This window comes from Nitrosospira multiformis, from assembly GCF_900103165.1.
GTDB lineage: Bacteria > Pseudomonadota > Gammaproteobacteria > Burkholderiales > Nitrosomonadaceae > Nitrosospira > Nitrosospira multiformis_D.
This window is the reverse complement of the sequence record NZ_FNKY01000002.1, coordinates 1-40,942: the sequence shown is the minus strand read 5'-3', so window position 1 is coordinate 40,942 and position 40,942 is coordinate 1. Positions and strand designations below refer to the sequence as shown.

Annotated in this window: 42 protein-coding genes; 23 read left to right on the top strand and 19 right to left on the bottom strand. The window is 54.4% G+C overall.

Going from position 1 to position 40,942, the window contains the following annotated elements; translation table 11 throughout:
• The first annotated feature begins 336 nt into the window (after positions 1–336).
• Both BLR00_RS15935 and BLR00_RS15930 read left to right on the top strand, forming a co-directional pair.
• Positions 337–1,149, top strand: a complete 813-nt coding sequence (locus BLR00_RS15935; RefSeq protein ID WP_074634468.1) for a methane monooxygenase/ammonia monooxygenase subunit C — start codon at positions 337–339, stop codon at positions 1,147–1,149.
• 390 nt (positions 1,150–1,539) lie between these two features.
• Positions 1,540–2,118: a hypothetical protein gene (locus BLR00_RS15930; protein WP_074634465.1), complete on the top strand. Its 579-nt coding sequence runs from the start codon at positions 1,540–1,542 to the stop codon at positions 2,116–2,118.
• Between the two features lie 373 nt (positions 2,119–2,491).
• Here the strand turns inward: BLR00_RS15930 and BLR00_RS15925 are convergent, their stop codons facing one another.
• From BLR00_RS15925 to BLR00_RS15915, 3 genes are all read right to left on the bottom strand, one after another.
• Positions 2,492–4,411 carry a ParB/RepB/Spo0J family partition protein gene (locus BLR00_RS15925; protein ID WP_074634463.1) on the bottom strand — a complete coding sequence of 640 codons (1,920 nt, stop codon included), beginning with the start codon at positions 4,409–4,411 and terminating at the stop codon, positions 2,492–2,494.
• Positions 4,412–4,480: 69 nt separating this feature from the next.
• A complete protein-coding gene (locus tag BLR00_RS15920; RefSeq protein ID WP_074634460.1) occupies positions 4,481–4,786 on the bottom strand; it encodes a type I restriction endonuclease subunit M in 306 nt (101 codons plus the stop codon).
• Positions 4,787–5,322: 536 nt separating this feature from the next.
• Positions 5,323–6,135, bottom strand: coding sequence for an N-6 DNA methylase (locus BLR00_RS15915; RefSeq protein WP_074634457.1), 813 nt, complete (start codon positions 6,133–6,135; stop codon positions 5,323–5,325).
• A gap of 292 nt (positions 6,136–6,427) precedes the next feature.
• On the opposite strand from BLR00_RS15915, the gene BLR00_RS16780 reads away from it, so the two are divergent.
• The gene (locus BLR00_RS16780) at positions 6,428–6,580 is read left to right on the top strand and encodes a hypothetical protein (protein ID WP_176760008.1); all 153 of its coding nucleotides are present in this window, start codon (positions 6,428–6,430) and stop codon (positions 6,578–6,580) included.
• Between the two features lie 179 nt (positions 6,581–6,759).
• On the opposite strand, the gene BLR00_RS15910 is transcribed toward BLR00_RS16780, so the two are convergent.
• From BLR00_RS15910 to traJ, 5 genes are all read right to left on the bottom strand, one after another.
• Positions 6,760–7,440, bottom strand: a complete 681-nt coding sequence (locus tag BLR00_RS15910) for a DNA-binding protein (protein ID WP_074634455.1) — start codon at positions 7,438–7,440, stop codon at positions 6,760–6,762.
• A 397-nt stretch (positions 7,441–7,837) separates the two neighbouring features.
• The gene (gene traF / locus BLR00_RS15905; RefSeq protein WP_256324216.1) at positions 7,838–8,365 is read right to left on the bottom strand and encodes a conjugative transfer signal peptidase TraF; all 528 of its coding nucleotides are present in this window, start codon (positions 8,363–8,365) and stop codon (positions 7,838–7,840) included.
• A gap of 47 nt (positions 8,366–8,412) precedes the next feature.
• The gene (locus tag BLR00_RS15900) at positions 8,413–10,278 is read right to left on the bottom strand and encodes a type IV secretory system conjugative DNA transfer family protein (RefSeq protein WP_074634450.1); all 1,866 of its coding nucleotides are present in this window, start codon (positions 10,276–10,278) and stop codon (positions 8,413–8,415) included.
• Entirely contained in the window at positions 10,275–12,209 is a 1,935-nt protein-coding gene (gene traI, locus BLR00_RS15895; protein ID WP_074634447.1) for a TraI/MobA(P) family conjugative relaxase, read from the bottom strand. The genes BLR00_RS15900 and traI overlap by 4 nt, the downstream gene beginning before the upstream one ends.
• On the bottom strand, positions 12,206–12,592 hold the full coding sequence (gene traJ, locus BLR00_RS15890; RefSeq protein WP_074634444.1) for a conjugal transfer transcriptional regulator TraJ: 387 nt from the start codon (positions 12,590–12,592) through the stop codon (positions 12,206–12,208). The genes traI and traJ overlap by 4 nt, the downstream gene beginning before the upstream one ends.
• Positions 12,593–12,879: 287 nt before the next feature.
• Here traJ and BLR00_RS15885 point away from each other — a divergent pair, with 287 nt between their 5' ends.
• From BLR00_RS15885 to BLR00_RS15875, 3 genes are read left to right on the top strand one after another with little or no spacing between them, the layout of a single operon-like run.
• Entirely contained in the window at positions 12,880–13,245 is a 366-nt protein-coding gene (locus BLR00_RS15885) for a TraK family protein (RefSeq protein ID WP_074634441.1), read from the top strand.
• The gene (locus BLR00_RS15880) at positions 13,245–13,973 is read left to right on the top strand and encodes a nucleotide-binding protein (protein WP_074634438.1); all 729 of its coding nucleotides are present in this window, start codon (positions 13,245–13,247) and stop codon (positions 13,971–13,973) included. The genes BLR00_RS15885 and BLR00_RS15880 overlap by 1 nt, the downstream gene beginning before the upstream one ends.
• Entirely contained in the window at positions 13,970–14,386 is a 417-nt protein-coding gene (locus tag BLR00_RS15875) for a hypothetical protein (protein ID WP_074634436.1), read from the top strand. The genes BLR00_RS15880 and BLR00_RS15875 overlap by 4 nt, the downstream gene beginning before the upstream one ends.
• A 17-nt stretch (positions 14,387–14,403) precedes the next feature.
• Here BLR00_RS15875 and BLR00_RS15870 read toward each other — a convergent pair whose 3' ends face one another.
• From BLR00_RS15870 to parA, 7 genes are all read right to left on the bottom strand, one after another.
• Complete coding sequence (locus tag BLR00_RS15870) at positions 14,404–14,769, bottom strand: KfrB domain-containing protein (protein ID WP_074634433.1); 366 nt, start codon at positions 14,767–14,769, stop codon at positions 14,404–14,406.
• Positions 14,770–14,792: 23 nt separating this feature from the next.
• Positions 14,793–15,698: a ParB/RepB/Spo0J family partition protein gene (locus BLR00_RS15865; protein ID WP_081346893.1), complete on the bottom strand. Its 906-nt coding sequence runs from the start codon at positions 15,696–15,698 to the stop codon at positions 14,793–14,795.
• Between the two features lie 84 nt (positions 15,699–15,782).
• A complete protein-coding gene (kleE, locus tag BLR00_RS15860) occupies positions 15,783–16,079 on the bottom strand; it encodes a KleE stable inheritance protein (protein WP_074634430.1) in 297 nt (98 codons plus the stop codon).
• Positions 16,080–16,155: 76 nt separating this feature from the next.
• Positions 16,156–16,551, bottom strand: coding sequence for a single-stranded DNA-binding protein (gene ssb, locus BLR00_RS15855; RefSeq protein WP_074634486.1), 396 nt, complete (start codon positions 16,549–16,551; stop codon positions 16,156–16,158).
• Positions 16,552–17,679: 1,128 nt separating this feature from the next.
• On the bottom strand, positions 17,680–18,708 hold the full coding sequence (locus BLR00_RS15850) for a replication protein RepA (RefSeq protein ID WP_081346892.1): 1,029 nt from the start codon (positions 18,706–18,708) through the stop codon (positions 17,680–17,682).
• Between the two features lie 51 nt (positions 18,709–18,759).
• On the bottom strand, positions 18,760–18,993 hold the full coding sequence (locus BLR00_RS15845; RefSeq protein ID WP_074634427.1) for a hypothetical protein: 234 nt from the start codon (positions 18,991–18,993) through the stop codon (positions 18,760–18,762).
• Positions 18,990–19,622 (bottom strand): ParA family partition ATPase, encoded by a 633-nt coding sequence (gene parA, locus BLR00_RS15840; RefSeq protein ID WP_074634425.1) that lies wholly within the window; start codon positions 19,620–19,622, stop codon positions 18,990–18,992. Before parA ends, BLR00_RS15845 begins: the two co-directional genes overlap by 4 nt.
• Before the next feature lie 173 nt (positions 19,623–19,795).
• On the opposite strand from parA, the gene BLR00_RS15835 reads away from it, so the two are divergent.
• From BLR00_RS15835 to BLR00_RS15760, 15 genes are all read left to right on the top strand, one after another.
• Positions 19,796–20,203, top strand: a complete 408-nt coding sequence (locus BLR00_RS15835; protein ID WP_256324215.1) for a transcriptional regulator — start codon at positions 19,796–19,798, stop codon at positions 20,201–20,203.
• A gap of 150 nt (positions 20,204–20,353) precedes the next feature.
• Positions 20,354–21,325, top strand: a complete 972-nt coding sequence (gene trbB / locus BLR00_RS15830; RefSeq protein ID WP_074634422.1) for a P-type conjugative transfer ATPase TrbB — start codon at positions 20,354–20,356, stop codon at positions 21,323–21,325.
• Positions 21,326–21,327: 2 nt separating this feature from the next.
• Positions 21,328–21,741, top strand: coding sequence for a conjugal transfer system pilin TrbC (gene trbC / locus BLR00_RS15825; RefSeq protein WP_074634420.1), 414 nt, complete (start codon positions 21,328–21,330; stop codon positions 21,739–21,741).
• Positions 21,728–22,039 carry a conjugal transfer protein TrbD gene (locus BLR00_RS15820; RefSeq protein WP_074634417.1) on the top strand — a complete coding sequence of 104 codons (312 nt, stop codon included), beginning with the start codon at positions 21,728–21,730 and terminating at the stop codon, positions 22,037–22,039. The genes trbC and BLR00_RS15820 overlap by 14 nt, the downstream gene beginning before the upstream one ends.
• On the top strand, positions 22,036–24,603 hold the full coding sequence (locus BLR00_RS15815) for a VirB4 family type IV secretion/conjugal transfer ATPase (protein WP_256324214.1): 2,568 nt from the start codon (positions 22,036–22,038) through the stop codon (positions 24,601–24,603). Before BLR00_RS15820 ends, BLR00_RS15815 begins: the two co-directional genes overlap by 4 nt.
• Positions 24,600–25,379 carry a VirB8/TrbF family protein gene (locus tag BLR00_RS15810; RefSeq protein ID WP_256324213.1) on the top strand — a complete coding sequence of 260 codons (780 nt, stop codon included), beginning with the start codon at positions 24,600–24,602 and terminating at the stop codon, positions 25,377–25,379. The genes BLR00_RS15815 and BLR00_RS15810 overlap by 4 nt, the downstream gene beginning before the upstream one ends.
• Before the next feature lie 9 nt (positions 25,380–25,388).
• Positions 25,389–26,456: a P-type conjugative transfer protein TrbG gene (gene trbG / locus BLR00_RS15805; RefSeq protein WP_256324212.1), complete on the top strand. Its 1,068-nt coding sequence runs from the start codon at positions 25,389–25,391 to the stop codon at positions 26,454–26,456.
• Between the two features lies 1 nt (position 26,457).
• Positions 26,458–26,976, top strand: a complete 519-nt coding sequence (locus tag BLR00_RS15800; RefSeq protein ID WP_074634414.1) for a hypothetical protein — start codon at positions 26,458–26,460, stop codon at positions 26,974–26,976.
• A complete protein-coding gene (locus tag BLR00_RS15795; RefSeq protein ID WP_074634411.1) occupies positions 26,973–28,271 on the top strand; it encodes a TrbI/VirB10 family protein in 1,299 nt (432 codons plus the stop codon). Before BLR00_RS15800 ends, BLR00_RS15795 begins: the two co-directional genes overlap by 4 nt.
• Position 28,272: 1 nt before the next feature.
• Positions 28,273–29,046 (top strand): P-type conjugative transfer protein TrbJ, encoded by a 774-nt coding sequence (gene trbJ / locus BLR00_RS15790; protein ID WP_074634409.1) that lies wholly within the window; start codon positions 28,273–28,275, stop codon positions 29,044–29,046.
• Positions 29,047–29,267: 221 nt separating this feature from the next.
• Complete coding sequence (trbL, locus tag BLR00_RS15780; RefSeq protein WP_074634403.1) at positions 29,268–30,599, top strand: P-type conjugative transfer protein TrbL; 1,332 nt, start codon at positions 29,268–29,270, stop codon at positions 30,597–30,599.
• 16 nt (positions 30,600–30,615) lie between these two features.
• Positions 30,616–31,062: a transglycosylase SLT domain-containing protein gene (locus BLR00_RS15775; RefSeq protein ID WP_074634401.1), complete on the top strand. Its 447-nt coding sequence runs from the start codon at positions 30,616–30,618 to the stop codon at positions 31,060–31,062.
• Between the two features lie 268 nt (positions 31,063–31,330).
• Positions 31,331–31,642 (top strand): HU family DNA-binding protein, encoded by a 312-nt coding sequence (locus BLR00_RS15770; protein WP_256324217.1) that lies wholly within the window; start codon positions 31,331–31,333, stop codon positions 31,640–31,642.
• Between the two features lie 99 nt (positions 31,643–31,741).
• Positions 31,742–32,098, top strand: coding sequence for a type II toxin-antitoxin system RelE/ParE family toxin (locus tag BLR00_RS15765; RefSeq protein ID WP_074634396.1), 357 nt, complete (start codon positions 31,742–31,744; stop codon positions 32,096–32,098).
• Entirely contained in the window at positions 32,095–32,376 is a 282-nt protein-coding gene (locus BLR00_RS15760) for a helix-turn-helix domain-containing protein (RefSeq protein ID WP_074634393.1), read from the top strand. Before BLR00_RS15765 ends, BLR00_RS15760 begins: the two co-directional genes overlap by 4 nt.
• A gap of 77 nt (positions 32,377–32,453) precedes the next feature.
• On the opposite strand, the gene BLR00_RS15755 is transcribed toward BLR00_RS15760, so the two are convergent.
• The 3 genes from BLR00_RS15755 to BLR00_RS15740 form a co-directional block, all read right to left on the bottom strand.
• A complete protein-coding gene (locus BLR00_RS15755) occupies positions 32,454–35,261 on the bottom strand; it encodes a class I SAM-dependent DNA methyltransferase (protein ID WP_074634391.1) in 2,808 nt (935 codons plus the stop codon).
• Between the two features lie 277 nt (positions 35,262–35,538).
• Positions 35,539–36,600, bottom strand: a complete 1,062-nt coding sequence (locus tag BLR00_RS15745) for a DUF3800 domain-containing protein (RefSeq protein WP_074634385.1) — start codon at positions 36,598–36,600, stop codon at positions 35,539–35,541.
• Between the two features lie 356 nt (positions 36,601–36,956).
• Entirely contained in the window at positions 36,957–37,919 is a 963-nt protein-coding gene (locus BLR00_RS15740) for a tyrosine-type recombinase/integrase (protein ID WP_074634383.1), read from the bottom strand.
• 917 nt (positions 37,920–38,836) lie between these two features.
• On the opposite strand from BLR00_RS15740, the gene egtB reads away from it, so the two are divergent.
• Both egtB and BLR00_RS15725 read left to right on the top strand, forming a co-directional pair.
• Complete coding sequence (egtB, locus tag BLR00_RS15730) at positions 38,837–40,138, top strand: ergothioneine biosynthesis protein EgtB (RefSeq protein ID WP_107797726.1); 1,302 nt, start codon at positions 38,837–38,839, stop codon at positions 40,136–40,138.
• Positions 40,135–40,461 (top strand): L-histidine N(alpha)-methyltransferase, encoded by a 327-nt coding sequence (locus BLR00_RS15725; RefSeq protein ID WP_074634378.1) that lies wholly within the window; start codon positions 40,135–40,137, stop codon positions 40,459–40,461. Before egtB ends, BLR00_RS15725 begins: the two co-directional genes overlap by 4 nt.
• Positions 40,462–40,684: 223 nt before the next feature.
• Here the strand turns inward: BLR00_RS15725 and BLR00_RS16850 are convergent, their stop codons facing one another.
• On the bottom strand, positions 40,685–40,924 hold the full coding sequence (locus BLR00_RS16850) for a Rossmann-fold NAD(P)-binding domain-containing protein (RefSeq protein ID WP_218124363.1): 240 nt from the start codon (positions 40,922–40,924) through the stop codon (positions 40,685–40,687).
• Between the last annotated feature and the right edge of the window lie 18 nt (positions 40,925–40,942).

Genomic DNA, 40,942 nt, shown 5'->3' with positions numbered 1-40,942 from the left:
ATTTTAAGCCGCATCAGGCCTGATCATTCTAGCCCTCGAAGAGGTTTAGAAGTTTGCGTACAGCATCAGGTCATCATCGAAGACTCCCGCGGAACCTTTTGACCATGACTAGATGATCAGGTGTTACTATCGAAGTGTAAGATAAGTCTCATCATCTAATCTGTCAAGAGTTAGATGACAACTATTCACTATTTCAGGGGAAAAAGATTGCAGAGAAACCACAATATAATTGTGGGAACTATCTATAAATATCGTAATCTAAAATGCGCTTGCGGATTTATTTCGCTGCTAAAAGTTGGTTGGATTCTTAACTATTGGTAACAAGGAGTAATTAAAATGGCAACTACACTTGAAACATCAGGCAGCCATGCGGGGTCGAGCGGACGCGACTACGACATGTCGCTGTGGTACGACTCAAGGTGGTACAAATTTGGGCTGATCACCATGCTGGGAGTAGCGATATTCTGGATCTGGTTTCAGCGGACGTTTGCCTACTCGCACGGCATGGACTCGATGGAGCCGGAATTCGAGAAGGTATGGATGGGACTGTGGCGGGTGCACATGATCGTCATGCCGATCTTTGCGCTGGTCACCTGGGGCTGGATCTGGAAGACACGTGACACCAACCTGGACAACCTGGACCCCAAGCTCGAGATCAAGCGTTACTTCTACTGGATGATGTGGCTGGGCGTGTACCTGTTTGGCGTGTACTGGGGCGGTAGCTTCTTCACCGAGCAAGACGCCTCCTGGCACCAGGTCATCATCCGCGACACCAGCTTCACCCCGAGCCATGTGGTGGTATTTTATGGTTCCTTCCCGATGTACATCGTCTGTGGCGTGGCCAGCTACCTGTATGCCATGACCCGCTTGCCGCTGTACGCTCGTGGCACCTCGTTCCCGCTGGTGATGGCCATTGCCGGCCCGCTCATGATCCTGCCGAACGTAGGTTTGAACGAATGGGGCCATGCCTTCTGGTTCATGGAAGAACTGTTTAGCGCACCGCTGCACTGGGGCTTTGTGATACTGGGCTGGTCGGGCCTGTTTGCCGGCGGCATCGCGGCACAGATCATCACCCGCTACTCCAACCTGACCGACGTCATCTGGAACGGACAGAGCAAAGTCATCCTCAACAACCGGATCGTCCCGTAAGCGGCACTTTGAGGACATGAGAACCGGCTGAAACCCTGAACCGTATGACAATCGCCCCACTCCCGCATGACAGGGGAGCGGGGCGATTGCCGACCAGCGATAATTGAGCAGCAAGCCGTCATAGCGATAGATTGGAATAAGTATCCTTTCCAGCTTTAAGGTCGTGTGACCATAACACTTTTAAAGAATGACATCACTGCCTACGGCGAAGAAGGCTTCCAGAAGGGATAAATAACGAATGTAAAGAACCTGTTGGCTGCTCACAACCGCTTCGGTATACCCATAGAGAGTGCCGCCTCCCACGCATATCGTCCTGGCTTCACAGGGACGATATGCAGAGTGGTGGAACCTATTCACGGTTGAACAGTATAAAAAAGGAGTAAATTGATTATGATCAAGCAAGTGGTACAGGCAAGCATATCGGCGCTTACCCTCGCGATGGCTCTTTACTGTGGCGCGGCTGGAGCGCATGGAAAGGTAGGCATGGAAGAGGATACCTGCATGCGCCGGCTCGGCGATAACAGCATGGTGCATTTGAGTGCCTACCAGCCGCAACACGAGCCGGACGACCAATACTGCACGGAAATCCCCAAGGAAGGTGATACCTTCCTGGTGGTGGATCTGGTGGACCAGGCACTGCGGGAGATTCCTATTGGGGTACGGATAGTGAGAGGAACCAGCGAAGTAGAGGATGAGACGGTGACATACCTGCGTCCGAGCTACCACCCTGATGGGGTAATCAGGGGGGAAACCAGCCTGGATAAGGGTGTCTATACGGTATTCATTACTGGGGAGGCAGTGCCTCCCGTACATTACCAGTATCCATTGCGTGTAAAGATGATCAACTATACAAATATTTTTCGTGCGGCGATAGGGCCGCTGATAGCGCTGCTGTTGCTGACTTTCTTTGGATACAAGCTCATGAAATCGAAGCAGGTACGGAACTGGCGTGCTTCACGGCGCTCATAGCACATCTTGATAACTGTTCGCACCGGCCGCAATAACCAGGCTCAATATCGACTGGGAATTCCCTTGCCGATTTGAGCGCGTGGGCAATGGCATGCAGCTGATTAACCGCGGATCACAGGTCGAGTAACATAACATCCGCTCATGAGCACGTGTTTCGCAGTGTGTTCCAGATGTTCAAAACGTTCGCACATATCAATGATTATAATCGAGGTTTCCTATGGGGCCGCTTTTTCGAGTTTCATTGGCATATAAAAATTAAGACGACTTTCCGGAGTGCAGACCAATCCTGCGAATCCGGAGTTTTCGCATATACGAAAACACCCTCGTGCCACCACAGCCCCAGATAAGGGTCTGTGGTGGCAAGGTTTTAAGATTATTCCTGCAGCGCCTCCACTTTGAGATTATCCGGCAACCAGCGCAAGCCCGACAGTTTCGCATTCGAGGACTCGATCAGTTCACCCTTTTTCATCTTTGTCATGGTCTGCGCCATTTGAGGGGAAACCGCCTCTCCCACTACTTCAATAATCCGATCTTTGGATACGTGCGAAAGATAATTCTCGGGCGTGGGTTCCCACCAGTCGGCCATGTCCAGATTCAAGGCGGCCATGATCGCCGTCACGTCATCCGATGGCGCATGCTCCCGCCCCGATACGGTATTGATCGAAACCGCCGTGCAAAACGCCAGCAGGTCGTGCAAATCCGCAAGGTCTTGCTCCAACAGCCACCCGAACAGCGTCTTGCCGCCCTGCCCTGTTGCCTCGATGCGCGCTGTCCAATACGCCCGCTTTTCCTCGATTACCTTGGCTGCACGGCTCTCTTCGATGTTCTCTGCGTCCTTCTTGAGATAGGTTTGCTCGATGTTGACCTGAACGATGCGATTCGACAGGTAGCCGTTCGAGAAAACCGATTGTGCCAGCCGATGCACGAGTGCCGCCAGCGCAATTTCCGGCCGGTCCATGATCTGCGCCTGAATCGCTGCGCTACGGTGAGCCGTCAACATGCGCGTGAGTTTTTCCGAGTGCACAGGTTTCGCCGTTTCGCTCTGCTCACTTCCTGCCAACCCTGATTCTCCTCCCTGCGCCTTGGGCAGTTTCTTCACGTCCTCTTTCCGGATCAAGCCCCGCTCGATGCGTAATTCCCCTGCATGGTCAATGGTAACGATGACACCTGCAATGGCAAGGTCGGTGGCGTCCGGCTCTTCCAGCGATTCATTCAATGCCGCTATCTTTTCCTGTACGACGTCATGCTTCTTTTCAATCGCGGCATAGGTTTCGCCGTCCTCGTCCATTTCCTCATCGTATCCCTCAAATTCGGCCGTGAGGGCTTCCATTTCAGCATCCAGCGCATCCATTGCGGCTTGTTCTTCGGCTGTCGGTTCACGCCTGCTGGTTCGCGCCCTCACGAATTCTGCCCTGTCCGAATGGTCGAACGTAGTGTGGCATTGCGCCCACGCATGGCCCTCGCCCTTGATGGCTTCAATCGCCTGATTGAGTTTTTCCAGCGCAAGCGATTCCAAAAGCTCTGTATCCTGTATATAGCCTTCGCCCTCTTTCCCGAACAAGTCGCGGCGCACCAACCCTCCTGCAGCCTCATATTTCTCCAATCCGACAAACTTGGCAAGCGGGCTGCGCTGAATGTCGATCTCGGTTCCGGTTATCAATCGCCGGAAGTTTGATCCGCTGCGCTGCCATTCGGGCGTACTGTTCCAGATGCGCTCCTGCAATTCGTGGTCTTCGGTCAGCGCCAGCGCGGATATCTGTTCAAAATTCATTTCATCCTCGGCATACAGCTTGAAGATGGCCGGGGAAACGTGGGTGAGCTTGAGGTAACGCTTGACGGTCAGGGGAGATACGCCAAAGCGCGGGGCAATCTCGTCCGGCGACAGTCCCGCTTCAGTCAGATTGCGGTAGGCCATGACCAGATCGGCGGGGTGCATGGCTTCGCGTCCGGAGTTTTCCGCAAGACTGAGTTCCAGTGCCTCTTCCGCACCCACCACGCGGCAATTCACTTCACTCTCTTTTGATAGCCGCTCCTCGGCCACTAGCAGATTCAGCGCGTCCAGCCGCCGCCCACCGGCGACGACTTCATATTTTCCGGTCTTTTTGTTCTTCTTCTTTTGCTCGGTGACGATCAGATTATGTATCAGCCCTTGCGCGGCAATCAAAGCGGACAGTTCGCCTATACCGCCGCTCTCTTTCTTGCGGACATTCAGAGGCGATTTAACAAGATTCTTGATGGCAATGCGCTGAATGTTGCCGGTTTCAATGGCTTGCGTAACGTGGGTGTTTTTCATGATGATTTTTCCTGTGAAAAGGGTTTAGTAAAGAGAAAGAAGAGCCGGTGCGCCGCACCGGCATGGGTTCTAGTATTCGTTGGGTAAAAGAAAGGTGGTCACGCTGCGATCGGCTTCCGTGATGATCCACAGCGTATTGTCGCCAAAGCCTTCACAGGGCTGGGTCTCGTCAATCGGATAGGCCGATAAGACACGAAACCCAAGGCGCACCGCTTCATTGTTGGTGGCGATATCTTCCTCGTCCACCGAACCCCAATCGCCTCGCATATGCCGCGCAAGACAATTCGCCATCCACACTGGATGGGTCTTATCCAGTGCGCCGGGTGTTGCCACCACCTGCCCCAGTGAAAATAACGGTTGCTTGATTTGTTCCATGGCTAGCCTCCAAAGTAAGGTTGAAAAAGAGAGTCTTAAAACCAGATCCTCTCGCTCGAACCTCTTCGCTTCGCCCTGGGGCGACGGGAGTGGGGAATAGCCCTGCCCTCACGGGCATGGGTTGGGAATGGGTGGGGTGGGCAGGCGAAGGAACAACCGGGCCTTTCCTGTTGCGGTTTGCTTATCCCCCACAAGTCCCCCTCGCAAGCGATTGGGGGGAATTGATGGGGGGATGGCGCAACGGGATCGGCCCGTGCCGCTAAAAAGTTTTAAATGGGGTAAGGCCTGATGATTGCTGCGGCCGCAATTGCGCAGCAGTTGCGGATCACACGCCATGACAGGCGAAGCGCACCGCTACGAAGTCTGAGCGGCTGGCGGGGCGTGTGACAGCGGCAAGCAGGGACAATTTTCTTGACCAGGAAAATCCGTTCAGTCCTGGCCGCGCGCGCCGGCTTGGCCGTGGCCGGGGGCGCGGGTGCCCTGCCCTTGCCTTGCAGGGCGTCTATTGGCAGGCAAGACGCCCTGCACCGGATACCTTAAAACAACGTCAATTGCCCCGTGCCGGTTTGTACCGCCACAACCTCGCGCACCTGCTGCACAACCGCTTCCGGCATAGGCGGTACGGCATGATCGGCTTTTTCGCCCCAATCCTGTCGGGCGCTCACGTCCCGCTTGAGCCTCGCATCCCAAAACCCCAGCACATGCGCGGGGGTCAACCAGTATCCCCATTGCTCCATCGATAGCGTATTGCCATGCACGACAATTGCCGGAATGTGCAGCAACGACAACTGCACGTAAGCCATGTGTACGGCGGTTGCATCGATGTCGATACAAGTAGCATGCATCGCCTGCTGGTAATTGATGCCTTCCTCCGCGAAGGCTTCCGCGGTGGCGATCACCATCCCCCCTGCCCCGACTGCCGGCTCCATCACGCACACGAATCCCCTTTCCTTACATACCTGACCTGCATCGCCGCAGAGTATTTGCGCCATCAGAACAGATACGTGATAAGGCGTAAAAAACTGCCCTGCCCCACTGTTTCCCAGCTCAAGCGCCATGAATAACTGACCGAGGCAATCACTCATGCCCTCTTCCAGCGATAGCGTGAGACAGGCCAGCATCTTGGGGAAGCGCGCAACTTCTTCCGGCTTATAGCCTTTGACGATCTGCATATACCGTGCCTCCCGTATTTCAAATTGCGCCCGGTCAACTGCGTTGCTAAACGACAGCGCGGCCAGCTCGCAGAAATCCTTGAAAACCGTATAGGGATGACGGCTGCGGCTGTTTTCATGCACCAGCTTGGCAAACTCCTGCTGGTGTTTGTTCAATCCAATGTAGTTCGTCGCCATTGATCCTCTCCCTTCCGGTCATCGTTTTGTTAGGGGCGAGCCAGGTCTTGAACTGATTTGCTCGAACAGACTTGGCCAACCTGCTTACTGCTGTAAAACATCGCTTCGCTGAGGGTTTCGCCGTTGAAGCACGGCGGGATGACAAGACGGGAGAGTGAGATTGCAAGGGCTGGACTGAACAACGAGAGGGCAAGGCGCAGCGCACCCTTGCAATGGAACGCGGCTTGGCTAGGGTCTTAGTGCTTGGCGATACCCGAATGAAGCGACTGCGGGGTAGTAAGCGGGTGGGCTAGTGAGAGCGGATGAAGCGGAACGTGAAGCGTTGCGCGTGGGGTTAGCCGCGATGGTCAGCGTGACCGGGCAGGTGACGCTGCTAGACAGGTATTTGCAAAAGGGATCGTTATCGGATGGCCGGGACTACAGGCCCGGTGTGCTCAGCACATAGAGTCCGGCCCGCTGACAATGTGTGAGCGGGCCGCCGCATGAAGGTTGGGTTAATACCTTGCCTAGATCTTTATCCAAATAGAGGTAGCACAAGCAGTCGTGTCACCAGCCGCCATTTAAATAAGAACCGGCATGATCTTTTTTTATTCCATATCCTAAGGCGCTACCCCTGCCGCCCGGCTAGCGCCGCCCGGATAAGTCGCGGATAGTTGCTTGCTGCTCGGCAACCTGGCTGCGCAACGCGTCGGCGGCGCCGGTGGCCTTGCCGAGCTTTTCAGTCAACGCACGAACTTCCTTGCGTATTTCGGATAACTCGGCCTCGATGGCCTGCTTGCTGATCGTCAGTTTATTGACCACCTCGCCGCTGTGATGTTTTAGCTCGACCACAGTGGCCGCAAGCCCGGCTTCCCGGGTGGCGGCATCGATCACAGCCTGCCGCGCGATTTCCCGTTCCTTGAGCAGCGTGGTTTCCAGTCCCTCCAGCCGGTCGGCGTCGGCCAGCTGCTCACTTTCGAGTTGACCGATAGCCGCCACCGCTTCTTCCAGGCGCCGGTGCGTCGCCTTGATTTCGGTATCCGCTTTTTCGCGGATGACCGCGATTTCTTTGCCGGCCTCGGTGGCAGCCGCTTGCCAAGCCTGCTCGAAGGCCAGTCTTACGGCATCCGGCATGGGAATGCTGACCGGGGCTGGCACCGCCTTACAGGTGGCTTCCCAAGCTTCGAGGTGCCGGTAAATGGTAGTTAGGCTGCCCCCGCCCAGCGCATCGCGCAAGGTGGTCGGCGTGACTTCCCGCCCGCTTGCCGCCAGATGATCGGCTGCTTCGAAAACTTGTTCCTGCGTGTGGAGTGCTTTGCGTCCCATGGTGGCCCCCTCATATTTAATAAAGTAATTACTTTTTATCTTATGTTATTTTATCAAATAATTTGTGTTTGTCAAGTATTTTGGGCAGCTGGCCAAGACGAAGGAATGAGATTGCAAGGGCTGGGCCTGAACAACGAAAAGGTAAGGCGCAACGCGCCCCTTGCAATGAAACGCGGCTTGGCTCTACAGCGCAGCGCAAAGCGCTCCGCATAGGATGGAATTAGTTCTGACGAACAGCGCGGCCCGGAACGGGCGGGGCTGCTAGATGGGATAGTCGCAAAAGGGATCGTTACCGCATGGCCGGGACCACAGGCCCGGTGTGCAGAGCACATAGAGCCCGGCCCGTTGACCGCAGGTGAGCGGGATTGCCGTGTTGAAGCAAGCTACAGGGTGCGCCTCACCATATAAGTAGCGGCTGGATTACGCCCTTGACCTGAGATGCATCCACTGCCCCGAAGTAGCGCCCATCGAAAGAGGTAGGGCTCCCATCCGACATTAGCAGCAATTCTGACTTTGCCAGGGTGTAGGTGCCCGATGAGATATGCGGCATTGCCCTGCCCGCTTTATCCGCTTTGAACGGCTCACTGGCAGGCAAAAGTTTCCCATTGATGCTGACGCCCTCCCCTGCTATGACCACCCGATCATCGGCTGCGGCCAACACACGCTTCATCATGTAGCCATAATTTCCCGGACAGAATCCTGCTCCAATGTATCCGCGCCGTTTCGCCTCTTCGAACAGGAGCGTTTGCGGCGGGCAAAAAAGCACATATTGGCCCCTGGCTACCGCCTCGTCGGTCATCCAATATAGGCCCACCGGAATGCTCCGGGTGGTATTGACCCGCAAGCCGGCTGCATAACACAGCAATCCGAGCACCATGAAACCGATGCCGCCGATGGCAAAGGCACGGCTGATATGCGGTGACACAACCATCTTTTTAGTAAATACAGAAATATAGATATACAGAAATATGCTTATATCAGTCGATCGCTTTGGATCGGCACGGCAATTGCCGCTCGCGCCTGAAAAATCCTGTCCTGAAAATAAAGCGGCTGCTTGCCGTAAATGGCCGGGCATCCGGCGACATAGATAATCATGTCACCGGCTTTCTCGATCACATCCTGTCCATCCTGCGTTCTCTTGACCGGCCCCGGCATGCGCAGGCATTCATCCACGGTCAGCAGCGAACGTTGAACCTCTTGCATCGTGCGGGAAGTCTGCTTGCCGTTCTTGGAGACCTGTTCTTTGGCAATGGTGGTCTGCCCCGTAAGTTTCGATAAATGCTCGGCGGTTTCTACGCGGTTGGGCGGAAAAGCGCTCTGGATGTGGCAGTTCGAGGTAATGGATTCATCACGCCCATAGCCGGTGGTGCCTGACCGAAGTTGATTGATGTCCTGGCAGATCAGGTAGCACTTGATCCCATACCCGGCGAGGAAAGCCAGCGACTCTTGCAGGATTCCGAGCTTGCCCAAGCTGGGGAACTCATCCAGCATCATCAATAGACGGTGCTTGTATACGGGTTTTGCCCGCCCATGCTCAAATTCGATGCGGTCCGCCAGCAGCCGAACAATCATGTTGAGCAGGATGCGCACCAACGGTTGCAGCCGGGTCTTGTCGGCTGGGCGGGTGACAATATAGAGGCTCACCGGATTGTCGTGGTGCATCAGGTCTGCTATCCGAAAATGCGAATCCGCGGTATTGTCCCGCACCACCGGGTCGCGGTAGAGCGACAGATAGGATTTGGCGGTGGACAGTACCGAGCCAGCTTCCTCCTTGGGCCGGTCCATCATGTCGCGCGCAGTGGCGGCAACGATGCGCTGATGCGTGCCGTCCGGGATCGGCGCAGCGAACATCTGCATCCATAATTCCCCAATTTCGCGGTCGGGGTCGGACAGCATTGCGTCGATATCAGCAATGGCGGGCGTAGGCTTGCCATCGTGTAGCGCTTGGTGAAGCGCGTGCAGGACGAGCCCCACCAGCAGCGATTGCGCCGATTTCTGCCAGTGGGTTTCCAATCCCCGCCCGTCCGGATCGACGATCAGGGTGGCGAGATTCTGCACGTCACCTACCGCCTGTTCGCTGGCGATGCGAATTTCGTCTAGCGGATTCCAGTGTGCGCCGCCGCCGACTGATGCGGGCTCGAAGCGCAATACTCGGTTGCGGGCATGGAGCTTGCGCCATCCGGCGGTCAATTCCCATAGCTCCCCTTTCAGGTCTGTAATGACGGCGCTCTCGGGCCACGACAGCAAAGTGGGCACGATCAGCCCCACGCCCTTGCCAGAGCGCGTCGGCGCGTAGCACAGCACGTGTTCCGGGCCGTTGTGGCGCAGGTAGTGTTGCCGCCCGTGCTTGTCCAGCCAGGCGCCCACGTATACCGATGCACGCTGCTCTTCCCTGCTTTTCCCCTTCAACCTGTCCAGCCACGAAGCGTTGCGTGGCAGCAGGCCAGCAGCCAGGATGTCCTTCTTGTCTGCCCAGCGCGCCGACCCGTGTAAGCGGGAACTCACGCTACTGGACTGTGCCAAGTGTTTTTTGTAGCCCATGAGCAGGATCAGGCCAAATGCTGCGGTCATGAGCCCTATGCTGCCTGCCATGCTGAACTGGTCGGAATAGCGGCCCGGCCATTGCCTTGCCCATTCCAGAATCTTCCAGGGGGCGTAGAGATGGCTCACGTTGGCGCCCAATGCCGCATGGTATTGAAGAGCATGGGCGAGATACTGTGTCGCGGCGGCTAGGCTCACGACCAGCACCAGCAGGAACAGCGCAAGCATCAAGAGCGGGCGGTTTCCGCTCTCTCCGCGCACTTGCGGACCGATGGCATTGTTCGGGCCGGGGTTCACAATTTTAATCCCCTGGATTCATTCAGGCATTTGCCGTCCAGGTGAATTGCCGCGCCCAGCCGCGTCCCCGCGGCCCGCGCGACCGTGGTGGCGTCAACCGGAATCACCGCCACTTCGTCCATGCGGGTGGCTGCCAGCAGCAGAAATTGCCCATCCACCTTTCGCCAGCCCGCGTAGCGGATCTCCGCAAGCAGGCTGGGATTGCCAAGGACGTGCTTCGGGATGCCGGCGATGAGTTGCCGCTTCGCTTCGCGTTCCGCGATGTAGCGCCGCGCGGCGGCTTCTCCGGGATTGTCCTGGCGCGGTGGCGCTACATGGCTAGCGGAGTGCCTATGCAGTTTGACAGGTTCAGTCTCGGCCTGAGGCGGCAGCACCGGTTTTTCCTGTAAAACGTCCGTGCGCGCCTGTTTCGCCGTACGGTCGGTAAAGGCGATATCCAGTTTCAAGGCGCTGGCGGTATGCAGTACGCGATCCCTGAAGGCGCTGTCGCCCTCGATGGTGATGTTCCGCCCGAAACGCCGCAGCGCCATGCTTATTGCGATTTCCAAAGCATCCTGGGTGATGTCCTCCGATACTTCCAGGCGGTGACCGCTGTCGCGGATGGCGGATGCTTTCTTGATGTAGATGATCGTGCCCTGGTGGGTGACGCTATCAACCTGCATTCCGTCTGCCTTTTCGCCTCCCCTGCCCGCTTGGATAGTCCCCATGAGGCTGTCCGCGCGCCGTGCCGCCTTTTGGCTGCGGAGGCGCAAGGCTTGCAGTGCCGCCGCATCGTGCGCCGCCGCCCGGTCGGCCAGCCAGTCGAACCATGCCTGGGGCTTGGACTGCGCAAGCTGATGTTCGCGCTGCGACTGGTGCTGGCCGTAAATGTCCTGCAATTCTGCCCGCAACGCTGCGCCCGCTTGGTAATAGAGCGCGCGCCGGGAGAGGCTGTCGCAATTCAGTTCCCGGATGATGCCGCGCCTGATCCGGGCTTTCTTCTTTGCCGCCGAGAGCTGATCCTGCTTTTGTTGGCGCAGCGCGCGGCGAATCTTGACCCGTGCCTGCCGGTTCTCGCTCTGCTCGGCCCGATAGCTTTGGTAGAGATCATCCGTCACGGTACTCCCCGGTTGGGGCAATACGGGCCGCATCCGATAGGAGCGGGCAGACTGGATCTGTGCTGGGCGGCCGGGCTCGAACGCGCCCAGCCGCTTTACTAGCTGGGTTTTGGACAAGTCGCGCGCAATGGAGCTTGCCTTGACTGCCCTGCCCTCCTGGTCGGTAATGATGAATCCGTTGCCCTGCGCCCGCAGCGCAAGGCCGGATTTGCCCAACGCCTGGTGCAATGACTGCCAGCTTTGGGCCGCCCTTAAATCGTCAAGGCACTCGCGCCTGACCCATCCCAACAGGCTTTCCACCCCTGCCGTATGTTCCATGTCCAGGGCGGCGTTGCGCGCGCCCCGCGCAATTGTCTTATGATTGGTGGGCGCCAGCCCGTGGGCCTGTTCCAGGCGCTGGCAGACTTCGCCCAAGGTTTTATAGTCGCAGTACGGGTTGTGGATGGTGAGCGCCTTCGGGTGGATTTTATTGATCGCCACATGAATGTGCAGATTGTCGGTATCGGTGTGCACGGCACTCACCCGCTGGTGGCCCGCGAACCCCAAGGCGTCCGCCAGTTTGCTTTCGATGTCGCGCAACCCCTCCGGCGACGGATGGTCGCCCGCATCGAAAGAGATGAGCAGGTGATAGGTTTTGTCGCTGCATGCGCGCCGGTTCTGGAGCTGCACCGCCAACACTTCATTGACCGCATCGCCGGCGTCCTCTTGATGGCAATTCGACACCCGCACCGCGCCCACCCGCACGGCCTTGTCCTTCGTCTGCGTAATGTAGGCCACGAGATCCCGGAAGCTGCTGCGCCGTGCCGCGCGCATTGGAATGTGCTTGGCGATCACGCCTCCTCCCTTCCCCTGCCCGGCTCGCGCCGGAGCACGGCGCGCATGATAGCGCGCATGGCTTCCTGGTTGGCCTCAATCTTGTTCAAGACGGCGCGCAGCTCAGTGGCTTTCATTTGGCGCAGCCGCTCGTCGTTGGTAAGCCACAGCTTCAGGAGCCCGCCCAGCCGTCCCAGGTCGCCATTGATCCTGGCCAGGTCGTCGATGCGCTGGTAGTCGAGGATGGTTCGCACCTCGTAGCCAGCGCCCACGTGCAGCAGAAACATCGACGCGCTCAGCCCGGCAGCCTGCGCGTTCCGGCTGATCTGGTCCTTTTCGGCTGGAAGGCAGTACACCTTGATGGGTGTGCTGCCCTTCCTGGTCGGCGCGCGGTCGGTATCCATTTCCTTTTCCTTGACGGCGGCAGCCGTCCATTATGGTTGCCCCGCAGGGCAAGATCCCCGTTGAGCACATCGTGCGAATAAGGCGGGAGTGAAGTGTGGAATACCCGCTTGCGGGTAGGCCCACTTCACATATCTTGCCCTGTCTCTTCGCAATAACGTTTTTCACTGGGAATTATTTTTCCCGCTTTATTTCGCTGCTGAATCCAAGTTACCAAAAAAAGATGGGTTGTGCAACCACAAAATAAGTGTATATTATTAATAAATGTTCGATTAATCTAATATGAATTATGCAAAAAGACCTTTCATTCCGCATTTCGCTTCGAGTCAAGGACAAAGTATCCAGCCGGAACGCGCGCAATCTCGCTGCATTCCTGGCGCAACGTGAAGAAATTCAGCAAGCGTTGAACGATGGGTGGTCGGTGTACCAGATTTGGGAGACGCTGCATGCAGAACAGAAGATCGCGGCAAGCTACAACACTTTCTGCAACCAGGTTAAGCGCCTGGTTCTCAAAAACGCGGGCAGGAGCCACAAGCAGGCAATGAGCCTGCTGGCTTCGCCCGCCAAGGCAATCGCCACGGGCCATCCAGCCGCGGCATCCAGGTCGGATGGCTTTACTTTTTCTTCCACCCCTAACGATGAGGATATACTTTGATGGCTAAAATACACACGGTTTTGCAAGGCAAGGGCGGCGTGGGCAAATCTTTCATTGCCTCCGTGCTCGCTCAGTACAAGGCGGCCAGGGGGCAAAAACCCCTGTGCGTCGATACCGACCCGGTCAATGCCACCTTTCATGGCTATAAGGCGCTCGAAGTCCAGCGCCTTCAAATCATGGAAGGCGACGAGATCAACCCGCGCAATTTCGATGCGCTGGTGGAATTGCTCGCGCCGGCCGAGGTTGATGTCATCATCGACAACGGCGCCAGCTCTTTCGTACCGCTATCGCACTATCTCATTTCCAATCAGGTACCGGCGTTACTGAAGGAAATGGGCCACCAAATGATGGTGCATACCGTCGTCACCGGAGGCCAGGCCCTGCGTGATACCGTGAGCGGTTTTTCGCAGATGGCCGCGCAGTTTCCTGAGGATGCGGTATTTGTCGTTTGGCTCAACCCCTACTGGGGACCGATCGAGCATGAGGGCAAGCAATTCCAGGATATGAAAGCCTGCAAGGATCATCGCAAGCAGGTAGCCGCCATTGTTGAAATTCCGCTACTGAAGCAGGAAACGTATGGCCGCGACTTGTCGGACATGCTGCAAGCGCGGCGCACCTTCGATGAGTCGCTGCAGCTTGCATCGCTGCCGATCATGACTCGCCAGCGTCTAAAGATCGTGCGTGATCGGCTTTATACACAGTGCGACACCGCGGCTGAACTTGCATGACTAGCATAGATAAAATCATCCAGGAGGTCATGGCCAGGCATGGCATTATCCTGGATCGCGACGATCCTATACTGATGATATACACCATCAATCGGCAGGTGATGGAGGCAAGTATGGGCATTCAACATAACTTGCTTGAAGAGTATTTAACCGCCATGAAAACCTTGTCGACACAACTTCAGGACCAGTCCGCAAACCGTCTGGATGCAACCATACGTGAATCCACCGTGGCCGCGAAGCTGGCCTTGCGGCAGGAAGCACAACGGCTTTTCCAAGAATTCAAATTGGAGGGCGAAGCGGCAAACCATAAGTTGATGACGGATTTCCTGCATTGGCGGCGCTATGCGGGACTCAGTGCCATTATATCCATGCTGTCCTTGGTCGCAGCCGCCACCGTGCTTTGGGTAAGCTAGCTTGTGGCTGCACGAAATCAGCGAGTCAGCTTGTGCGTGGGGCTCAACACCACCGCCGTGGTCAGCGCCCTGCCCGCTTCATACGTGATACAAATCGTCTTGCCGTTTTCCGGGACCGCATCGAACGCTTTCAGCGGATGCCGCGTGTTCCCATGCGGCTCTTGCAGGTATACATAGCGTTCGTCTATGTGAAACACGATTCCGGTATGTTGCAGCGCCTTGTCCGCATCCGTTGCCATGTAGGCAGCATAAATGCCAGGCTTGAGGCTTCCCGCCTTTCCAACCTTTTGCGTGACCCACTTTCCATCCTCATCGGTTTGGATCAAACGTTGTCCGTTCATGACGAGAATGCGCTGTTTTTTCGGTGCCGTGTCCTGGGACATTAGTTGCCCTTCATCTTCTGCTTTTATTTGCCTTCGCTCAGCTCTGTAAGCTGCATTTTTTCGATGGCGCCTTCCCTTTCATTGCCGTTCTCGCTTCTAATCCACGCATAGCCGGGCTGTGAGGGCCGGCGGTTGAACAGCAATTGTGCGGGCTCTCCTTCGTATCGAATTCTGACTATCGGCTTGTGCAGCCTCAATGGACTGGGTATGCGCGTTTTGCGTTCCTTTGCCACGGCGGCTGGCCCGACCGGTTGTTCGGACTGGTCGCGGCTGTCCAGGAACGCGCGTAGTCGCGCGATGGATGCCCGCGTGATTTCGACGGTCGGATCTTCCAGCCAGAACTCCACGTCATCTGGATATTGCCGCCAAACGACGACGAGATGGTTCACGGCAGTCACATCCTGGCACCGCCCGGAGTTGAAAGCGTCTGCAATGCAATCTGGCAAGCGCAACAACGCGGCATGGCTGGTGATATGGGGCGCGGACATGCCCAGCTCGCGCGCGATCTGCCGTCTGGACTTGCCCTTTTTTTCCTCCTGCTCGATGAGGATTGCCCATTCTCTCGGTGTAAAACCCGCTTGATGGGCATTTACGATGATCTGGTCAATCTTGGTGAAGTCAACGTCGATAAATGCCTTGATGGTTTTCTTGCCGGCCAGATGTGAGGCGCGGTAGCGCCGCGCGCCGTCGTTGATGACATACCTGCCGGATTTTTCTGGATGATGGTGCACGGATATCGGGTTTTTAACCCCTCGCTGCCGAATGGTATCGGCCAGCTCGTTGAGCAGCTGCGGATCGAAGACGGTGCGAGGCTGGTTGGGATCTTCCTCTATCAGATCCAGCGGAATATCAATTGGATGCGCATGTGCTTCTGGGGAAGCTTGGACACGATCTGATTTCTTTACGCTCCCTGCTCTCGATTTAATCATCCCTCAACCTGTATCCTTTTGATTTGCTGCAAGTCTAGCAAATTAAAAGGAATATATTAAGTGTTTAGCTGCATTACACTCTTCTTATCTTGATTTATGGGGAATAATGATGCAGATCAAGGCAACGTATAGAACAAAATGACCCCAAAAGATCCAGTCGAAATATGGGCCGTGCCGCGCGATATTGACGGACATCCGCAAGAAGAGGAAAGTGATGTCGATCACCAACACCCGGCGCAGAATAGGCCAAGTCATGACCAGGAACAACCACAGGACGCGCGCCAGCAAAGATAGCAAAACCGAGATCATCTTTCTGATCTTCTGATTGCCTTCATTTAAGCCAACTTGCTTAGGATCGTGTTTGGCTGCAGTGATGTTCATTTTTAAGACTCTTTAAAGCCCGCCTTGCGGCGGGCGCTGTTGAAGAAAAACTTAACATAAATCTATATGGTAGTCGTCAGAACGGGATATCCGGATCTTCATCTTCATCCAATGCCGTTCCATCCACCGGATGCTTGATAGGATTCTTATCCAGCATCTTCAGCAGATTGCCGGTAATTTCCGTAGTGAATCGTTTGATGCCCTCTTTGTCTTCCCATTCCCGCGTGCGCAGCTTGCCCTCAAGGTAGATCATTGCGCCTTTCTTGAGGTATTCACCGGCTACCTCGGCAAGTCCCTTGTAGAAAACGATGCGATGCCATTCGGTCTTTTCCTGTTTTTTTCCATCCTTGTCCTTCCACTTTTCACTTGTGGCAATGCTGAGATTGGTAATAGCCACGCCATCCACCGTATAACGCATCTCAGGATCATTGCCCAGGTTGCCGATCAAACAGACTTTGTTAAGAGAACTCATTTCAACCTCCATAAGAATATCAAATATAAAAATGTATAAAGAACTACAAATACAATATAACATATAATAATAAGGCTTAAAATGGCATTTTTCCACTACTGGTTAAAATGCTGGAAGCTCTGAAAACCAGATCCTCTTGCTCGAACCTTCTCGCCTCGCCCTGGGGCGGCGCCCCTTGCCTTCACGGGCAAGGTCTGGGATTAGGTGGGGTGAATGCGCAAGGAACAGACGGGCTTATCCTGTTGCGGTCTGGTTATCCCCCCACAAGCCCCCCTCGCAGACGATTGGGGGAGTGAATGGGGAATGACGCAACAGGGTGATCCCGTGCTGCTGAATATCTTTTGAATGGGCTGGATCTGATGATTGTCGCCGCCGGAATCCTCCGAAGGTTCCGGATCACAGGCCATGACAGGCGAAGCGCACCGCAAAAGGCGGCTGGTGGAGTTTGTGACAGCGATAATTATCTAGAAAGACTTATTTTTCAATAGTTTTCTTAGTTTTAACCATGTCTTTGCCGGGATACGGGGTGCCGCGAAGCGGCAGGGCTACCGCCCCGGCCCCTACCGGCAAACCCTGCTTTGCAGGGCTTTGGACACATGGTTAAAAAATCGCTTTTCTCTTGGATAACACTTTTGATTTGTCTATAGGTAACCTGGGGTTGGGGTTGAAAAAGATTATAAAAAGAGATTGTAGCTACTTGAAATAAGCTATCTGTGGATAATCACTGGTCAACTACAGGTTTTATAGAGGATAAAGACTAAAGGCAAATACAGGGGGAAGATGATAAATACGGTCAAGATGCACTCTGGCATTGGTTTTTTTAGGATTATGCAGCAAGTATATTGGGAGTTCTTCAGCGTCCAATTATGGGGATAAGAGAAAATAATTGTCTTTAATCAATTACCTATTTGATTGATACAATTGGGAGTTCTTCAGCGTGGATTGGGGAGTTCTTCAGCGTCCGATTTTGGGGATAAGAGAAAATAATTGTCTTTAATCAATTACCTATTTGATTGATACAATTGGGAGTTCTTCAGCGTGGATAATTTCTTATATCCACAGGGTTATCCAAATACTTTAGTGAAGTGGGAGTTCTTCAGCGTAAAGTATGGGAGTTCTTCAGCGTAATTAAAACAGGGATGTTTGCTTTATTATGTGTGGCGGCGACGGGTTGAGTATCAATCCCCTATCCTCGGTCTGGACATTAGCACGCGGGTATACAACCTGAACAGCTTTCAATGCTTTTTCGAATGCGCGGCGAAAATCACGCACGGCGCGGTCCGTGGTGTAATTGCTTCCAAACTGTCCCATAAGGGATTCCCAGGGTATGGGCCTGGTTCGACGTTCGGTGTAGCTCATGCGGTAAGTAAGCCAAGTATAGACGTCCATGGCTAATGGAGATCCACGCAAGGTTTTGTAGGCTCGCAGATCGATCGGGACTGGCCGGTCGATGCATTCATTGAAAAATGAATTGGAAAGTTGGACTTTGCTTCGCCATTTGCCCGCCTCATGCTGCTTTTGCGGTGTCCACAATGGGGCGGGGTCATGAGGTTTGTCAATGCCGTTGGTGGATGATGGTTTCAGGGTTAAATCGTCCTCGTGAATCTGGATGCCGTCGGCAATGAGCACATTTTTTAGCAAAAACCCACGTTCCTGCATCCCACCTACATATTCGGCTGTTATGAGTGAGCCAAATAATCGCTTGAGCTGCTCTATCACACGCGTGCTGGTTCCACGCGCGCCACCGCTGCTTGAAAGGTCCAGGACGTCCCGCAGGAAATCGGATAGCGAGTCGCCGAGCTCGATGATGGGGGATTGAGTCCTGACAGCTTCGGTTGAAACCCAGGAGAGTAAAAGCCGCGGATAAATTCCATAGGGTATTCCACCTTCGTATCCGGCAAGTATCCGTAGACGGAAATTGCCATTCTCCCGCTTGAATACATCTGCCTTTGGATCCTTATAAGGCATGGTGGCGATCACCAGCGCCCGAGCCATGTAGCCTAGCGTGCCCGCGCTTTTTGCATCTTCTGTTTCTATGGCTAAATGGGTCTCGATGACTTCCTTTACCCAAAGGGGTACGGCGCCTGCTCGATAGTCGATATCCAGTTTTGATTCTGGCTTGGGTAGGGGTGGGTTTCCAGGTTCCGTCTTAGCCATGATGCGCTCCTACTTTCATTGCAAGTAATTAATTACATATAAAGAAATACTTTATTGCGGATTTCCGTATTTCTTTATTAATAATTCTAGTATTTCTTCGACCATTTTGGTATCGCGCATCGCGCACTGCGCTTTTATGGTTCGATGCAGGCTTACAGGAATGTCTAGCGTCAACCGTTTGACAGGCTCCTTTACATCCGGTGCACGATTTTCCACCCACTGATCGGCTGTGGCTGGATCTGGCTGTTTGCTGGGCCGTGGATTCATAATGATTTTCTTGGTCATGGATTGGTCTCCTTCAGTAAGGCGTCCTTAAGTGATTCGATCTCGTTTGCGGCGAAACTGGTTTGGTCAATCTCATAGACAGCCTTTCCTTGAGCGGCTGATTCAGCGAATATGATGCGCTGGGTAATGGCCGCATCTAGGATGGGAATCGGATAAGCAGCCAAGGCTTCTCCGACATCGCGTCCAATTGCTGTATTTGTTATTTTGCGATTTATTACAAAAAATGAAATAAGGGTTTCTTTATATATTTTCGCATCTTGGATCAGCTTTACCACTTCGTCGGCAGCCCATACATCGTAGGGACTGGGTTGCACGGGTATCAGGATTACATCCGCCGCCATGATGGCGGACCGAGCCAGCTCAGTTACGCGCGGCGGTCCGTCTATCACGATATGATCGTAATCCTTGCCGATTTGTGCAATCTCCTTGTGGATTGTGGGTCGAGGCAAACCCACGATGGGAAAGAGGGGCGTTTCCTGCCTCATTGCGGCCCAATCAAGCGAGCTGCCTTGCGGGTCCGCGTCGATCAATAGTACCCGTGCGCCTGATCGCGCTAAGCTTGCGGCTAGATTGATGCTGAGTGTGGTTTTGCCCACGCCGCCCTTTTGGTTCAGTATTGCGATAATCATTATTTGTACCTTACCATAAATAATGATTCACGATAATACAGAAATATGTGCACGTCAAGTGCTAATGGATTGATGCTTGGCTTGTTGACATTGATGGGGGTGGGACATAAGCTAACTGCCGTCTCTAAAGGAGGCGGATTGATTTAGCGGCTTTACAAAAATAGGTTTTGAATATGGCCCGAAATTTCATCTATAAAGATATTTTCTTTACCAATGTGCTTCGCATCCTTGATGAGCGCAAGATGACACAAAAGGAACTGGCGGAACGCGCTGGAATTTCGACCGCGTTTATCTCCGACATTGCGAAAGGGCAGGGGAATCCTTCGATTCTCACCATGGAGGCAATCTCCATCGCGCTGGATGTGTCGCTGCCCATCCTGCTCGATACAACTGACCTCGACACCAGATCCCTCAATGACCTCGCGGGCGGAAAAGCCCCTCAATCACTTCCTCCTGGATATAAGCGCATTTCCGCAGTGCTGACCGATTATCAAGCCTACTTGGCAACAGAGTGGGATGCGGCCAATCGCAAGAAGCTGCGCGGCCCGTTTGCTCCCCGCAAACACAATAAAGTAGTCTGATACCTGTAACATCTTACAGTTTTACTCTCGATTTCTTTCCGTTAAGGTAGCGGCTCGTGTTGCATTAAATGATCAACACGAATACATCTTGCCAAAGTAGCAAGTTAGGTATAGTATTCATTATATCTAATTAATGATCGGGAGTTTTCGATGGACCAGCAGGACACCATATTTATCAACGACCGGGCCAAGTTGAAATTGGCGCGTGATCTCGGGGATGAATTCCTGTTGGTCTTGCATGATCCCAAGACGGTGGAAATTATGCTGAACGCCGATGGCAGGCTGTGGCAGGAGCGGCTGGGAGAACCCATGCGCTGTTTTGGAACGATGCGCGCGGCGACTGCCCAAAGCATTATCCGCAATGTGGCCGGGATGCATGGACGGGAGCTGACCAGCCAGAATCCGACGCTCGAATGCGAATTCCCGCTCGACGGATCGCGCTTTGCCGGCCAGATTCCGCCTGTCGTGTCGGAAGCCGTTTTCGCCATTCGCAAGAAGGCGGTGGCCGTGTTCACGTTGGATGACTATGTGAAGGCGGGCATTATGACGCCCGGACAGTGCGAACGTATCCGTGTTGCGGTGGCGGTGCGTTCCAATATTCTAGTATCGGGCGGCACCGGTTCAGGCAAGACCACTCTGGTCAATGCCATCCTCAATCACGTCATGGCGCTGGAACCCCTGTCTCGGGTGGTAATCATCGAGGATACCGGCGAGATCCAATGCACAGCCGACAACTACATCCAGTACCACACCTCTGCTGAAGTCGGCATGACGCAACTGCTGCGTACCACACTGCGCATGCGACCTGACCGCATTATCGTGGGAGAGGTGAGGGGGCCGGAAGCCTTGGATTTGCTCATGGCCTGGAACACCGGTCATCAGGGCGGAGTGGCGACTCTACACGCCAACGACGCGCGGGCCGGGCTCTCACGCCTTGCCATGCTGATCAGCATGCATCCCGATTCTCCCAAGCCGATCGAACCGCTGATAGGCGAGGCGGTGCAATTGATAGTGCATATCGCGCGCGCCAGCGGCGGCCTTGGCAATCGGCGGATTGAGGAAATTCTGGAGCTATCAGGCTTTGATGACGGGCATTATTTAATCCAACCTTTCAAGGAGTAACCATGAAAATTCGCAACATATCCGACGGTAGATTATTCGCGTGGATGGGAATTGCCATTTTGATCGTTGGGTTTTGCCTGATGGCCCCGCATCCGGCGTATGCCTCGGAGGGGATCGGGGGCACGCTTCCCTATGAGAGTTGGCTGATGAATCTACGAAATTCCGTGACCGGCCCCGTGGCGTTTTCCTTGTCCATGATCGGGATCGTGGTGGCGGGCGGAGCATTGGTGATGGGAGGAGACTTGAGCGGATTTTTTCGTACCTTGATATTCATTGTTCTGGTTCTGGCATTTCTGGTCGGGGCTCAAAACATGATGAGCAATTTCTTTGGGCGCGGCGCGGAAATCACGTCGGCTGGGCAACCGGCGCATTTGGCTGGAGCTGAAGTGGAGGAGGGCGGCCATGGAATTGCGTAAAGTTCCGATCCGCCGTGTCGGCAACCGCTCTAATCTTTTCATGGGGGGCGACCGCGAACTGGTCATGCTGACCGGGCTGATTGCCTTCTCTCTTGTGTTCAATGCCCAGGAATGGCGGGCAGCCATCATTGGCACGGGTCTTTGGGTATCCGCCCTGTTTCTGCTGCGCCTCATGGCAAAATCAGATCCGCAAATGCGCCCGGTTTATCTGCGCCATCGGCGCTACAAAGCGTATTACGCGCCGCGCGCCACGCCCTTTCGCAGCAACGGGCGCATCCAGGAGCGGCAATACCGATGATCGCCTCTTCGCTGATTGGATTCCTCGCGCTGATGATTGCCATGGTCGGCGTCCTGTTTCTTGCCGTGCTGTATCTGCGCATCCGCGCCGTGGGCGAGGAAAGCCGCTTGAAGAAGCACCGCGAGGTCGATGCGGGCTTATCCGATCTCCTGAATTACGCCGCGATGGTGGATGATGGCGTGATCGTTTGTAAAAGCGGCGCCTTCATGGCCGCCTGGATGTATCGGGGCGAAGACAACGCCAGCGCCAGTGTGGAGCAGCGCAATCTTGTGTCCTACCGCATCAACCAGGCATTGAGCAAGCTGGGTTCCGGGTGGATGATCCATGTCGATGCCGTGAGGCGGCCGGCGCCGCACTACCCGGAGCGCGGGCTTTCGCATTTCCCCGATCCGGTGACGGCTGCAATCGACGAGGAACGGCGCCAGTTGTTCAAGAGCCTGGGAACCATGTACGAGGGGTACTTTGTGCTGACGCTGACTTGGTTCCCGCCGCTGCTGGTGCAACGCAAGTTCATTGAGCTGATGTTCGAGGATGATACGGCGCCCCCCGATCATAAGGCGCAGACACGTGGCCTGATCGAGTCATTCAAGCGCGACTGCCTCTCCATCGAATCGCGCTTGTCGGAAGCGGTTAAGCTCGCGCGCTTGGGCGGGAAACGGGTCGTGGCGGAGAATGGGGTGGACGCGACGCAAGACGATTTTCTGCGCTGGTTGCAATTCTGCGTAACCGGCCTTGACCATCTGGTGCAGTTGCCGCGCAATCCGATGTATCTGGATCAACTGCTGGGCGGCCAGGAACTATGGGGCGGGGTGGTGCCCCGGATCGGGGGCAAATTCATGCAGGTGGTGGCGATTGAGGGTTTCCCCTCCGAGTCCTATCCGGGGATACTCTCGGCGCTCGCCGAATTGTCGTGCGAGTACCGTTGGTCGAGCCGGTTCATTTTCATGGACCCGCATGAGGCGGTGGCGCACCTGGAAAAGTACCGTCGTAAGTGGCGCCAGAAGGTTCGCGGTTTTTTTGACCAGGTTTTCAATACGCATATCGGCGTGATCGATCAAGACGCAATGGCCATGGTCGCCGATGCGGAGGCCGCCATGGCCGAAGTCAACAGCGGGCGCGTGGCGCAAGGCTATTACACCAGCGTGGTCGTGCTGATGCTGGAAGACCGAACTCAACTGGAAGGGCTTGCGCGCCGTCTGGAAAAAGCGGTCAACGCATTGGGATTCACCGCGCGGATCGAGACCATCAACACGCTTGATGCCTATCTTGGCAGCCTACCGGGTCATGGCGTGGAGAACGTGCGTCGCCCGCTCATGAATACCTTGAATCTGGCGGATCTTCTGCCGACTTCCACCATCTGGACCGGGCTGAATGAAGCCCCCTGTCCCATGTACCCGCCCAACTCGCCGGCATTGATGTATTGCGTGACGCAAGGCGCGACCCCGTTCCGCCTGAACACACATGTCCGCGATGTGGGACACACTTTCGTGTTTGGCCCAACTGGTTCGGGCAAGTCCACGCTATTAGGCGCGGTGATTGCTCAAGCGCGCCGTTATCGGGGCATGACGCTCTATTGTTTCGATAAAGGCATGTCGCTTTATCCCCTGGCAAAGGCGGCCGGGGCCAGGCACTTCACGGTATCCGCCGACACCAGCCAGAATTCGGGCCTGTCGTTTTGCCCGCTGCAATTCCTCGGTTCGCAAAGCGACCGCGCGTGGGCGATGGAATGGATTGATGCGCTCCTGGCGCTAAACGGTCTTGTCACCACGCCCGCGCAGCGCAACGAGATCGGTCTGGCAATTGGTTCCATGCACAAGTCTGGGTCGAAAACGCTCTCCGAGTTCTTCACCTTGATCCAGGATTCGAAGGTGCGCGAAACGCTCAAGGTTTACACCGTCGAAGGCAGCATGGGCTACTTGCTGGACGCACAGGATGATGGACTGTCGCTCTCCGATTTCACGGTGTTTGAGATCGAGGAATTAATGAACCTGGGCGACCGTTACGCGTTGCCGGTATTGCTGTATCTCTTCCGCCGCATCGAAATGTCGCTCAAGGGGCAGCCCGCCATGATCGTGCTGGACGAGGCGTGGATCATGCTCGGCCACAAGGTCTTCCGGGAAAAGATCCGGGAGTGGCTGAAGGTGCTGCGCAAAGCAAACTGCATGGTGCTGATGGCAACGCAAAGCCTGACCGATGCGGTGCATTCCGGCATCCTGGATGTGATCGTCGAATCCACCGCGACCAAGATCTTCCTGCCGAACGTGTATGCCCAAGACCAGGACACGGCTGCGTTATACCGGCGCATGGGCCTGAACGACAGGCAGATTGAGATTCTGGCGACGGCGGTGCAGAAGCGGCAATACTACTATGTGTCCGAAATGGGCCGGCGCCTGTACGAGATGGCCTTAGGGCCGTTGGCATTGGCGTTCATCGGCAGCACCGACAAGGAATCCGTGGCGAACATCAAAGCGCTTGAAGCGAAGCATGGAAATGAATGGGTGCAGGCATGGCTGGCCATGCGGGAACTCGATCTATCCGACTACAACATGGAGGAAGCGGCATGAACATGGGCATGGCTCGGGCGATGAAATCGCTGATCATGAGGAAACCGCGAACGGAGAGCGGCGAGCGCCCGACCGGCGCTGAGATGTCTGATGGACGCAGGGAAGGGGAGGGGGCCAATCCCTATCTGTCCGCGCGGCGAACCTGGAACGAGCATGTGGGAGACATGGCTGCTTCCCGCCAGACCTGGCAAATGCTGGGCCTGCTTTCGCTCCTGATCGCGCTGGCCGGGGTGGGCGGCATGATTTATATCGGCAGCCAGTCCAAGTTCATTCCTTATGTGGTCGAAGTGGACAAGTTTGGCCAAACGCTGGCGGTGGCGCCGGTGGATCGCGCCCGCGGTGTGGACCAGCGCGTGATCCATGCAGCGGTAGCCGCCTTCATCCAGTCGGCGCGCATGGTATCCCCCGATGTGGCCTTGCAGCGCAAGGCCATCTTCGCGGTGTATGCCATGCTTTCTCCTGACGATGTGGCAACCACGAAAATGAATGAATTCATGAATGGCCGTCCCGATTCAAGCCCTTTCAAGCGCGCGGAACGCGAAATGGTGAGCACCGAGATTGTTTCCGTCATCGCGCAAACCCCCGATACCTGGCAAGTGGACTGGACGGAAACCGTGCGGGACCGGCAAGGGATCGTGAAGCAGGCGCCCTATCGCATGCGTGCGCTGGTGACAGTGCATGTTATTGCGCCATCCCCCGATATCAACGAAGCTCAATTGCGCAACAATCCGCTTGGCATTTTCGTATCCGATTTCGCTTGGTCGAAACAACTTTAGAGGTGCCCCATGAACGTTTCCCTTGAAATTCCGTTGCAAAAGCTGTTTGTGGCGATGGTGCTTTTGTCGCCTATTCTCATGGTGACGGTAGCGATCGCGAATAACCTGCCCCCTGTTCCGGACGAGGATATCGCGCAAAAAGGGCTGTTGCTGCCGCCTCCTCCCGCTCCGGCTGCCGGATCCATGCCGGCAGCTTCAAGGTCGATGCCCGTTCCGGTCGCGGCTGTGCCGCTTAACCCGGAGCCTGCTTCGCCGGCCGCGCTGCATTTCAATAACCCGGAACTGAAGCTGACGCCGCAGGAACGCGCCTCGCTGGATTTGGCGAAGAAATGGAAAGCGGGCGTCTCTGGGCAAGGGGTTAAGCCGGTGCCCGGAGCCGATGGAGCCATCCGCTTCCTTTTCGGGGCGGCTCAGCCGAGCATCATCTGTGCCGTGTTGCAAGTGTGCGACGTGGAGCTGCAGCCGGGCGAACAGGTGAATTCCCTGCACTTGGGTGATACCGCCCGCTGGACGGTGGAGCCGGCCGTCACCGGCTCCGGCAGCCTGGCGGTACAGCATCTCATCATCAAGCCCATGGATACGGGACTGGAAACCTCCCTTATCGTGACCACCGACCGGCGCACCTATCATCTGCGGCTGAGATCGCACCGTTCCGAGTTCATGCCGCGCGTGGCGTTCACTTACCCGGATGAAGCGATGGCGAAATGGGAAGAGATCAAGAAGCAGGAGCACGCCGCCTATAACCGCCAGATACTGCCTGGCACGGGCGAGTACCTGGGCAACCTCGATTTCAATTACAGCATCGAAGGCCAGGCTTCCGGCTGGAAGCCGCTGCGGGTATACAACGATGGCGTCAAGACCATCATCCAAATGCCCGTTACCTTGCATCAGTCCGAGGCGCCCATCTTGTTAGTGGTGCGGAAGGACGGCGGACTCTTCACCGATGAGGAATCGGTGCAGGTGAACTACCGGCTGCAAGGCGACCGCTACATTGTCGATAGCCTCTTCGACAAGGCGATACTGGCAGCGGGCGTGGGGTCCAGTCAGGATCGGGTCACCATCAGGAGAGGGAGGTAATATGCGCTGGATATATCTGGTTTCCCTGTCGGTATTCCTGGCGGCGTGCGCCGCTCCGCCGCGATTTCCGCAGCCCAAGGATGCGCAAAGCGCGGCATTCGAGGAACGTATCGCGGCCGATACCGTGAAGCAGATCGCAAGGCTGTTTCCTCCGGCCAAGACGCAGCTTAATGTGGTCTCGGCAACTCCCGGCTCCTTTGGGCCGCTGCTGGCTGACAAGCTGCGCGGCCAAGGCTTCGGGGTGTCGGAAACCATCGAGGCGAAGCCCAGGGCATTCCCGTTCTCTTTCAACGATGAGTTCCGGCCGGGATCGGGAACTCCAGGTCCGGGCAGCGTGCCCGTTGCGGCTGCGCCGGGTATCGAGTTGCGTTACCTGCTTGATCCCCCGCACGCGGGATCGATTTCGCGCATCACAATAAGAATCGGCGGCGCGGTGCTTGCGCGCGCCTACCTGACGGACAGTCATAATCCCGGCGCGGCGGCTCCGGCCGGCGCCTGGACCTATAGGGGGGACAAATGAGCGATCCCTTGTCCCCGGCCGCGTCCCCGAATGAGTTGCCGCAAAAATGGGGGGTGCGTCGCGTTAACAATCTGCCCATGTACCTTGTTGGGGCAGCGGCCTTGGTGTTTTTTCTGATCGTCATGCTGGTTGCAATGGATCGGGCAAATACCAGACATGAGGAAGAAACCGTCAAGGCCAGCGGAAACGCGGCCCTTTACGCCAAGGAAATCGCGGGCGAGCATCAGGGCGGCATGATCGCCCCGGCCTCGATGCCGGTGGATGATAATAATCTGATTAACCCAGACTTGCCCCCAATGCCGCCAACCATCGGGAACGCGCCGCAAGCGCCAGAAATGGCGGAAGCCCAGCGCATTCGCCAAATAAAGATGCAGCAATTCGAAGAAGCGCTGCGGGCCAAGACGACCATACAAACTCAGGCCCAGCCGCGCGCTCAACAATCGTCCGAGATGCCCCGGCCCGCGCACGCCAGCGCCGACCCCACGGCGGCATATCAACAAAGACTGGCTCAGTTGAAAAGATCCGGGCTTGCAGGGTATGGCGGGGCGGGAGGCTATCCGGGCGATGAAGGCGCGTACGAGGGAGGGTTGAATGGGGAACAAAAGCCCCGTAACGACATTAGCGAATTCAGCGGGAAAGGCGAAGGAGACCGCTGGAAGCTGGATTCGAGGCCCATTGCGCCAAAGTCCCCCTATGCGGTGCAAACCACTTTTGTCATACCGGCGATCCTCATCAGCGGGATCAACTCTTCGCTTCCTGGCAAGATATTTGGACAGGTGAGCCAGGACGTTTATGATACCGCGACCGGCAAGTATCTCCTGATCCCGCAAGGGACCAAGCTGGAAGGGGAGTATTCCAGCGACGTCGCCTATGGTCAGGCGAGCGTGCTGGTCGCATGGCAGCGCCTGGTATTCCCCGATGGCAAGACCATGGATATCGGCGCCATGCCGGGATCCAATTCGGCGGGTTACGCCGGGTTCGCCGATCAGGTAAACAATCACTACTTGCGCCTTTTCGGCACGGCCATCCTCATGTCTGCCATCACGGCGGGTGTGGCCTTAAGTCAAAGCCAGAACCAGGTGGCCGGTACCTTCGGCGCGCCCACCACCAGTAGTGTGCTGAGCGCGACCCTGGGCCAGCAACTCGGGCGTGTGATGACGCAGATGATCTCGCGCAATCTCAATATCTCTCCGACGCTTGAAATACGGCCCGGATACCGGTTCAATGTCACCGTGACGAAGGATATGGTATTTGCCCGGCCCTACCAGGCATTCGACTACAAACTTGGAGGATAGGATGAAAACACGTCCCGGATTTTGCCATGCCACCGCGGTCAGGTTGACGCTGCTGTCAGTACTCGCTTCCGCGCTGCCTGTCTCGGCCGGGGGCGTTCCGGTCTTCGATGTCGCCAACATGAAGCAGAATACGATCTCGGCGATCGAGGGGGTGAACCAGACCATGAAGATGATCGAGCAATACCAGTTGCAATTGCTCCAGTACGAGAATATGTTGAGAAACACCATGGCGCCCGCCGCCTACGTCTGGAACCGGGCGCAGTTGACCACCATGCGCCTGATGGGCATGATGAACACGGTCAACTACTACCGCTATCAGGCGGGGAGCCTGGACGGCTACCTGTACCGCTACCAGAACCCTTCTTACTACATGGGCTCCCCCTGCTTTGGCCCCAACGGCTGCACGCCATCGGAGCGCGCCATCCTCGAAAACAATCGGCGCCTGAACGCCGACGGTGAGAAGCTCGCGAATGACGCCATGATCCGCAGTCTCGACCAGCAACAACTAGACTTGAAGGCGGATGCGGAGCGGCTGGAAGCGTTGCAGAAAAACGCGCAGGACGCACCGGGGCAAATGGCCGCGATCCAGGCGGCCAACCAGCTCGCCAGCAACCAGGCGGCCCAGCTCATGCAGATCCGAGCGCTGTTGATCGCGCAGCAGAATGCGGAAGCAACGCGCCAGGCGAAGATGGCTGATATCGAAGCACAGCAGGCGGCAGCAGCGGCGCAAGCCACAAGCGGTACTTTCAAAAAAAGCACACCCCGGGAATGGTAAGGAGAAAACATGAAGCTTCAATATTCAGCCGGCACATGGATTCTGGTAGCAGTCATTTTGAGCAGCTGCACGGAGAACATACCCTGTAGTGAGATCTGGAGATATCGGGGCATGCCCGAATACGAGGGAATGGCAAAAAAATGTCCTAAAGAGGCTGCTTCCGCAGAAGAAGCTACACGAGGCACATTCAAAAAAAGTGAACCGAAGGAGTGGTAATTGCCATGAGGATGAGGAATTGGGAAGTATTGCCCTGTTTGCTGCTTCTGGCACTGATATTTTTTACCACCCAAACCCATGCTGCGCTTGAAAGTGCGGGCGTGATGGATAATATTCTTTCACGCTATTATGCAGCGGCAACCGCCTGGCAGACAGTCATCACCCAGCGCGCGAGCTGGTTGTTCTGGCTGCTGGTGACGATCAGCATGGTGTGGACATTCGGCTTGATGGCGCTGCGGCGGTCGGACATAGGCGAATTCTTTGCTGAATTCATCCGTTTCACGGTCTTCACCGGCTTCTTCTGGTGGCTGCTCATCAATGGGCCTGCTTTTGCCACTTCCATCATCGCGTCGCTCAAACAGATAGGGTCGGAAGCCAGCGGACTGCGCGGCATGGCATCACCGTCAGGTATCGTAGATATCGGGTTTGAGATCTTTTATAAGGCAATGGACGAATCTAATATCCGGATGCCGGTTCATAGTGCGGCCGGTATAATTATGGCCACTGTCATTCTAGTCATTCTGGCGCTGATCAGCGTCAATATGGTCATTCTGTTGATATCTGGCTGGATACTGGCCTACGCTGGCATCTTCTTCCTGGGCTTCGGAGGATCGCGCTGGACTTCCGACATCGCCATCAATTACTACAAGACGGTGTTGGGGGTTGCGGTGTCGCTCTTTGCCATGGTCTTGCTGGTGGGCATCGGCAAGACGTTTCTCGACGATTATTATGCGCAAATGAGCGGCGGCCTCAACCTGAAGGAAATGGGCGTGCTGATGGTGGTCTCGGTAGTGCTGCTTACCTTGGTCAACAAGATTCCCCCCATGCTGGCCAGTATCGTTGGCGGCGGGGCAGGGGGGATCGGCAACCTGGGAGCGGGCGCCGCGGTCGGCGCGGCTGCCGCCGCGACGGGCGTTGCGGCCGGGATGATGATGGCGTCAGCCGCCCATGCGGCGGGCGGCGCTTCCGCGATCAAAGCCGCTTTCGATGCGGCGCATGGCAGCATGGAAGGCGGTATGGGCCTGTTTGCGGACGGTGGAGGGGGAGGGGGGCAGAGCAGGCAGTCTTCAAGCGGAGGACTGGGTCAGATGATGGATACGGGCGCGCGTTTTGCCGGAGAAATGACCTCCCATCTGTCTCGCGGTATGAAGGAGGCAGTTAAAACCAGTGTTGCCTCGCAAGGCGGGCGCGTGGCACAAACCCCTGGCGGAAAAGTCGCGGATGCCATCCGCGCCAATGCCCCGGAGCCTAAATTCAAAGGCAATGCTTTCGCCAATTCTGCGGAAACAAAACTCGATCCGGAAGCGGAAGCCGCCGCGTTCCGCGATAGCAAATGAAGGGTAGATTGCTTGCATGATGGACTTGCCCCCGGACATGCAAGACCGTATCGTCTGCTCGATCGAAGCCGCTGTGAAATACGAGGTGCCGGCGAATATCCTGCTTGCCGTGGCAGAGAAGGAAGGCGGCAAGCCGGGGCAATGGGTGCGGAACTCGAACAATACCTACGATATCGGGGCGATGCAATTTAACACGGCTTATCTATCCGACCTGGCCAAGTATGGCATCACTCCGGCGCATGTGGCCCAGGCAGGGTGTTATTCCTATACCCTGGCCGCTTGGCGACTCCGCACGCACATTCGCAACGACCAAGGCGACCTGTGGACGAGAGTGTCAAACTACCATTCATATACGCCGCATCTCAATGCAGCATATCGGGTGGATCTGATGCGAAGGGCGGCCAAGTGGGGGAAATGGCTGGATGCCCGATTTGCCACCTATGAGGTGACTGTGGCACGTTAAATCCTGAATGCCTATTTTCAATAGTTTTCTTAGTTTTAACCATGTCTTTGCCGGGATACGGGGTGCCGCGAAGCGGCAGGGCTACCGCCCCGGCCCCTACCGGCAAACCCTGCTTTGCAGGGCTTTGGACACATGGTTAAAAAATTGCTTTTCTCTTGGATAGCACTTTTGATTGTCTATAGGTAACCCCGGGGTTGGCGAAAGGCGACTGGCGGGAATTGTGACCGCGGGGATCATGCTGTTACAGTAGGACTATCGCTTCAGTTCTATCAACCATCACCAAAGGGAGGCAAGCATGAACAGAAAAGAACTCATCGATGCACTGGCAACTAAGACCGGCTCCAGCAAAGCTGATGCCGACCGCGCCATTAGCGCGCTGCTCGACATCATTTCGGATACCCTAAAAAAAGGCGATTCGCTCTCTCTGGTGGGCTTTGGTACTTTCGAGGTCCGCAAGCGTGCCGCGCGCACTGGCCGCAATCCCAAGACGGGCGAAGAACTGAAGATCAAGGCGTCCAAGGCGCCGGCATTCAAAGCGGGTGCCACGCTTAAGGCGGCAGTAAATAGCGGCAAGAAATAAACCCTGTTTTATGGATTTATAGAATTCTGTATTTCTGGTACCTGATGAAGAATTCTTATTTTTGCTTGCTATAATATACAAATTTTTGTATATTATAGCGTGAATGATCCCAAGTCAGCCAGTGAACCAAAACCCATCGAGTTCAGGGGCAGCGCCCTAGGTGACTTGCGCGCCTTTCCTGACTCGGCTAGGCGTGAGGCCGGGTTTCAGCTCGACCAGGTACAACATGGCGTCGATCCAGATCACTGGAAGCCAATGAGCGCTATTGGCCAAGGTGTGCGAGAGATCCGCATCCGGGATGAATCTGGTGCGTTCCGGGTTCTTTACGTCGCAAAGTTCTCAGATACCATTTACGTGCTGCACTGCTTTCAGAAGAAGACGCCTAAAACCAGCAAAGCGGATCTCGATTTAGCCGAGAAGCGCTACCGTGATCTTGTAAAGGAGTTAGTCCAATGAGCTACAAACGATTTGCCAGTGTATGGGATGCCATTGAGGACACTCCCGAAGAAGCGGAAAATATGAAACTCCGTTCTTCCCTGATGCTGGCCCTGAAAAACCATTTGGTCCGCGCTAACATTAGCCAGGCCCAAGCCGCCAAGCTGTTCGGTGTCACGCAGCCACGTATCTCTGATCTGATGCGCGGCAAGATCAACTTGTTTGCCCTCGATGCCTTGGTAAATATGGCTGCTGCCGCCGGCCTGCACATCGAAATGCGCGTACTGGAAGCTGCGTAAACACAGCAAGCTCTGGAACAATCAATCAGCCTAACTATTGCCCTGGATGCACAACCCTTTTTCTGTAGCTATGAAATTTATCTATGTGCTCTAATTCTCTTCTTGGGTCGCTCGGTCGGTAGCAAACTGGTTAGTTCCAGATATTGCTCAAACAAATACGCAACTCGACTAGCATCATCCTTTCCGCTTTTATAGCCATAGGCAGCATCCACCGCCTTATCAAGAATTTGATGGGCGTCCGCGAGCTCTTGTGGCATGGCGCCGGTGGCATACATGCTCGCTAGCGAACTTCTGGAATGGTTTGCCTTACTCCGAGATTCTTCTGCTTGACGTGCGTCCAGTACAGCTTGTGCTGCGTTCTCGATTCTAATTTTTGCTTTGTCGTTTAAATTTAATGGCCACGGATAATTGTTATAGACGATGGTATTCGAATACCGATAATCACTTTTTAACCGGCCACATGTAGTACGCATCCATGCATTATGCATGCTGCTCGATAAAATGCCGAAGTGATATGGCATTGCATTCGGGAGCATGAAGACAAGATTGCTAGCAATAACTTCGGGTTCAAAATAACCGATCGGCACATAGACCCGATGCTCTGACGAAACGCTTGGAATTAACAAATAAGGCTGATCTGTTTGTCGTATTTCACCAAATAGGTAAGCTACTCTCGCCAGTTTTTGGGTTGGTAACTTGGGGCTTGCCAGCCGCATGGCTTGCACGGCCTTAATACGCTTTCTCAACTCAGGGGAGTCATTGCGGTCTTGGGCAGTGCTGTTTTTGAGCCAGAGACAAAAACGGGGAATATTATTAATGAATTCATCGGCTCCTAAAAACGGTCGAATGTACTTGGCTGCTATGGGATCATTATTGTGAATCTGAGCTGCTTCTTCCGCGCTTAATAAGAGATTTCCACCATCGGTGGGTTGACTACCTTTAATCATTTCCGGCATATCTGCAGATATAGGTACTCGGCGTTTATCAAGCAAAACAGTAGGTGCATCCACCAAATAGGGGTTAATTCTTTTAACAATAGTTTCAGCAGGCTCACCCTTGATACTGTCGGAGTAGTCAAATAAGCGCTTTTGCTTGCCCTCTTGCAAACCAAAACCAATAATGACGCAATGAACAGCGGCAACGCCTTTACCTTCATTGCTCCACCGAAAAGTACGATGGGCAAAATGCATCTGTGTCCCATACTTTAGTAATTCTGCCCACAGTACGGCAGGTTGTTCACCTTGCGAAATACTGTTGGTTGATACAAAGGCTACGGTGATACTGGGATTTGCTTTGATATACCGGATTGCCTTTAGGTACCAAGCGGTTACATAGTCCAATACGCCTGCGCCATGCATCTTATGAAAAATAAGCATCAGATCCCCTTTTTGCTCTTTGGATTGGTAGCTATAACCAACAAAAGGGGGATTTCCCATGATGTAGCTGCATTTCTCCGATGAGAGAATACTCGTCCAATCTATTCGTAATGCGTTAGCACAAGCGATGGTCGGACTGTCAATCAGCGGTACAGTGGGGCGGGTAGTGCCGAAGCGTTCGGCGGCTTCCAGGTTCATCTGATGATCAGTGATCCACATGGCCACCCGTGCGATATGGGCGGCGGCCTCATCTATTTCGATACCGTAGAACTGACTTACCTTTACCCGACATAAGGTAGAAACATCCAGCAAACCTTTTTGCTTAGTCCATAGCGCTTCAATCACATCATTTTCCAAACGACGCAGTTCACGAAATGCAATTACTAGAAAGTTGCCGCAACCACAAGCGGGATCAAAGAACGTGAGCATAGGTAGCTTGTCATATAAAGCTTGCAGCCGTGGTTTACTACTCTTTGCATTCGCCAGGTCAGTCCGTAAGCTATCCATGAATAGCGGGTTGATTACCCGCAAAATGTTGCGCTCACTGGTAAAGTGCGCACCAAGTTCGCGGCGTGTGCCCTTACGATTCTCTGCATCAGGATCATGTTCTTCCAATACGCCCTGGAACATTGAGCCAAAAATGGCTGGCGAAATGCCACTCCAGTCCAGCTCGACACAGGCTATGAGCTGACGGCGCAGGTCATAATCAAATGCAGGGATACGTCCGTTTCTTGAAAACAGGCTTCCGTTTATGTATTCAAATACCGCTAATGCTTCGTCGAGGTTAGATTGCCTGTCAAGGCGGGGAGTATCGAGCACTTGAAACAAATCCGCGAGCCTTGCGCCCAGATCGCGACCATCCTCACGGCTAGCTTCTACAATTCGCCGAAATAAATTGTTTTCGCCAAAGATACCTGTGTCATCAGCAAACAGACAAAACAACAGGCGCGTGAGGAAGATTTCAAGGTCTTTCCCTTTAAACTTAACCCTAAGCAGTGCCTCGTGGAGCTTTGATATTTGATAAGCCGCTTCACGGTTGATGGGAGACTCTTCGAGAATTTCTCGTTCATCACCTTCTATTAAAAAGGAGAACCAATCTGCTCGTTGCGGGAGCTCTGCTAATCCGCAGGTATGGACGGTGTTCGTTCTCAGATCAGTTAGCTCAAATCTCGCGAAGTCTGAAATTATAATGTAGCGTGGTCGCTCTAATTCTTTGAGACCGGTGTAATAGTCACTGGCCTGTGTAAAGGCTTTCGTGAAATCCCTACCCCGGCTTTTATGCTCAACTATCAGCTTGCCGGGGATGAAGCTATCAATATATCCCGTAGCACCGTCAATTTTTTGCACCGCTTTTTCATAAATCGTGGCCGACTCTGGCCGAATGCCAAAACATTCATAGAACCGTGCCCAAAAGAGCTTAGCATCCGCATGCTCGCGAGTAGTATTTTCCCATTGCTTGGCAAATGCCTGGAGGCGGCGACGTGTCTCGTTGCGAGTGAGGGCTGACATAGATCTGTTTGATTATAGTGGCTATATAAAAAGATAATTGATTCACGAGGATTTCGTTAATTTTCGCTTTAATGCTCGATGCAAGGTGGTGCGATCCACTTTTAATAATCCGGCCATGCCAGATACCGTTTCCCGCTCTTCCGTAATCATCCTGACCGCATGACTGATTTGCTCCTGATTCAATCTGGCTGGACATACTCCACCGTCCATTATTCCCTCCATCGTCCCTCCAAGGTACCATTACCGGCTCCGCTCAGTGCCACGCCCAACGAATCGCCTAGCCTTTGGACGAGCCATGAAAGTGAGTCCCGAAGTAGTCGATTATCTCCGCAGCCTGCGTGCCTTGGCGGAACCGCCGCTGCTCGGCGAAGTCAATCGACGGCACCATATGGATGAACTGGTGGTCGGCATACAGTGCCATCACCGCTTCGGCATCCAACTCTCCCATACGCTGACCCGTCAGCGTATTGGCCGCCTCGATAGCGGCGCCGATCAACACGTCAGCTAATTGCACTGCCGGACTTGTCTTTGAGTCCACCTGTGTCACCGACGCAAGTTTGAGTGGAAATTTGATGCGTGCGATCTCGGATTGGCGGAACTCGATGGTCTCCTCATGGTTGATGTAGCGCCGCATTAGATCGTGGTAGGTGAGCAGATTCTTGGACTGATCGTGCTCGACACGGTACGGCCCTGCGGCCATTTCTTCCATGCGGCTGACCAGTGACTGCAACACCACGAAGGCCGCATCGGTACTGACGCCGGGCGTTGCAATCGCCTCTAGGCACTCCGGCGCAGCATATTTTGCCAATGGCCCCAGTGCTTCCGGTAGCTCTTGCCACTTAGTTTTGCGCGCCGCAGAGACCAGATCGTTAAGGGCTTCAGGACTCTTTTCCTTGACGGCCCGCTGAAAGGCAGCCTGCAGGCCATCGAAGGCCATCTTGCCCAATAGTTTGGGACCAACGATGTATATCAGCGACGCCATCGCGTAGTTCTGCCCATTCTCGTAGAAATTAACTCCTCCCTCGTAGTAAAACGGCTCTACCGCATAATCCAAGAACATCAGCAACAGCAGGTAGCGCTTGTTACAGACGTAAGTTACACACTTGTAATTGGTCAGGATGTCCCGCTGCAGGTTCAGCAGACGAGGGTGGTTTCCGGATCGGCGCGCCAGCGCTCGGTACTTAAGCTCTGAGGCTTGCAGCTTTGGAAAGTGCTCTTTGATCAGGCGTGCGGCATCCTCGTCGCTGATGGCGACAGCCGTGGCCCCCTGGAAGCGCTGTTCGGCGTTCAGAAGGTCGAACCCCGTGTAGCCACTCTCGTCGACTCGGAAACATTCCATTTGACTCTTCCCCTGCACGATGTTTACATCGGTCTGACCCGCACGAAGGACCGAATGGTAACGGATGCCTCATTAGCCGCTCCAAATGGGCCAGCACATGCTTGGGCTTCGGCGGGCCGGGCGGCTGGCGTAGCCAGATAAGACCGCTGCCGTTGGTGCCTTCGCGAGTGTAAGCAGTCCGTCGAGGGTACGCCGGTGATGATCGAACAGCGGCGCGGTCAGTGGAGTTGACTTCTTACTTGGTACAACTTGCTGTCCGACATTTTCTCTAAAAGGGCTAGTGTGCACATAGCTGCAAAAACCGCCACGTAATTTTTGGGGTAGGGATTTAGGATTACGAGCATTGCTGGCGTGACCTAAATTCCGATTTTCTCCACTTCATCCAGCGACATTTCCTCATGCCGACGGTCATAAAGCTGTGTTGTACGTGTGCTGGAGTGATTCGCCATGGCCGCAGCCTTTTCCAGGGAACCGCCATTCTTGAGATAGGACGTAATGCCTGTCGCCCGGAAACTATGGTTGCCGGCTTTCGTTGCAATTCCGGCGGTGGCCATGCGGCGCTGAATCATGGCATGGGCATTCGCTTGAACCAGTGAGGTGCCGGTAAGTTTGCGCGTACCACGCCCAATCGTGCGGAATAATGGCCCTTTGGGATCGTCGCGCAGGTTGGCATTATCCAGATAGGCTGCAAGATATTCCTCCAGATTATGATGGCAGGGCATTTCATGGCGCTTGCCGCCTTTTTCGCGCAACCGCACCCAAAGGCGACGGTTTTGCGTATATACATCTTCGACTTTCATTCCTAAAGCTGCGCCAATGCGAGCGAAGGAATACACCATCAGGGCAATCAAAGCCCGGTCGCGCAGTCCTGCGTGAGTGGTCGCATCGATACTGGCCAGTAAGTGACGCGCTTCCGTGGCATCCAGGATCGGTGTTTTTCCGGTTTTTACCACATGCGACGGACCACGCACTGATGAAGCCGGATTGACCGCCACGATTTGCCCCGTCACCAGCCAATCGAACAGATGACGGATCGCCGCCAGATGCTGTTTGACGCTCGGCGCCGACAGCTGGTGAGTTTTGCCTTCAATCCATGCGGCGACGTGCAGCGGCTCCACATCGACGACGGACGATACGCCCGCCGCAAACGCGCACCAGTCGAGAAATTCGGTGACCGCCCGGATATATGCGCGACGCGTGTGCCGGTTGCGGATATTCGAAGCGAAGAATTCCAGAAAGCGAAGTCTTGCCCGATCGCCGGCAGCAGCGATCAGGGTCGGACATACGAATGTCGAAGGTAGAGTGGCAAGCGAGTTCATGTGAACATTTTACCATATTCTCTATATGTGATAAAGGACATTATCACATATATAAACTCTATGAAAAGAAGTGTGACGAGCAAGTGTCCGAACTGATTGCTCCTGCTTGTAAAAATGAGTTAAGTCTCTGGCTTTGGGCGTATCACCGCAAAATCGAGCTTTATATAGGTCAAATTTACCCCCGATAAAATAGGTTATCAAGGGTAAATGATAGAAAGAATTTTACTGAGATTTTGCTCGCGCAATTATCGATAACGTATTTTATCAATAATAAAGGAGAGGTTAGCCTGCCCCAATTCAACACACCATAAAAATCTGAAATCTTCTCTCATGGCACACACCCTGATTTTAAATTGCTGTTTCATGTAATCATGCGCCCCATAAATTCTGCCCATTATCCACTTCCGTTTTCATTGATGGGCGTCGCATTCTGATTGACCCAAATGCTATCGGTTTGGCTTCACAACGATTTTCTGTCTCAGTTTCAGGCTTGTTCGACAATAAGCGATAGTATTCTTTTTTTAGTCCTAAGTAGGCTTCGCTTACCCGATCTTCCATCAGTTTCCGGCCTACTATCGTCATATGCCCTCGTTTATATGTAATTTCGAAGATATAAATATATGCAGAAAAATCCATGGAATTCTGTTCGGTTCCCCACTTATATATTCGCATATACTCGCCTGCTATAATGCAAGGGCTTGTTTCCTTTCCGCTAGAACAAATGATTCTTGTGCTTGTCAGTGTATAGAATGGATGGTGATATTTATATAAGCTTTAGGAATGTAGCCTGTTCGATTTATCAGGCTTATGGATAAGGCCTTCGCCTAATCCGATCATAAAATTCCGATCAGAAACTACCAGTATCCATGCAAGAACAATCCCAGTTGATTTTGATTAGGTAAGGAGATAAGTTTGCCATGACCACAGCCCCCAATATGCAATCCATGTCCTTATCGCTACCGCATAAGTGGATGGAGCGATACGGGAAAGTGCGTAATCAAACTTTGAGGCTAGTCGAAACACTCGCGCCAGATGACCAGATGGTTCAATCCATGCCTGAGGCCAGCCCGACAAAATGGCATATCGCTCATACGACCTGGTTCTTTGAGACGTTTATTCTAAAGCCGTATATGCGAGATTACATTCCGTTCGATGCACGATTCACCGGCCTGTTCAATTCGTACTATAAACGGCTGGGAGACCATCCTGATCGAACCATCCGCAGTACTTTTTCGCGTCCTACACTTGATCAAATCTTTCTTTATCGCAACTATGTTGATAAGGATATCCGCAATCTTTTGGATCATGATGCGTCTCCCAGGATCTTACAGTTGCTCGAATTAGGTCTGAATCATGAACAACAACATCAGGAACTCATCATTACCGACATCAAACATGCTTTTTGGACTAATCCGTTGCGACCTGGATACCAGCCCAACCAAATCCGGAGTGTGGAATGGGGTGCACCCTCACTTACATGGCATTGTTTCAACGAAGGTGTTTATGAGGTTGGACATGATATGGGCGGCTTTGCGTTTGATAACGAATTGCCGCGACACTTGACTTATATACAACCTTTCAGCATGGCATCCCGTCTCGTTACCAATAAAGAGTATCTGACGTTCATGGCCGATGGTGGCTATACACGACCGGAGCTATGGCTTTCGGATGCCTGGGACCATGTTTGTGCCCATAGCTGGACCGCGCCGCTCTACTGGGAACAAGCTGGCGATGAATGGACTCAATTCACTTGCAGAGGTACCTTGCCCTTGAACCTCAGCGAGCCAGTCTGCCATGTGAGTTTTTACGAAGCCGATGCATTCGCTCGCTGGGCGGGTGCGCGGCTACCGACAGAGTTCGAGTGGGAGGTGGCGGCTGACTCGATCGGTATATCTGGGAATTTTTTGGAAGATGAGAATTATCATCCCAGACCGGCCGGTACGCAGGCGGGCCTGCAACAGATTTTTGGAGATACGTGGGAGTGGACTGCAAGTCCCTATTCAGCCTATCCGGGTTATTGTGTTCCAGAAGGTATAGAGGGTGAGTATAACGGAAAGTTCATGTGCAACCAGATGGTGTTACGTGGCGGATCTTGTATTACCCCCGTGTCGCACATGCGCAAATCTTATCGTAACTATTTTCCGCCACACATGCGCTGGCAATTCTCGGGGATCAGGTTGGCACATGATGGACGGTTTCATGTGGGGGCTGACTCATGATCGCGGTTGAACAATTGCATCAGGCAACGGCGATAGCCGGGGATGTCTTGGAGGGCCTTTCACGGATGCCCAAAAGTTTGCCGCCCAAGCTGCTATATGATGCCCAAGGTTCGGCTTTGTTCGAGCAAATCACCTGTTTGCCTGAATATTACCCGACGCGTACAGAAGCGGCCATACTGATGACTCATGCCGATGAAATATGCGATCGGCTCGGCCGGAATGTTTCTGTCGGTGAGCTTGGCGCCGGCACTGCCACCAAGACACGAATTTTGCCTTTAAGAGGTATAGACTCGCACTTCCTTTATCGATTCGCGGTCACGTAATTCGCCATGTGCGCAATAGGATAAACAAGACTATCTGGATGCATTAAAAAATCTTGGAAAGCAAGTTACGTCAGCGGCGGGAAAATCCGAGAAGCCTAGACTCTGCTCTTTTTCATCATTTTTTCAAGGCTACACCGAAGATATTTTTCTTTTCATATTCCATATATGAAATACAGCGTAGCTGCGCCAGGGCCGCCAAGCCTGCGACATCTCCTCGGCTTGCCTAGCAGTGACGCCGCCGAGGTTGGTCGAGCGACACTGCATCGTCAACGGTTGCTTGACGACAAAAGACTTCGCTTTGGGGAAAGTTCGCCGCTGAGAACGCTGCTGCATTACGAGCGATGCCTATCGGAGTCATCCCACGGCGCAATAATTCTGCAATGACAAACCTGGCCGTGTGGCCAGTGGCACCAAATACCGCCACTACTGGTTTGGTCGTATCTTTTTGCGTTGTATCGCTCATAAGGCTCTCCCGTTATTT

Coding starts and splice junctions, on each gene's coding strand:
- BLR00_RS15815 (WP_256324214.1), top strand. CDS start 22,036: ATGATCGCCTCTTCGCTGATTGGATTCCTCGCGCTGATGATTGCCATG.
- BLR00_RS15845 (WP_074634427.1), bottom strand. CDS start 18,993: ATGACCAAGAAAATCATTATGAATCCACGGCCCAGCAAACAGCCAGAT.
- traJ (WP_074634444.1), bottom strand. CDS start 12,592: ATGGATACCGACCGCGCGCCGACCAGGAAGGGCAGCACACCCATCAAG.
- BLR00_RS15915 (WP_074634457.1), bottom strand. CDS start 6,135: ATGGCGACGAACTACATTGGATTGAACAAACACCAGCAGGAGTTTGCC.
- BLR00_RS15870 (WP_074634433.1), bottom strand. CDS start 14,769: ATGTCCCAGGACACGGCACCGAAAAAACAGCGCATTCTCGTCATGAAC.
- trbJ (WP_074634409.1), top strand. CDS start 28,273: ATGAAAACACGTCCCGGATTTTGCCATGCCACCGCGGTCAGGTTGACG.
- BLR00_RS15935 (WP_074634468.1), top strand. CDS start 337: ATGGCAACTACACTTGAAACATCAGGCAGCCATGCGGGGTCGAGCGGA.
- BLR00_RS15850 (WP_081346892.1), bottom strand. CDS start 18,708: ATGGCTAAGACGGAACCTGGAAACCCACCCCTACCCAAGCCAGAATCA.
- BLR00_RS15910 (WP_074634455.1), bottom strand. CDS start 7,440: ATGGGACGCAAAGCACTCCACACGCAGGAACAAGTTTTCGAAGCAGCC.
- BLR00_RS15880 (WP_074634438.1), top strand. CDS start 13,245: ATGGCTAAAATACACACGGTTTTGCAAGGCAAGGGCGGCGTGGGCAAA.
- BLR00_RS15920 (WP_074634460.1), bottom strand. CDS start 4,786: ATGGAACAAATCAAGCAACCGTTATTTTCACTGGGGCAGGTGGTGGCA.
- BLR00_RS15925 (WP_074634463.1), bottom strand. CDS start 4,411: ATGAAAAACACCCACGTTACGCAAGCCATTGAAACCGGCAACATTCAG.
- BLR00_RS15875 (WP_074634436.1), top strand. CDS start 13,970: ATGACTAGCATAGATAAAATCATCCAGGAGGTCATGGCCAGGCATGGC.
- trbL (WP_074634403.1), top strand. CDS start 29,268: ATGAGGATGAGGAATTGGGAAGTATTGCCCTGTTTGCTGCTTCTGGCA.
- BLR00_RS15755 (WP_074634391.1), bottom strand. CDS start 35,261: ATGTCAGCCCTCACTCGCAACGAGACACGTCGCCGCCTCCAGGCATTT.
- BLR00_RS15725 (WP_074634378.1), top strand. CDS start 40,135: ATGATCGCGGTTGAACAATTGCATCAGGCAACGGCGATAGCCGGGGAT.
- BLR00_RS16850 (WP_218124363.1), bottom strand. CDS start 40,924: ATGAGCGATACAACGCAAAAAGATACGACCAAACCAGTAGTGGCGGTA.
- BLR00_RS15800 (WP_074634414.1), top strand. CDS start 26,458: ATGCGCTGGATATATCTGGTTTCCCTGTCGGTATTCCTGGCGGCGTGC.
- BLR00_RS15740 (WP_074634383.1), bottom strand. CDS start 37,919: ATGAACTCGCTTGCCACTCTACCTTCGACATTCGTATGTCCGACCCTG.
- trbG (WP_256324212.1), top strand. CDS start 25,389: ATGAACGTTTCCCTTGAAATTCCGTTGCAAAAGCTGTTTGTGGCGATG.
- trbC (WP_074634420.1), top strand. CDS start 21,328: ATGAAAATTCGCAACATATCCGACGGTAGATTATTCGCGTGGATGGGA.
- parA (WP_074634425.1), bottom strand. CDS start 19,622: ATGATTATCGCAATACTGAACCAAAAGGGCGGCGTGGGCAAAACCACA.
- trbB (WP_074634422.1), top strand. CDS start 20,354: ATGGACCAGCAGGACACCATATTTATCAACGACCGGGCCAAGTTGAAA.
- BLR00_RS15810 (WP_256324213.1), top strand. CDS start 24,600: ATGAACATGGGCATGGCTCGGGCGATGAAATCGCTGATCATGAGGAAA.
- BLR00_RS15745 (WP_074634385.1), bottom strand. CDS start 36,600: ATGGAATGTTTCCGAGTCGACGAGAGTGGCTACACGGGGTTCGACCTT.
- egtB (WP_107797726.1), top strand. CDS start 38,837: ATGACCACAGCCCCCAATATGCAATCCATGTCCTTATCGCTACCGCAT.
- kleE (WP_074634430.1), bottom strand. CDS start 16,079: ATGAACATCACTGCAGCCAAACACGATCCTAAGCAAGTTGGCTTAAAT.
- BLR00_RS15760 (WP_074634393.1), top strand. CDS start 32,095: ATGAGCTACAAACGATTTGCCAGTGTATGGGATGCCATTGAGGACACT.
- BLR00_RS15865 (WP_081346893.1), bottom strand. CDS start 15,698: ATGATTAAATCGAGAGCAGGGAGCGTAAAGAAATCAGATCGTGTCCAA.
- ssb (WP_074634486.1), bottom strand. CDS start 16,551: ATGAGTTCTCTTAACAAAGTCTGTTTGATCGGCAACCTGGGCAATGAT.
- BLR00_RS15930 (WP_074634465.1), top strand. CDS start 1,540: ATGATCAAGCAAGTGGTACAGGCAAGCATATCGGCGCTTACCCTCGCG.
- BLR00_RS15820 (WP_074634417.1), top strand. CDS start 21,728: ATGGAATTGCGTAAAGTTCCGATCCGCCGTGTCGGCAACCGCTCTAAT.
- BLR00_RS15835 (WP_256324215.1), top strand. CDS start 19,796: ATGGCCCGAAATTTCATCTATAAAGATATTTTCTTTACCAATGTGCTT.
- BLR00_RS15885 (WP_074634441.1), top strand. CDS start 12,880: ATGCAAAAAGACCTTTCATTCCGCATTTCGCTTCGAGTCAAGGACAAA.
- BLR00_RS15795 (WP_074634411.1), top strand. CDS start 26,973: ATGAGCGATCCCTTGTCCCCGGCCGCGTCCCCGAATGAGTTGCCGCAA.
- BLR00_RS15775 (WP_074634401.1), top strand. CDS start 30,616: ATGATGGACTTGCCCCCGGACATGCAAGACCGTATCGTCTGCTCGATC.